The following is a 57,671-nucleotide window of genomic DNA, read 5'->3' as shown; positions in this document are numbered from 1 at the left end:
CCATTGTTCAAAATGAAACACCGGTGTGCCCGGTCCCAGGTTATCGCCGCTGTTCTCTCCGGTTAAGGAATCCACCGAATTCGGACGCAGCTTGCCCTCCTTCGTTGCCCGGGTAATGGCAGCCTTAATATCGCGTTTCAACTCAAGCTGATTAACCAAAACCGGTGTATGTATGAGGAATGTCGGCATCCCGGTATCCTGACAAATCGGAGATACCTGCTCCTCAGCCATGGTAATATTATCAGCAATCGTCGATAGGGCAAGTCCGGCTCTCGTTCCCCGATTTTCCTTGTTTTTGCCTTCTTGAACCGCTCTCCGCACGTCTCCGGGCAGATTGGTGGAGGTTTCAACAATTAACCGATATACACTTTCTTCGTATTTACCCATATGCCAAAGATCTCCTCTCACATCTTTTTGGATATGTCTATCGTTAGTTTTATAATATCATGGTAACAAAATGAATGTTCAAATAATATACAAATTTCAAAAGCTCCCTACCCGTTTCAATGGGACTGATCCCACTCCGGCAGAGAGCTTTTGCTGAATATATTCCAAGTACGTGTTCAATAAGTCGTCTATTTGAACTGCCTATCCGTTAACTACCTCTCCGCCATTGATGTGAAGCACCTGGCCGCTCATGTAAGAGGAGTCATCACAAGCGAGATATACATAGGCTGGAGCCAGCTCTTCCGGCTGTCCCGGGCGCTGCATTGGCGTATCTCCCCCGAACTTGGAGACCTGCTCCGCATCGAATGTCGAAGGGATCAATGGTGTCCAGATCGGGCCTGGCGCGACCGCATTCACTCGAATTCCGGTCTTTCCGACAATATTCATGGACAAGGCCCGAGTGAAGCTGACGATCGCCCCCTTGGTCGAAGAATAATCGATTAGCGACGGGTTGCCCCGATAAGCTGTAATCGATGCGGTGTTGATAATAGCGCTGCCCTTGCTCAAATGAGGCATCGCAGCATTCACAAAATAGAACATGGAGAAAATATTGGTACGGAACGTCCGCTCCAATTGCTCGGCGGTAATATCTTCAATCCCTGGCTGGGGATGCTGCTCCGCTGCATTGTTCACCAGAATATCCAGCCCTCCAAGCTCCTCTACCGTTTGCTTGACTGCTTTAGCCGCAAAGCTCTCTTCCCCGACATCTCCGGGAATCAGAACACATTTACGCCCTTCCTGCTCGACCTCTGCTTTAGTCTTCTCGGCATCGCCGTGCTCATTCAGGTATACAATGGCTACGTCAGCCCCTTCTTTGGCATAGGCTACCGCGACGGCTCTTCCGATTCCACTGTCTCCGCCTGTTATCAAAGCAACCTTTCGGCGAAGCTTGCCGGATGCAAGATAGTTTCCTTCATATTCGGGTTGAGGATTCATTTTCGATTCAATTCCGGGCTGTCTGTCTTGATGCTGAGGAGGCATTGTTTGTTTGGTCTGTCCGTTTCCTGACATGGGTGTAATCTCCTTCCATCATACAATTTTGAAATCCACCTCTTAGGATGGGCCTGCACACAAAACTTATGCTTAAGGTGCTTTCCGTTTCAAAATGTAAATTACCACCGCAGGCCGCAAACCAAACAACAGAAGTATTATACCCCCACCTTGAACCGGCTGAACAACCAGGAATCCTCCCTTTTGCGGCGGGACGCATATTTATAGCGAGACGAAGCGGCCATCCTCACAATCTCTCTCTCATGCTGCAATACCTCCGGGCCTGAACACTGCAGAACCAGCTGTCGACACTTATGTATGTTCTCATCAGATAAATGCAAATGGGATAGCAGCAGCAGATCATCCTCCCATCGATAACTTTCCGTCTCATATGAAAATTGAGGCCTGTAGACCGCAGTCAAAGTTGCTTTCTCCTGTATTCTGCAGCTGCCGCCCGACAACCATAATCTTATAGAGAATTCGGCCGTCTCCAGGTCCTTGCTGCTGAACCCGTCCTCGACGCCTCCAAGGTCACGGAAGCGTTGAAGACTCACGGCCCAGCAATCCGGCGACAGCCAGCATAATTCATCGCTTCCTTCATAAAGCAACGGATAGGTGGAGAATGAACCAAGGATCCCTCCGCAGCCCTCCAGGCTCTTGCTGCTGCCCGCATGCGCCTGTACGGTTATCCGAGGGGACTGAGCCTCGACTTCTCCGTCCATAATGCGTCTGGATAGCAACTCCAGACAGTCATCCTCGAAGTACAAACTGGAGCTGCAGAATATAATGACCTGCCCCGAGGCATGAGCAGCTGCCAGATTGCGGGACGGAATTCCCTCCCGGCCCTTTAATATTTTCAGAGGACTTGGAAAATGATAATACATTAGAAAGTCGCAGCAGCCGTCAATCGAGCCCTCATCGACAATAATGACTTCATAAGGAAGACGCGTTCGCGTCACCTTGAGTGATTCCATCGTCATGTATAAGCCAATTCCAGCGTTCTTCACTGTAAAAATAATAGAAATATTACAGTTCAAAGTCATACCTCTTCCCCTTTCTACCAATTCCATAATAACCCAATTAATGCTGTCAGTAAAGAAAAACAAAACATTTAGTTTATTATCTTTGACGGCTATTCTATCTATGGTAAATACAGGAGGGGAACTATGGACTACGATGCACTAGGCAAAAGACTTCGGGAAGAACGCCACAAAATGAATTGGACTCAGGAGAAGCTCGCTGAAAAAGTCGAGGTTTCCGATGCCTATATCGGACAAATTGAACGAGGAGAACGGAGCCTTTCCCTGGACACCTTGGTTAAGCTGGCTAATCAGCTTGGCGTAACGGTGGATTACCTGCTCCATGATTCTATCGCCATCAGTGACGACCAATTCATGAACCAGATCCGTCAGATTATGCTCGACCGGACAACTAAGGAAAAACAGCTGGCCCTGGATATTTTGAAAATGATGTTTGCACACCTGGATGAATTGAATACGAACCCATCTGAATAACAAAGAGGCTGAACTTACGTCAAATGATTGACGCTTCGTTCAGCCTCTCTCCTGTTTCTGATGTCGCATTGCGATTCGTTAACTTAAATTTAAATGGCGCGGTAAACCATAAAGAAAGAGATCAGGAGCACGCATACGCATAACAGACTACTGAATACGCGCAGCTTGCCGGCAACTTCCTGAAATCCCTTCTTCGAACGAATTCCTTCGAGCGCAACGCGAAGCGGCTTGCCCATCATTCCGCTAAGGGCCCCGATAGCCAGGAAGAGAACTAACACGATAACCATCCAGGTTACGGAATAGTCGCGGAATGTCATCAAGTATCCGCCCGTAAGCAGCTGAATCACCAAGCCGATTTGAGCGTATGTATTCAGGGTTTTAACAGCCGATACGGTGCCTTCCTGTGCTGCCGGAGACAGCTTGCCGACCTTTCCGAGCACAAGGGGCAGAAGCACATAGAAACCGAGTGCCAGGGTGCCTAGAATATGCAAGAACATGACTGCAACAAACGCAAAGTTCATTTCATATCCACCTTTCATCGTTAATTAGATTTATTACAATCTATTATAGCTTCTCCTACCTGTAAAAGAAAGAAGCCTTCCCGCAAGATCCTGAAATCTTGGAGAAAGCTTCTCTTAATCCCTCAAAGCCTATCAAGCGCCTGCTTTGCTCTCGACAACAGCAATGACTGTACGCACGGAGTCCGCAGATTTATCCAATGCCGCCTTCTCTTCCGAAGTGAGCTCAAGCTCGAAGACTTTTTCAATTCCGGCTCCGCCAAGCGTGACCGGAACTCCAAGGAACAGACCATCATAGCCGTATTCTCCTTCAAGCAGGGCAATCACCGGCAAGATGCGCTTCTTGTCCTTCAGAATCGCTTCCGTCATCTGAACCAGCGATGCTGCCGGGGCGTAATAGGCGCTGCCGTTGCCAAGGAGATTGACGATCTCGCCGCCGCCCACACGTGTACGCTGAACAATTTCCTCGATTCTCTCCTTGGAAATCAAGGTATCGATCGGAATGCCGCCCACACTGGAATAACGGACCAGAGGCACCATATCATCTCCATGGCCGCCCAGCACGAAGCCTCTCACATCCTCCACCGAGACATTCAGCTCCTGGGCTATGAATGTACAGTAGCGGGCTGTATCCAGTACACCGGACTGGCCGATGACGCGGTTCTTGGGAAATCCAAGCGCCTGATAAGCGGCATAAGTCATGGCATCCACCGGGTTGCTAAGAATAATCACGATGGAATCCGGGCAATACTTCTTAACATTTTCACAAACGGAAGTTACAATTCCCGCGTTGGTATGAACCAGATCATCCCGGCTCATTCCCGGCTTGCGGGCAATCCCTGCTGTAATAATCACGATGTCAGAATCCGCAGCATCCTCATATGAAGATGTTCCGGTAATTTGACTGTCAAAGCCTTGTACCGGACTGGCCTCCAACATATCGAGCGCCTTGCCCTTTGTCGGGTTCTCCAGTTGGGGAATATCAAGCAGAACAACGTCTCCTAGTTCTCTTTGGGCCAGCATCAGAGCTGTGGTTGCTCCTGTAAACCCGGCGCCTACCACCGTAATTTTCTTCCGTTTCATGAAGACCTCCTACATATTTTTTATAACATGATCCGCAAATTCGGAACATTTCACTTCTGTTGCGCCTTCCATCAAGCGGGCAAAATCATAGGTAACCGTCTTGTTGTTGATGGAGGCCTCCAATCCCTTATAGATCAAGTCGGCTGCTTCCTGCCATCCAAGGTGCTCAAGCAGCATGACGCCGGACAGAATCACGGAGCCCGGATTGACTACATCCAGATCCGCATATTTCGGAGCCGTGCCATGGGTAGCCTCGAAGATCGCATGACCGGTCACATAGTTGATATTCGCACCCGGTGCAATCCCGATTCCTCCAACCTGTGCGGCCAGCGCATCGGACAGATAATCGCCGTTCAGGTTGAGCGTTGCAATAACATCAAAATCGGTCGGACGGGTAAGCACCTGTTGGAGCGCAATATCGGCAATAGCATCCTTGATAATAATCTTGCCTGCGTCCTGTGCTTCCTTCTGAGCCTGATTCGCCGCATCCGCTCCGGATTGTTCCTTGATACGGTCATATTCGGACCAGGTAAATACCTTGTCACCGAATTCCTCCTCGGCAACCTCATAGCCCCAGTTCTTGAATGCGCCCTCCGTGAACTTCATGATATTTCCTTTATGCACCAAAGTTACGCTCTTGCGGTTATGCTCGATCGCATATTCCACCGCCGCACGAACGAGGCGCTTGGAGCCTTCCTCCGATACCGGTTTAATCCCGATCCCGGAGGTCTCTGGGAAGCGGATCTTCTTCACGCCCATCTCATTTTGCAGGAAAGCAAGAACCTTTTTAACTTCCTCAGAGCCTTCCTTATATTCAATACCCGCGTAGATATCCTCGGTATTTTCACGGAAAATGACCATATCCACAAGCTCAGGACGCTTGACCGGGGATGGTACGCCGTCAAAATAACGAACCGGACGCAGACATACATACAGGTCCAGCTCCTGGCGGAGCGCCACGTTCAATGAGCGGATTCCTCCGCCAATCGGGGTAGTCAGCGGTCCCTTGATGGCTACAATATACTCACGGATCGCTTCGAGCGTATCATTCGGAAGCCATTCTCCGTATGTATTAAAAGCCTTCTCTCCAGCAAACACCTCATACCAGGCGATTTTTTTCTCGCCGCGGTAAGCCTTCTCCACCGCTGCATCGAGCACCCGTTTCGATGCCTTCCAGATATCTCTTCCTGTTCCGTCTCCCTCAATGAAGGGGATTACAGGTTGATTCGGCACCTTCAGCTTGCCGCCCTCGATTACGATTTTCTCGCCTTCCGTCGGAAGGTCAAACTTTTCTAATTGCAGCATGTCAATGGTTTCCTCCTCATATAAATTTGGTAGTGCCTGAGGTTGTTCAAAAAGTCATCTTTTCATTTACTTCAAAATTTATTTTATCACAATGACAACCCGGTTTCCCGGGTTGTTCTCTTCCTAGCGCAAATCAATCGGAATGTACTGCTGATTTGTGGCCCCCGTATATTCGGCTCGCGGACGAATAATACGGTTGTCATCCAGCTGTTCAAGCACATGAGCAGTCCAGCCGGACAGGCGGCTGATTGCAAAAATCGGCGTGAACAAATCCCGCGGAATGCCGAGCATGGTATAGACCGATGCCGAATAAAAATCGACATTGGGCTTCAACCCCTTTTGGGATGTGACAAGCTCCTCCACCTTCACGGAGATATCATACAGGGTGGTATCTCCCCTCATCAATCCCAACTGACGCGACATCTTCTGAAGATGCTTCGCACGAGGATCTCCATTCTTGTAGACCCGATGACCGAAGCCCATAATCTTTTCCTTATTGGCAAGCTTCTTCTGAATATACGGTTCTGCCTGATCGAGCGTCCCGATCTCGCTCAGCATTTGCATAACCGCTTCATTGGCACCTCCGTGCAGCGGCCCCTTCAAGGTTCCGATCGCTGAAGTAATACCGGAGTAAATATCCGACAACGTGGCGATTGTAACTCGCGCCGAGAAGGTTGAAGCATTCAGCTCATGATCGGCATGGAGAACCAGGGCCTGGTCAAGCGCTCTTACCGCCACCGGGTCAGGCTCCTCTCCCGATAACATATACAGGAAATTATAAGAGAGGGAGACACCCTGCTTTGGAGCAACCGGTTCTTTTCCTTCACGAATTCTGGCGAAAGCGGCAATCAGTGTCGGCAGTTGGGCCTGCAGCTTAATAGCTTTCAATTGATTGCTTTCTCTGGAATTATCGTTAGCTTGCTCATCGTACAACGCCAGAGCAGATACGGAGGTCCGCAAGACAGCCATGGTGTTCGCCTCGGCAGGATACAACTTCATCTGTGCCAGTACAGCTTCCGGAACCGAGGCATACCGGTTCAATTGGTCCTGCAGCTCAGAGAGCTGATCACGATTGGGAAGCTTGCCGTACCATAACAAATAAGCCGCCTCTTCATAGCTTGCCTTTTCGGCCAGATCGTCAATATTAATGCCGCGGTACGCAAGCACACCGTCATGAATCGAACTGATGGAGGAAGTTGCTGCTACAATCCCTTCCAATCCTTTGGTAGCCGTCATTTGAACATCTCTCCTTTAGAGGTTATTCAAAAAGTCATTTTTGAACACGCATCTTAAATTAAATCAGAGTCTGGGATCCGTCATGCCAGTAAAAATTCACGAAATATTACTGTCTTGGTAACATGTTAAATTTATCATACTGGATTTCTAAAACCGTGGGAACACGTTCCTCCCCATTCGGATCATCAAATGATTTTATCACCCAGATAAATAAATTTTGTAATCGCTTTCTTGTCGCAATGATAAATGTCACATTTCGACATAAAATTTGTTTCGGAATATATAACTTGCAAGCAAAATAAAATGTCAAGAGGAGCCTGTCCCCACCAACGAATGGAAGGAGATAAATAAGATGGATCACATGATGACAAGACGCATGATGCGCGGCACTTGGGTTACTTTATGTATTACCCTTCTCGTTGGCGGATTTATCTGGCTGCTCCCTATCATCTATCCGTTCCTGATTGCCTGGCTGATTGCTTATCTGATCAATCCATTAGTTCGCTGGCTGCAGGTGTCTCTCAAATTTCCCAGGTGGCTTGCCGTCACAGGAGCACTTCTGATTTATGCCGTAAGCGGAGGAATCGTTCTTGCTGCTGCGATTACCCGAATGGTCAAGGAATTGCTCATCCTCGCCGAATCACTCGATGGACATATTATGCGGTGGAAGAGCTGGTTCGTGGATTGGACGCAGAGCGACGGTATTCATAACATTATAAATGAGATTAACCGATTTATTGTGAACAATCCCGGATATGAGACGACAATTCATAATAATATCGATCAAACCGCCCAGTCGGTCGGATCAGCAATCACCCGGCTTCTGAATGGACTGCTCGGAGGAATTTTGCAATTGCTGACCTCGCTCCCCAGCATGGGCATCCTGCTCGTTGTTATTTTAACCGCAGCCTTCTTCATCAGCAATCAATGGTCTAGAAACATGGCCTGGCTTGCAAAAACGGTCCCTGAACGGTTCCGTAAAAGCTTTCGCGAGGTATGGCTGGATCTTCAACAAGCCTTGTCCGGCTATTTCCGGGCGCAATTGGTGCTCATATCCGTGACCGCCTTTATCGTGCTGATCGGATTATTCCTGCTCGGCATCAATTCCGCCTTCACTTATGCCATCATGATCGGATTCGTCGATCTGCTCCCCTACCTGGGCGTAGGAACCATCATGCTGCCCTGGTTGCTTTACTGCTTCATGACAGGAGATACTTCCCTGGCTATCGGCCTTGCCGTGTTGTACGGGGTCATCATTATCGCAAGACAGATCATTGAACCGAAGATTCTGGCCAGCAGCGTTGGATTGGATCCGTTGCCGACCATGATCTCCATGTTTGTCGGCTTGAAGCTATTCGGCTTCCTCGGCCTGATCGCAGGGCCGGCTGCCCTGATCCTGCTTGGCGCGATGAGCCGGGCCGGTCTCCTGCGCGATCTTCGAAATTATATTATGGAAGGCAAGCTGCGTTAAACAGGCAGCAGGCAGAGATTACATCCGTTCGGGGGCTTGAAGGCCGATTAACTTCAGGCCGTTATACAAAGTGATGCGCACACCTTCCGTCAGAAGCAATCTCGAATCGCGCAGCTTCCGCTCTGCATCCATGACCGGACAATGATGGTAGAACCGGTTAAAGGCCTGCGCCGTATCTACAAGATAACGCGATATGATCGAGGGCTCCATTTTTGCTGCAGCGGACTCTACCGATTGAGGAAACAGAGATAGCTGCTTCACCAAGGCGTATTCCTCGGGCTCGGGCAAATGGAGCTCTTCAATCAAATTACTACTCCCGGAGAAAACCTCCGATACCTTACGCCCCTTCCGAAGCAGACTGCAGATGCGTGCGTATGTGTACTGCACATAGGGCCCTGTCTCGCCTTCAAAGCTAAGCGCCTGCTCCCAATTAAATACAATGTCTTTAATCCGGTTTGCGCTAAGATCGTTAAAGATTACTGCCCCTACTCCGACTTGTCTTGCCACCTCGTCCTTGCACTCCAGTGACGGATTCTTCTCCTCAATGATTTCATGAACCTTGGCAATCGTCTGCCGAAGCAAATCCTCCAGCTTCACGATATTCCCTTTACGTGTAGAAAAGCCTGTTCCCTCCAGACTGACGCGGCCAAACGGAACATGCACCAGTTGATCAGCCCACGGATAACCCATAAGCTCTACAACCTTGAACCATTGACGGAAATGCAGGCTTTGCGAATAATCCGTTACATACACCGCTTTATGAAATTGATACGTATCCTTTCGATATAAAGCCGCTGCGATATCACGCGTGTGGTAGAGCGAGCTGCCATCTTGCTTCAGCATTAATGCCGGAGACATATTGTAATCATCCAACCGGACGAGCATCGCTCCCTGGTCCTCTTCCAGCAGCCCTCGATCCTGCAGCTCGGTAATGACCCGGCCCATCTTGTCATTGTAGAAGCTCTCTCCCGTAATAGAATCGAATGAGGTCCCCATCAACTCATAAATCCGGTTGAATTCAGACAGGCTGAGCTCTACGAACCACTTCCATTGCTCCAGCATCTCTGAATCCCCCTGCTCCATTCGGGCAAAGACCGCTCTCGCCTCATCCTCCAGCTCAGGGCGGCGCTCTGCTTCTTCATGGAACCTGACATACAGCCTAAGCAGTTCGTCAATAGCCCCCTGCTCCAGCCTTCCCGGATCCCCCCACTGACGATAGGCGACAACCAGCTTGCCGAATTGGGTCCCCCAGTCCCCAAGATGATTAATGCCGATACACTCATACCCCATGAATTTGAAAATACGGACGAGCGCACCGCCAATTACAGTTGAACGCAAATGTCCGACATGAAACGGCTTCGCTACGTTTGGAGAAGAGAAATCAACAACGATCGTCTTTCCATTCCCCTCCTGATGGGAGCCGTATCCTTCGCCGCTATCCAATATATCCCGCAAAACACCCGGTGTGATCACCTTGGAATCCAAGTAAATGTTCAGGTAACCCGACAGCGATTCAGCATGGGCAATTCCCGATTGCGGATCCATGGAACCATTGATTGCATCCGCCAGCTGAGCAGCAATCTCCTGAGGAGCTTTGCGCAGCATCTTGCTCAGCTTGAAGCAGGGCAGCGACAGATCCCCCTTTGAAGCATCGGAGGGAATTTCCATCAACTTCAGTATTTCTTCCGCCGCGATTCCTTCTAGCCATTCATGTAGCTTGTCAGCCACAGCCCTTTGCAACTTCTTCATTCATTAGTCACCCTCTCCAAAATAAAAAAAGCCCCCGCCTCTAAAAAGAGACGAGAGACTTGAAGTTCCCGCGGTGCCACTCTAAGTACCGGACAACAGCTCCGGTCACTCTGCTGGATAACGGCCAGTGCCGGATTTACCTACTTGAGGGATTCGTTCGGCAAACCATCTCCCGGGCCCGCTTCGCTCACCCTGTCCATACCGGCTTCCACCCTCCCGGCTCGCTTGAATAGACTATAGATCAGCTACTGTCCCGTTCCTCGATAGTGCTTATAGAGGTTTTCAAAAAGTCATCTTTTGATCACAAAGTAATTCATGCGGTTGATTCGACATCGAATCTTGCGCTCACCCTAGAAGTCCGAGCGGATGCTTACGAGGTATGCTTCCTTTGGAAGCATTTTGCTCATGTAGGTTTTGCCTACACTCCGTTCCTCCTTCTTCGGGTTCTCGCAACCTTCTCGGTGCTGAAAAGCTGACTTTTTTGAACTTAGATTATGAAAATTCACGTTTTTATATTTATAAACGATGATGATCAATAAGTCAACGACGATAAAATGTTATCGTACCATCCTTCAGCTTTTTCCCGATCCATTTCATCAGCAGGGCGCGGCAGAGCGGGCGTGTCAATGGAAATACCAGAATAAATCCGAGTACATCCGTTACAAATCCCGGAAGCAGAAGCATCATCCCGCCAGCAAAGACGCACATCCCGTCAATCGCCATTTTCCCGGGAACCTGACCGCCGTTAATCTGCGACTTCGCGTCGGCCATTACCTTTCTTCCTTCAAACTGCATCATCAAACCGCCAATGACCGAGGTAGCCAACGTTAGAAAGATCGTCTTCCCAAGTCCGAGTCTGTCCGCAACGAATGCGTATCCCCAGAACTCAACGACCGGAACAATAACGATCAGCAAGGCTATCCATTTCCGCATAGGTTAACTCCTTTTCCAGCATCATGCATGCATTCAAGTTTCGGCGCTGTATATCGCCTTAAGGAGTATTGTACCTTGTTGATTCCCGATAATCAAAATTTACTCGCTAGCCTCCGCAAATCTGGCGTACCAGTCGGGAAATGTCTTTTTGAATTGAACGGGCTTGAAATCCTCGCGTCTGACCACATAATGGACAGAGTTTCCCAGTACGCACAATTCGCCTTGTCCATTCAGCACTTCATAGCTGTACACGGTCTTTACGCCGCCATTCTCCTTGATCCAGGTACGAAGAAGCACCTCATCCCCATAGCGGATTCCTTTTCTGTACTCCACCTTCATCTCCTGCACCGGGGATATATATCCGGCCTGTTCCATGTGAATATAATTCAATCCCAAGTCCTCGATCAGCTTCGTTCGCCCGGCTTCAAACCAGCCCAGGTAGTGAGCATGGTATATAATTCCCATCATATCAAACTCAAAATACTTCGGTTTAATCTCAAGCTCACTAATATACATCACGCCGCTCCTCTTGTTTATCATACCCCTATTATAAGTTGAACTAATGACTCCATTCTAGGGGACAAACGTATGGACACTTCATACTTCTATCCTATCTCACCGATGTCTCTATGTTTAACTTATTTAGAGTAAAAAAGCAACGGGATAGCCTGTTGCCAGGCTTCCCATTGCTTTGATTGTAATAGCAGCAATTATTTACGGATTTGACCGATCTTAACCAGGTTGGTCGAACCGGAACGTCCAAGCGGAATACCGGCTGTAATGACAACCAGATCTCCTTCTTTGACAAGCCCGGAATCCAATCCGCCCTTCATTGCATAATCGAACATTTCATCCGTAGAGGTTGCGATCTGACCCTTAACCGGAGTAACACCCCAGTTCAGTGCAAGACGACGCATGGTTGATTCTTCGGTAGTAACCGCAATAATCGGCGCCTTTGGACGATACTTCGATACCATACGAGCAGTATAGCCGGTTTCCGTCGAAGAAATGATCGCTTTCGCGTTCAATTCCAGTGCCGAATTGGCTACGGATTGGCTGATCGCTTCAGTTACAGTTGTTTGTTGCGCATTGCTTTGCTTAATGAAAATCTCACGGTATTCAAGTGCGGATTCTGCTTTTTCAGCAATACGGGACATTGTCAGAACGGATTCAACAGGGTATTTCCCTGCAGCCGTCTCGCCGGACAGCATGATCGCATCTGTTCCGTCAAAGATCGCATTAGCCACGTCACTCGCTTCAGCGCGTGTAGGACGCGGGTTGCGTTGCATCGAATCGAGCATTTGTGTAGCCGTGATAACAGGCTTGCCGGCACGGTTACATTTTTCGATCATGCGTTTTTGTGCCAACGGCACATCTTCAGCAGGGATTTCAACGCCGAGGTCGCCACGAGCAACCATAAGGCCGTCGGAAACTTCCAGGATTTCGTCCAGGTTGTCTACACCTTGCTGGTTCTCAATCTTGGAGATGATATGAATTTGGGTGGCGTTGTTCTTCTCAAGAAGTTCACGAATTTCAAGTACGTCGCTAGCTTTACGAACGAAGGAAGCGGCAATAAAATCGACGCCTTGCTCGATCCCAAACTTGATATCGTTAGCATCTTTCTCGGTGATGCCTGGCAGGGAAATGTTAACGCCGGGTACATTTACGCCTTTTTTACTCTTGATCGTACCGCCGTTTACGATACGGCACTTGATTTCGGTTCCTTGAATATCCAGAACAGTCAGACCGATCAGGCCGTCGTCGATCAGGATTGTCGAACCAACTTCAACATCATTCGGAAGATCCGAATAAGTAATGGAGATGCGGTCTTTGTCACCGAGAATCTCTTCCGTTGTCAAAGTGATAAGTTCGTCCTGCTCGAGCTCGATTGGCTCTTCTTTCAGCTTGCCTGTGCGGATTTCAGGACCTTTTGTGTCCAACAGTATGGCGATTGATTTCCCCAGCTCTGCACTCGCCTGGCGGATCGTCTTGATCCGTCCACCATGCTCCTCGTAATCTCCGTGGGAGAAGTTAAGGCGAGCGACGTTCATTCCGGCCATAATCAGCTTCTTGATGTTCTCTAACGATTCACTAGAAGGACCGATAGTACATACGATTTTTGTTTTGCGCATTTGGGTTTCCTCCGTATAAATTTTTTCTCTATATAATATCTTTTCCAACAACTAAATTTACTACAAAAACCTACATTTGTATAGGAAGTTTCTCATATTGTAACAGTCTTTGCTGTATATTAGTCATTGCCTGCCGTTACAGTATCTATTATCGGCATTTCAGCCGATTTTTTTTGCTCCTCAAATTCACCGATTTTACGGAACTTCCGGTAACGGTCCTCTACAAGCTCATCCGGATGAAGTGCAGACAGTTCCTCCAAGTGGCGCAGCAGACGCTCCTTGATGGCTGCTGCTACCTCCCCGTAATCTCGATGAGCTCCGCCCTTAGGCTCAGGCACAATCTCCTCGATCACTTCCATCTCGAGCAGATCCTGCGCTGTAATTCTCATCGCTTCGGCAGCCTGATCAGCCTTGGATGCATCCTTCCAGAGAATAGATGCCGCTCCATTCGGAGAGATTACCGAATAAATCGCATTCTCCAGCATAAGAACCCGATTGCCAACCCCGAGAGCAAGCGCGCCGCCGCTGCCGCCTTCCCCGATAACCACACAGATTACAGGCACACGAAGTTTGGCCATTTCCAGCAGGTTGCGGGCGATCGCTTCCGACTGCCCTCTCTCCTCCGCGGTAATGCCCGGATAAGCGCCTTTGGTATCGATAAACGTAATGATCGGCCGTCCAAACTTGTCCGCCTGACGCATTAATCTCAACGCCTTGCGAAAGCCCTCAGGATGGGCACTGCCGAAGAAGCGGGCAATATTATCCTTCGTATCCTTGCCGCGCTGTTGCCCCAGCACAGTAACCGGAACACCGTCCAATTTAGCAAGACCTCCGACCACAGCCAGGTCATCTCCGAACAGACGGTCTCCATGAAGCTCCATATAATCCTCAAAGATCAGCCCGATCAGATCCAGGGATGTCGGACGCTGATGGTGTCGGGCCAGATGCATCTTCTGCGAAGGGGAAATATTGCTGTAGATTTCCTCCTCCAGCTTCTTGTATCTCTCTTCCAGGCGGGCAATTTCCTCGCTGAAATCAATTCCCTTTTCCTGACCGAACTGCTCCAGTTCCCGGATCTTATCTCTTAATTGAGCGAGAGGCGCTTCAAAAGGCATTTCTACAGCCATCCTACACTCCCCCTTTCGGAGTATGCATCTCCAGCAGCTTGGACAAGGTTGCCCTCATCTCTTTCCGATGAACGACCATATCCAGTTGTCCGTGCTGAAGATTGAATTCTGCCGTCTGAAAATCATCAGGCAGCTTCTGGCGGATCGTCTGCTCAATGACAATCCGTCCGGCGAACCCGAATACCGCTCCTGGTTCAGCCATAATAATATCGCCGAGCATGGCAAAGCTGGCCGATACCCCTCCGGTCGTCGGATCGGTAATGACCGAGATAAACAAGCCGCCCTGCTCGTCCAGCCGTGCAAGCGCAGCGCTCGTCTTCGCCATCTGCATAAGACTCAGGATACTCTCCTGCATGCGCGCGCCCCCCGAGGTCGAGAAGATGACAAGCGGCAGGCGCTTCTCTGTAGCCGCTTCGATAGCACGGGTGATTTTCTCTCCAACCACGGAACCCATGCTTCCCGAGAAAAAGTCAAAGCTCATCACCGCCAAAACTGCCGGAAAGCCGCCAACAAGACCTTCACCGGTAACTACAGCTTCCCGCAGACCCGATTTCATCTCCTGCTGCTCCAGCTTGTTCGCATAGCCGGGAAAGTTCAGCGGATCGACGGATACGAGATCCTCATCATACTCAACGAAGCTGCCCTCATCGACCGTCATCCGGATTCGCTCCATCGCATTCAGCCGCATATGATGCCCGCAGGAGGAGCAAACCTTCAGGTTCTTCTCCAGCTCTTTACTGTATTGAATGCTGCCGCAGCGGCTGCATTTGTTCATCAGACCTTCTGGAATCTCCCGCTTAGGGCGATCTCCATCCGCCGGCAGCGTGTCGCTTCCCAATCGCTCTGAAGGAATGGTCGCGTATTTTCTTTTCTTCTGGAACAAGTCTTTAAACACAACTCCACCTCTTCAGCATTCCATATTTCGCCACATCGCAGCAAGACAAGGAAACCGGGTCTTCATGATTTCCTTGCCTCTTATGGATGCAATATGTTATTAAGCACTTCCTGAACCTCTTCGAGTTCACCTGACGGTACAAGAATCTCAAACTGCTGTTTGGATAAATTGACAGGACGGGTTTGGACAAGAAAGCCTTCTTCGGTGAGTTTCGTCTTGATCATGTCCGCAATCTTCGCGGTAGGCGCAATGTACATTACAGTCCACATGTCCTCTTCCAAGCCCCCTACAATATTGTTGAGCCCAATAATAGAGTAATGATAACACAACTGTCAAAATTACCGCAACAAAGAGCGCAGGGTGCCTTTAAGTAAGGGGCTGGATTAATTTGCAAAATATGTCGCAGCGTTGTCGTCTTTATGCGCGATTCTTGCCGAAGCGGCTGCAGCCAGTCCGGCGACCAGATCATCAAGGAAGACATGGATACGTCCCTGCGTATTATTCAGCGTACCGATGACCTTCGGCTTTACCTTGTCCAGATAGCCGAAGCTGGTCAGACCGATCATGCCAAATACGCTTGTGATGCCGAGAGCCATCGTCTCATCCACCCCGTACAGTGCTTCATCGGCATTTAAAATAGACTGCAGCGGCTCCGGCAACAGATTCCGCTCCGCCAACTCGTCCAGGGCGACGCCGGTGAATAACGTATACTGCACTTCCCGCTTTTGCAAGACGGCCTTGACGCTCTCCAGACAAGCCTCCGGCTGTAGTCCTTCATGATAAGGAAGCTGCAGGTCGTAGACGATATCCGCAATCTGCTCCAGGGTGACTCCCCGGCGCAGCAACCAATTCTCTGCAAGCTGATATGACATAGAAGCATCCCTCCGTTCGTGTTCCTAAGTGTATGCGGAGGGATGCCGAAATGTGCTCTGAAATTCTATCGAATACGTACCGTATTCGGGCCGAGCACAGTCTCTATCTCGTGAACCAGCTCCGGCGATGGACGGATGCGGTAGCGTTCATTTAACTCGAGCAGCTTGCCTGTCCGCTCGTAGAACAGCACGGTCGGCACAGGACCGTTGTGCTGTTCGAGCAGCGCCTTCAGCTGCTCCAGCAGGCGGGCGTTCTCCGCCGCCGCCGTGATCTTCACGAAGACGCGCTGCCCTGCAGTCGTCTTCGGCTCGCCTTCGGGCTCCGCCGGTTTGTCCGCGGCGGCGCCCGAAGGCGGTGCCTGCTGCGCAGCGCCGGATGGCGGCGCAGCAGGGCTCTTACGTGCGGGCGCTGTGCGCCCCGCACGTCCATCCGCAGCGGCGCGTCCGCCTCTGGCGAGGCCGCGCCGCAGCTCCTGCAGGCTCTGCGCGCTTAGCGGCGCCACCTCATCGGCCAGCAGCTTGAAGCCTTCGTCTTGCTGCTGGACGGTGGCGCGGAGCGCAAGCAGAGCCCCCTTGCTGATGTGGCGCGAAGAACGCCGCCACACCTCGGGGAAGAGCACGACCTCGCAGCGTTCGATCTGGTCCTCCAGCTCCATGAAGGCCATCGCCTTGCCCTGCTTGGTCGTAATCGCCTTGATGGAGACGACCATGCCGGCGACCACCGTCTTCTTCTCATCCGGCGCCTCCTCCAGCTCCATCAGCTTGTCAACGCCTTCCTGCTCCAGGGCCTGCTCGTAATCATCCAGAGGATGTCCCGAGAGATACAGGCCGAGCAGCTCCCGCTCCAATTCCAGCTGTTCCGCACTCGATAATCGCTGAACCTCAGGGTAGTCGATCTCCCAATGGGGCGTCTCCACAAAATCAAACAGCTGGATCTGCAGATCTTCACGTTCCTTCCGCCACTTTACAGCCGCCTCCACCGTCTCATCAAGCATCGCCAGCAATTGAGCCCGGTGTCCCGGGAGCGCATCGAACGCCCCCCCCTGAATCAACGACTCAATCACCCGCTTGTTGCAGACGCGAAGATCCACGCGGCGGCAGAAATCGAGCAAGCTGTCGAAGGGCCGTTCCTTCCGCTCCTGAAGAATGCTCTCCATCGCCTGGGTGCCGACATTCTTGATGGCGGCCAGGCCGAACCTGATCACGCCATCCAGCGGGGTGAACAGAACACTGCTCTCATTTACATCCGGAGGCAGCACCGTAATTCCCATTCTGCGGCATTCGACAATATATTCAGCCACCTTGCGATGGCTCCCCATCACGGCCGTCAGCATAGAGGCCATAAAATGCACAGGATAATGCGCCTTCAGGTAAGCCGTCTGGAATGCAAGCACACCATAGGCTGCCGCATGAGCACGAGGAAAGCCGTAATTGGCAAATCTGACAATCATGTCGTAGACCGCATTAGCATCCTCTTCGCGGTATCCCAGCTTCACGCTTCCGGCCACAAAGTGGGCGCGCTCCTGATCCAGCACCTCGCGCTTCTTCTTGGAGACGGCGCGCCGCAACAAATCCGCTTCCCCAAGCGAGAAGCCTGCCATTTGGGAAGCAATCTGCATGATTTGCTCCTGATAGACGATAATTCCGTAAGTATCCCGCAGAATCGGTTCCAGATCAGGATGGGGATAATCCACTGCCGTCTCCCCGTGCTTGGCGGATATGAACTTCGGAATAAATTCCATCGGTCCCGGCCGGTACAGTGCTACGACGGAGATCACATCTTCAAAGGCCGTTGGCTTAAGATCCCGAAGCACCCGGCGGATTCCGGCGGATTCCATCTGGAATACGCCCGTTGTCTCGCCATGACCGAGAATCTCATATGTCAGCGGATCATCATCCGCTATTTGGCGAAAATCCGGGGCCCGGCCCGTCTGTTCCGCAATCCAGTTGCTGCAGCGCTCGATGATAGACAATGTTCTTAATCCGAGAAAATCCATCTTGAGCAAGCCGACCGACTCCAGATGCTCCATCGAGTACTGGGTCAGGGCCGTCCCCTCGCTGCCTGCCTGCAGGGGAACCGCATCGGTCAACGGATCGCGCGAGATCACGACGCCCGCAGCATGCGTCGAAGCATGCCGGGGCATCCCCTCTACCTTGCGGGCCATATCCAGCAGTCCCTTCACTCTTACCTGGGTCTCATATAGCTGCTTCAAATCCGAGCTGATCTCCAATGCCCGCTCAATCGTAATCCCCAGATTGCCGGGAATCAGCTTGGCAACCTTGTCCACCTCGGCAAAAGGTACATTCATCGCCCGCCCGACATCCCGGACCGCAGCACGGGCCGCCATCGTTCCAAAGGTAATAATCTGCGCAACATGCTCGGAGCCGTATTTCTCGGCAACATAAGCGATAACCTCATCCCGCCGCTCATCGCTGAAGTCGATATCGATATCCGGCATCGTGACCCGCTCGGGATTCAGGAACCGCTCGAACAACAGCTTGTATTTCATCGGATCTACGTCGGTTATCTTCAATACATAAGCCACCAGGCTGCCTGCGGATGATCCCCGGCCCGGCCCGGTCGCGATTCCTCTGGAATGCGCGTAGGCAATAAAGTCCCATACAATAAGGAAATAATCGGAGAAGCCCATGCTGGCAATGACGCCCAGCTCGTAGCCGAGCCGCTCGTACAATTTTTTCCTGCCGTCCTCGTTCTCCCAAATCTCCTGCCCGCTGTACCGGGATTCCAGCCCCTTGCGGCATAGCTCCGCAAGATACGCTCCTGCATCCATTCCTTCCGGTATCGGCCGGAAGGCAGGCAGGATGTGCCGGCCGAACTCCAGCTCCAGATTACACTTGTCAGCAATAACCGCAGTATTTGTAATGGCCTCGGAAACATGAGGGAAGAGCGCGGCCATCTGTTCACCGCTCTTCAAATAAAGCTGCTCTGTACCGATCTGGAACCGCTCTTCATCCTCAATGTTCTTTCCCGTTCCAATGCAGATAAGCACATCCTGCATCTTGGCATCTTCCCGCTCCAAATAATGGACATCGTTCGTGGCGACAAGCTGTACCCCAATCTCCGCAGCCAGCTCAATAAGCAGCGGATTCACCTTCTTCTGCTCCGGCATGCTGTGATCCTGTAATTCGAGATAGAAATCCTCGCCGAATACTTCTTTATACCGGAGAGCGGCACGCTTGGCCTCGCCGGGCCGTCCATGCAGCAGATGCTGCGGCACTTCGCCGCCCAGGCAAGCGCTGAGACAGACAAGTCCCTCGTGATGCTGCTCCAGCACCTCCCAGTCGATGCGCGGCTTATAATGGAATCCCTCCAGATGTCCAATGGAGCAGAGCCGCATCAGATTCCGGTATCCTTCCTCATTCTTGGCCAGCAAAATCAAGTGGTGAATAGGCTGATCCTTCCGGCTCCCCCGCTCTTTGCGCGAACCGGCTGTAAAGTACATTTCGCAGCCGATAATCGGCTTGATCCCGTTAGCCTTACACAATTTATAAAATGGAATGGCTCCATACATGACACCATGGTCGGTCAGAGCCAGCGAGGTCATGCCTAATCCCGCGGCCTTTCCCACCAGCTCTTCAAGACGGGCTGCGCCGTCAAGCAAGCTATATTCACTGTGCACATGCAGATGAACGAATGGATTGCTGTTCATGCCTTCCCAACCTTTCGCAAACCGTAATAAGTCCCCCTCCTTTGACACAGGGAGAAACATTTGTTCCCTTCTAAATTATTCTATCATAGAATGCGGACAAGTGCCCATAGAATGGTATGGATAAGGAGCTATGGATACAAAAATGGAGAGGAGTGCCATGAACGAATGAGCACATTTCTTACAAAAGCTATTATGGATTTTTTTGTTGCTTTCGGTATCGTGCTCGGAGGAGCATTAATAGGCGGGATCGGAGCTATCGTATCCTTGCAGCCCCCGACCCAGACGATGCTGGATATCGCCGGACGAATCAAGATTTGGGCACTGGCTGCCGCAGTAGGAGGCACGATTGATCCCATGCGGGTAATCGAGAGTAATTTCTTTGATGGAAATATCTCACCGGCAATCAAGCAAATTCTGTTTTTACTTTCTGCCTTTATGGGAGCTCATATCGGGGCAGAGCTGGTAAGGTGGATGTGCGGAGGGGGGCGGGGATGAGCGAAGAGCGCAAGCTGCCCTCACGGGAATCCCTTCAAGGCTTCAGACGATTCATGCAGCTATTCTCGGTATTTGTCCTGGGCATGGTAGCCGGAAGCATCATTTATAATCTCGTATTTCAGAAGAGCTATAATCAATTGTGGATTGAGAACAAGGATTTGCAAATCCAGCTTTATCAGTCAGAGGAAGATAATAAGACTCTGAAGAAATATCAAAACCGTTCGACCGTAGTCAAGGAGATTAAGATTCGGGTTGAGGAGCGCGATCCTCCGCTGGATGCGCTTGCGGTGAAGGAAGTGGTTCAGCAGCTGCACGAAGAGCTGGAGGTGCTTCGGGGCAGAAGCATCTTCGAGATCGATTCCGATGCCAAGATGGCGCGAACACTGCTGAATCGAAAAATTTACACAGTTCGCGAGAAGGAGTACAGCATACAGGTCAAGACGATGCTCGTCAGTGAAGGCGTCCTCCAAATTTGGGTGGATATCCGTCCTTACATCAAGAGCTAAACGGCCGCGACGGCATCCGAAATCCATGTTACAATGATAAAGATCACAACTGCATAACAAAAAAATATGAAGTGCTCATTCGTGATCAAAAGTTGACTGTTCGAATAACCTCTAAACGAAGGAGCCGTGACCCTTATCATGATTGAGAGCCTGTTATATGTTCTGTACGCCATTCTGATTGTATCGAGCGTCTGTTCCATTGTGTTCAGTGTCAAATCCCGCCGTTCCCTGGACCCGCGGGTTCGCGGCTTGTCCCAGGCAAAGATGAACATCAGCATGGGCTTCATGCTCATTGTGCTGTCCTTGATCCAAATGTTCATGTTCAGCGGGTCCACGGTACGCGTTATTGTTGGCGCTTTATTCATGGTGATCGGCGCATTCAACCTTTTTGCCGGATTCCGCAATTACGGGCTGATCTCCAGACATCGTGCAGAGTAAGCATTCGTTCTAGGCGTGATCAATGGATTGAAGCGTCATAACCACCTTGGAGATCAAATGCTCTTGATAGGTCATCACAATTTCCAGCTTGCAGGTTTTGCGCGTCATCTCAAGAACCAGCGGACGGATAATGACCGGGTTTTCGATCTGGACCGGACGAACAAAGTAAGTGGTCAGATTATCCACTACATAATCTCCCCCGCCGCTGATATCCTTGGCCGTACTCAAGCCTGCATGCGTCATCAACGAAGTTAGTACACCATGAGAAATGGTGCCTAAATCGGTAGCCATTTGAGGGGTGATCATCCCGTGAAAGAATAGACGCCCGTCTTCATCACGTTCTTCGGCAAACCCGTTCCACATTAAATGCTCGAACGTCTCGCCCATCTGCGGCTGATTGCGTGCATCACGCATGGCCTGAAGAACTTCGCGCCGGGTAATGGAAGAGATCAGCTTCCGGTTTCTGTCCACGACCGGCAGGAAATCAATGCCTTCCCACACCATGATTTGGGCAGCCGATGCCAGCGAAGTCTGAAGGCCGACCGTAATCGGATGGCGGGTCAGGCATTTTTCGATGCTCTGGTCTCCGCTCAGCTCCTCCACATTTTTGCGGCTGATAATCCCGATCACCCGATTCCATTCATCAACGACAGGAAAATGATATTGCCCTGTCTCTATAGACAGCTGATCGAAATCAGAAATATTGCTCGTTACCTTCAGCATGTTCACCTTCGGCTTGCTTGCTACAATATCTTCCACCAGCATAATCTTTTTCTTGATCAGTCGATCAAAAATCGCACGGTTAATCATCGATGCGACCGTAAACGTATCATGACGGGAGGAAATAATCGGCAGGGACAAGCTGTCTGCCTGTGCCTTGACCTCCCGGCTCGTACCAAATCCCCCGGTAATCAACACGCCTGCTCCTTGTTCAAGCGCCAGGGCATGGGCATTCTCGCGGTTCCCGACAATCAGCAGGCTTCCTGCATCGATATAGCGGGCCATTGCGTCGATCTTCATCGCGCCGATGACGTACTTATACAACGTCTTGTCCAGTCCTTCCGCTCCGCCAAGCACATGTCCCTCCACGATTTCGACAACATCCCCGAAGGTCAATTGATCCGAAATATTGCGCGGCTTCTTCTCGACACGAACCGTGCCAATCCGTTCCTTCGTAATCACAATCCCCAGATTTTCCGCTTCTTTCACGGCCCGATAGGCTGTTCCTTCACTGACCCCCAGACTCTTGGCCAGCTTACGCACGGAAATTTTGGTTCCAATCTTAAGTCCCTCAATATGCTGTAGAAGCTGCTCGTGCTTCGTTACACTTTCTTCATGTCCCTCCAACTGTTATACCCCCCGTCGGATTCTGTACCACTCTGTATCTAATATACACTATAATCGAATACTCAGCCAAGATTCAGGCTGTTTTCAGATTCCACCGCTATGATAATTGAAGAATTTGTTTTTAAGAGGAGGAATACGATGAAACTCAAAGGAAAAACAGCCAAGCTCGCTATCGCAGCCCTGTCCACAGTAATGGCCGTATCATGGGGGAGCTTCAGCGGATTTGTCCCTCGGGCAGCAGCCGCAACTTCAACGGAGATCACTGCGGGAGTTGCCCAGGAATATGAATCGCTGTTCCAAGCCGGACAAATCATGGAGGTAAAGGTGACGATTGCCGATGAGGACTGGACAAGCATATTGGCAAGTCCGCTCGATAAGGAATATAAAAAGGTAACGGCCGAGGTTAATGGAAGCGTGCTGGAGAATATCGGCTTTTCTACCAAGGGCAATCTGACCTTGAACTCCGTGGCTGGCATGTCGGATTCGGATCGTTACAGCTTCCGGATCAAATTCGACAAATACGATAAAAAGCAAACTCTGTTGGGGCTGGACAAGCTGGTCCTGAACAATAATTATTCGGATCCTTCATTTATGAGAGAGTATCTGCACTATGAAGCGCTACGCTCCATTGGCTTGAATGCGCCGCTCGTTACTTTTGCAAATTTGTATATTAACGGTGAACTGTATGGCTTCTATACTGCGGTAGAAGCTGTGGACGATTCCTATATGGAACGAAATTTCGGTGAGGATATGCTGGAGGAAGGCACCCTGTATGATACAGAGGCCGGGACTACCCTGCAATACAGTGAAGACAGCGATTACGGCACAATCAGTCTGGATGCCGGCAAGGATGATGATAAAGCTTCTCTCAAAAACTTCATTAAAGTCCTGAATGAAATGCCCGCCGGTGAAAAGGGAGATATTGAACAGGTGCTTGATGTTGACTCTGCCCTGAAGTATATCGCAGCAAATGTAGTCTTCGGCAACTATGACAGCTACAACGGCGACAAAGCACAAAACTTCGAGCTGTTTGGAGACAAAGACGGCAAATTTACGGTCATCCCGTGGGACTTCAATATGTCATTCAACGGTTACACAGGGGGACAAGGCATGTCTCCAGGCGCCACTGGCACATCCAGTAACAGCAATGCCACAAATGTATCATTAGATGCCCCGGTGCTGGGAGTCAGCATGACTCAACGCCCTTTAATCAATAATCTGCTGCAAGTAGCCGAGTATAAGGAGAAATACCTGTCGTATGTGTCCGAGCTTGTGGACTATATGAGTGACATCGAGCAAAAGATTACTGGCCTGGCTGATTTTATCCGTCCCGGCGTAGAGGCTGATCCGACTAAATTCTATACCATGGAGCAGTTTGAATCCAATGTGTCCTATTCTATTGATTCGGGCATGAACGGCGGGTTTGGGGGGACGCCTCCACAAGGTACGATGACTGAGCGGCCGCAAGGTGCGGGGACGACACCGCCGCAAGACAGCGACAGCGCAGACGCTAATCCGCCAAGTCTTCCAGACGGTACAGCTCCGCAAAGACCAGCTGACGGTGCGGCTCTCCCTGAGGGCAGTGAAAATGCAAATGCCCTGACACCTCCAACCGATGGAGGAGCCCAATTCGGTGGCAGAGGCGGTAACTCTCTGATGGCATCCGGGTCCATTATGACCTTCGCCCTGAATCGGCTTGTGAACCTGCAGGAACAGCTCGGCCTCCCGGTCACGAAATTGCCAGAGGCTGCTGCTTCCACCGCTACAGATTCCGCTGATCCTGCGGTTACTGAGAATACTGCCGCAAACGCTGGAGGAATTCAGGTCAGCATTAACGGAAAAGTCATGTTATTCCCGGATCAGCATCCCATTCTGCAAAATGGAAGTGTTCTTCTTCCTGTCAGCGAGCTTGTGAATGTGCTCGGAGGCACTGCATCATGGGACAAGGACAAGGGGACCGTTACGATCGAGAACGGTTCTACCAAAATAACATGGATTGTAGGAAGCAATAAAGCTTATGTTAACGGTAGTGCGGTTACATTAAGTACCCCTGCCGGTATTCTATCGGGGAGAACGATGGTTCCGGTTCGGTTTTTATCCGAGCGGTTGGGTCTGACTGTGAAGTGGGTTGACTCCACCAAGACCGTCCTCGTTACCTCCGAGGCTTCTGATGAAGCGTACAAGTAAAAAAGACGGGCCCGCTTATGCTTATTCCGGGTCCGTCTTTTTCATCCTCTTCCGCTCTCACATGCTCTGTTTCTGCTTGCCTTCCTGCAGCCACTTGCTCTCCCATTCCCGGTATTTGGCCCGGCGTACCTCCTCGAGCTTTTGCTGTTTCTCTTCGTTGACGCCGAGAATAAAATGCAGATGCGCTCCAATGACTAGGAAAGCAAATAACGCCCACACAGCACCAAAGGCGGAAATCCAGCCGGTTCCCGGCTCGAAGGATATCATCGGCAAGGCATATACCAGCATGGCAAGCGCGATAATCAGATACATGAAATGCTTGAGTTTATTTGGCTTCTTTACCGTCTTCATATTAAACAGCAGCTCCTTCTTCATCGAATCTATATTTCTACTCTATGAAGGATGCTTTGATAATATGAATATTAGAGGTAGTTCAAAAAGTCATCTTTTGATCACGAAGTATTCCAAGAGGTTGATTCGACTTCGAATCTTGCGTTCACCCTAGAAGTCCGGTACTCATGCAGGGTTCTCCTACACTCCGTTCCTCCTTCTTCGGGTCCTCCCAACCTTCTCGGTGCTAAAAACCTGACTTTTTGAACTCGCAATATTACATTTGGGTTCCGTATAAATGCTGGAGGCTGTCCGTAATAATTTTATTAATATCTTGAATCGCCACACTCAGCCGGCGTTCGGCTTCAAACAGTCTGCGAATCCCAAGGTTCATGCTGAGCACCTCAAATCGCTTCTCCATCGTCTCCATTTCTTCTTGTGAAGGCATATTTCCCGCCATCATCATCTGTTGAAGCTCATTTTGCCGGGTGCGAAAATCATCAAGCATTTTCTTGCTTTCAGGATCCGCCTCTACCAGCTTCATGGCTGACTCAACATCCTCAACTTCCTTGCTCTCACGAAGTGCCTTCGCCAATTCATTTGCCTTGTCATAAATATTCATTGCCGTTCATCCTTTCAAATTGTTCTTCTGTTCCTTGTTCTTTGTTAGTCCTTACCTCGTCCAAATAATGAACAGTGCCTGAATCAGACCGATCATCCCGCCCAGCAGCACGCCAAGCCACGTAATGGCTCTGAATTCCTTGCCGGATAAGCTAAGAATGATCTCCTCCAACCGCTCGATCGGGAACTTCTCGACCTGTTCCTGCACCAGGGACGGAAGCCGGACCGCTTGAAAAGCAGCAGGAAGGAGCCCGCCAATCAGTTCAATGGCCTTCCCGGTAATAGAAGGAATCCATCTATCGGCCTTTTCCTTCCAAGGATCGATCAGTTGTCCCACCTCGAACTGTTCAATTGAGCGAATCCATCCTTCCACCGGCAGCCGTTCACTTTGTTCATTCAGCCAGTCCAACGGTTCCCGTTCCATGATAAGCTCCAGCAGCTCACCGGTCTGCTGTTCACCGAATTGCTCCAGCTTATCACTGATCAGGGCAACCAATTGACCTTCCAGCTCTTTTCCATGAAGGGTACGCAGCAGCACCGGTGTCAGCTTGCGTACCAGCTTATCTTCATCCACGAAGATTGCCGCCATCGCCCCGAGAAACCCGCCTGTTTTGTCCACCAGTTCCCCGGCCAGCTTCGTCAGCAGCTTCTGCCCCGCTGATGACAGCAGTTCATCCTCAAGTGAACGGATTACGATCTCAGCTGCCTTCCCGCTCCAACGCTTGCGGTTCTCCTCCGTCCATCCCGGCACAACAGCCTTAAGTTGACGGGAGCCCAAGTCTTGCTTCTCCCATAATGCTCTCAATGCCCGGCTGGCGGCTGATCTTCCTGCATCAGACACTTCCAGCTTGAGCGATTCCCATTTTTCCTCTGTGATCCAGCGCAGCAATATCTCCCGGACCGTCGATTGGCTATCGGCAAGCTGGAAGAATGCTTGCTTTATCCGCTCCTCTGCTTGCGCTCGAAACGAAGGGCGCAGCAGAAACTCCTGAATCCCTTCGGGTGTAACCAGATATTCGGCAACTACTTTCCCCAGGGATTTTGCGATATCATCTCGTCTTTTAGGGATCAAGCCAGGCGTAAAGGGGACATGCCACTTGCCAATATACACGGCTCTTCGGGGGTGAAACAACATTTTAATCGCGTAATGGTTAGTGATTCCGCCTACAAATCCGGCGACGGCTACCGTTACGAGCACATACAGCCAGTCGTCCACCTTGAACTACCTCCTTCATGCTCCCCGGCAAATGGCCCATGGGTAATCACCAAGGGTTCCGGGTTCTCATATGATGCATTACATGCGCTTATGCAGATGAACTAATTGGTATCCAAGACCATCAAGCCACAGGCTTGGAAGGAGATCCGCTTCATGCCCTCCAAAAAGTTGAAAATCCAAATCATGAGTCCGAACCTACTTGAAAGCGACTATGTTGTACTCGGTGATCAGTTGATCAAGCAATGGCGAATACCGGTTCATCATCGCATGCAGCTGGTATTCGGATCGCTCCGGCAAACCGTCAGAGTCGTACCGTTGGCTAAGTTTGACGGAATACGGATCAGCCAGCAGCTTGCCGCTCAGATGGGTGTTCAGCCCCGTGCTTCGCTGAGGCTGACTTACCGTCCTCATTCGACAACCCTGCAATTCGGGCCGCTTCTTGGTGTGCTGATCAGCAAAGACTACCCGGATTCACCGGAGCGTCCCTTTGGTCCTATTACGATGTTCTGTAAGGAACTCGTCAATGCCTGCCAACTCCAAGGCGTATATGTCTACTTCTTCACAACGGACCAGATCGGAGCAAATTCATCGAGCGTGTCCGCCTGGGTCTATGGAGACGGATGGAAGAAGTCCCAAGTACCGGCGGCCGATGTATTTTACAACCGTCTAACCTCAAGAAAGCTGGAGAATAAACCTAGCGTACAGCATTTCCTGAAGGAAGTAAAATCCCGCTATGGCAGCCACTTTTTCAATGAAAAGTTTCTGGATAAGACAGAAGTGTTTGATGCGCTCTCCAGAGATTTCAGCATCTCGAAATACTTGCCGGAATCCTACGCCTTCCAAGGTCTGCAAACCCTCAAGGCCATGTGCGCCAAGCATCCTGTTGTATTTCTGAAGCCGATAAAAGGCAGTCTTGGCAAAGGGATTATTCGGGTATCGCGGCTGGAAGGAGGGGCCTTCCAGACCCAGACTGCCCAAGTAGGAGGGACCCGGCGGCAGGTCTATCCCAGTCTCGCCAAATTGTATACCGCATTATCCGGAAAAATGAAAGCTACCCGCTATCAAATCCAGCAGGGGCTTTCTCTCATTGAAGCAGATCGAAGACCGATTGATTTTCGGGCTCTGGTCCAGAAGAACCTGTCCGGAAACTGGAATGTCACTTCTATTGTTGCCAGAACGGCGGGAGGCCATCATTTCGTCTCCAATCTGGCTCGCGGCGGGTCCTTGAGCACAGTCAAAGAAGCCGTACTCAAATCCTCGCTTCCCTCCGGTTTGAAAGGGACGATTCCTTCTAAGCTGCGTAAGGCCGCCTTGTATATTGCAGACGCTGTTGACCATCAGATTCCCGCCCACTTTGGCGAGCTCGGGATAGATCTGGCCGTGGACAACGCCGGGCATATCTGGCTGCTGGAGGTCAACTCGAAACCATCCAAGAACGACAATACCCCCATCGGGGTCGGTAAGATCCGTCCGTCCGTCAAGCAAGTGGTTGAATATACCCGCTATCTGTCCGGCTTCTAGGAGGTGCTTAGAATGATCAATAAGCGGGCCCGCGGTATGCTTGGGATTCTGGTACGCGAAGCAGACGGGATACTTCCCTTCTCAGAAGCGGATTTTTGCAGAAGGCTGTGTCTGATCGGTCAACGCCGCGGGATGAAGGTCTATGTGTTCACCCCCTCTTCGGTCAGTGCCGGCCAATCCTCGATCCGGGGATTCTGCTTCGAGAACGGGAGCTGGCAGCAGAGGATGTATGCACCGCCTGACATCGTCTATGATCGCTGCTTCTCGTACGATCGAAGAACACTTCATCGCAAGCACATTGCCATGAAACGGCTAGCTGGTGTTCATCAATTCAGCTATCTGACCCGTGGTCTCTCGGGAAAGTGGAACGTTCACCGGGCCTTGCTTGGATGTCCCGAGCTGGTCCCGTACTTGCCCGATACTTTGCCATACCGCACAGAGAGTCAATTGGAGCTGTGGCTCGATTCACATCAGGGAGAAGCCTTCCTGAAGCCTCAGCATGGTACGCATGGCAAACGAACCTTGCATATCATCAGCCCATCCTCATCTGAAAAGCTATTGTTAACCGGGAGGGACGGGCAAAATCAGATTCTTCACAGGCAGTTTCACTCCCGGCAGGAAGGCTTGAACTGGATCCATTCCTTTATCGCGAACCGCCCCTATATTATGCAAGCCTATCTTGAACTCGTAACTTCCGGCAAAGAGCCGTTTGACATTCGTGCTTTGATGCAGAAAAATGCCCAGGGCTGCTGGGAGCTCACCGGAATGGCTGCCAGGATAGGTGCCAAAGAGACGCTCACCTCTAATCTGCACGGAGGGGGAGTCCCCCGGGAGGCGGAGTCGTTCCTTCGCTCCGAATTCGGTATTGGCCCGGGAAGCCGGATTGCAGACACGGTCCGTGAATTATCCGGGAAGATCCCGGTCTGTCTGGAATCCCGCTTTGGCCGGCTGGCGGAGCTTGGCATCGATTTCGGAGTCGACCGGTCGGGGAAGGTCTGGGTGCTGGAGACCAATTCGAAGCCTGGCCGTTCTTCCTTCTTCCGGATCGGGGATGCCGTCAGCGCCAGAAAGAGCTTCGAAAATCCGATTTTATATGCCCGTTATTTGCTGCTGAGCAAACCTTGAATAAGGCACGTAAGACTTTTTTAGGAGGAAAAATTCATGAGTTTGACTTTTTGCAACGTCCATTTCACGCAGCAGCCCCAGAGGGTCGTCTACGTGTCCGGATCCTTGATGAAAAACTTGAAGCTGTCGGGGAAAAAATCGGTTCATCTCAAGTTTGGCGGTGAGCGGGTTCCCGCAGTAATCAAGCCGATTAACAAAGCGGGAAAGCATCTGTATCTCGCATCCGGGATTCGCAGGGAGATGCGGATTCCGAAAGCCGGCGGCGTCTTTCTGCGCAGCCTTCAGGAGGGAGAAGTTCAGATCGGACCGCTTATCGGCGTTCTCTCTGACGGCCCTACCTCCTCGGCAAGCAGCCCATTCGGCTCCAGAACCGGATTCATCAAGCAACTGCTGCGTTATGGCAGCAAGCAATCTTATATTTTTGCGTTTACTCCAAGAGATATTAATTGGGAAGATGAATCAGTGAACGGATTTTTCCTGAATGAAGCCGGAAATTTCACCCGCAAGAGAGTGCCTCTTCCGGATGTGGTATACAACCGGCTTCCCAGCCGCCGTGCGGAAGTATCCAATTCGATCACCCAATTACGGGAACGATTCATACGCCGCCGGATTCCGTTCTTTAATTGGAGCTTCTTCAATAAGTCCGATGTATATCGCATGCTGGAGAAGGATCAGATCGTTAACCGGTATGTTCCGGAGTCCATCATGAACCCTTCTCCGGAGCAGATTCGGGACCTGCTCGACAGGCATTCCCTGATTTACTATAAGCCGAATAACGGAAGCTTGGGCAATGGAATTTACCGTTTATCGAAGCAGACCAAGAACGGCTACTATGCCAGATACCGTAAGCAGGGAAGGAATGTGCTGCTTCGCTTCAGCAGCTTTCCCAGTCTGATGCGTACCCTGCAGGCTAGACATGGCCGGGCGCTTCAAGGTTATGTTGCCCAGCAGGGAATCAGGCTGATCGAAATTGATAGCTGTCCGATCGATTTTCGCTTCCATATGCACAAGAACGGGCGCAATCAATGGGTCGTCGTGGGTATCGGAGCCAAGAAAGCAGGCAAGGGCAGTGTCACAACTCACCTGAAAAACGGCGGATCCCTGCTGACTCCTGAACAGGCGCTTAGCCGCACCTTCGGTCCAAGAGCGGAGGAAGTACTGAGGAATGCCAAATCAGTTGCGATCACCCTAGCCGAAGCCATTGAGATTCATCACCAACACCTGATCGGCGAGATCGGGTTTGATATCGGGATCGACAAGGAAGAGAAAATCTGGATGTTCGAAGCGAACGCCAAGCCGGGAAGATCGATCTTCAAGCACCCCTCCCTCCGGGCTGAAGGGAGAGCATCAGTGGAGCATATCCTTGAACATTGTTTATACCTCAGTAAATTTCGGAGGAGGGAAGCCTGATGAACCAGATTTCAGGTGATCAGAAGCCCGTCGTAGCGGTGCTGACGATTGAAGATAAGGTGGAGCAATTCCGCGGCAACCGAGCTAACTTCCGGGATCTTCTCCGTACAGGCAGAGAGTTGGATTTCCCGGTCTATGTATTGACTGTCAAGGATCTTAAGCTGTCAGCAAGCCGGGTCAGAGGGTACGGATACAACCCGGAAGAAAAGGAATGGAAGCGGCAATGGTTCCCGCTTCCTCAGGTAATCTACAACCGGATCCCTGAGCGTGAGGATGAGAAAAGACCCTCTGTCCGGAAAAAAATAGCTGCCTGCCTGAGACATGCCGACATTCATTTGTTCAACCCGTATTTCTTCAATAAATGGGTGCTGTTCGATTGGCTTAAAAAAAATCACAGTACCCGCACCTTGGTGCCAAGAACAAGACGGCTGCGCTCTCCGCACTCGCTGGAAGAAATGCTGCTTGAGTACCGCAGTCTCTATCTGAAGCCCGAGAGCGGAAAAGCCGGAAAGGGAATTATGCTGCTTCAGATCGACGAGAACGAGAAGAAGGCTTACCGCCTTACCATTCAGGGAGTCAAGCAGCGCAATATTGTATACAGAACCGGCAAGCTCACACTGCTCTGGAAAAGGATCAAGCGCGAAACTGAAAAGACGCCGTATATCGTTCAGCAGGCCATCGAGCTGGCCTCTTATAACGGACGCCAGTTCGACCTGCGCACGCTTGTGCAAAAGAACGGAAAGGGGACCTGGCTTGTCACCGGCATAGGGGCCCGCCTGGCTGGATATCATCGGATTACAACCCACGTTCCCCAAGGAGGCAGCGTCGAGGATCCGGAGAAACTGCTCATCCCCGCCTTCGGTCAAGAAACAACAGGCTATCTTATGAATCGGTTGAAAACAAGCGCCGTGCTCATCGCCAAACAGATCGAGAAGGCTTCCAGGAATCAGCTCGGAGAGATGTCGATGGACTTGGGGATCGATACGGAAGGAAAAATTTGGTTCTTTGAAGCCAATGCCAAGCCAATGAAATTCGATGAACCACATATCCGCAAGAAGTCACTGGAGCGTGTATTTCAGTACAGCCACTATTTACACAGACAAGGGAAGTTGTAATCCCGGAAACGAGGTATCTCATGCTGATCAAGGAATGGCAGCCGGAAGAAGGGGAGAACTGGGAACTGCAGCATGGTCAGCTTCTGACCTTTGTCCAGAGATATACCCGAGGAAGGTTGACTGCCGAAAGCTACCATCAACTGATGAAGCTGTCCCGAAGCAAGCTCCTTGCGCCAGGGTCCTCTCTCCTGTTTGCCCATATTCGTACAGAGGATGGACCTCTGCTTGCCGGACTCTCCTGCCTTACTGACCAGGGCAGGGGAGTTAGCGTTGTCGTTGTAAATCCGTTCTATCGGAACCTCGGAATCGGTTCCTCTCTGCTCTCGCGTCAGCTTGCCCGCTTGGGCGAGATTACGTGCCTTGTTGCCCCGGATAATCCGGCCGGCTTGCAGATGTGCCTGAATGCCGGCTTGTCGGTCGCCCGAATTATACGGTCCCGCAGCAACAGAACACTTCTGGAATGCTGCGGGAAACTGGCGACAGTTGCGGATCGTGCTCATTTATCACCCTATGGCCTGCACAAACCCGATAAAGTAGGTGATTAACAGATGTCTCAGCCGGTTCTGGGAATTCTGACTTTATATTTAAATGACAAGAAAAGGCTTGAGGAAAGACATGTCTACCAAAAAATGATTATAGAAGGAAGCAAGCTAGGACTCGATGTATACGTATTTACTCCTATGGATGTTCATGGACAGAAATCCATGATTCATGCGCTCATCTATGATCCAAGAACAAGAATCTGGTCCCGAAAATGGCGCGACTTTCCGGACCTTATCTATGACCGCTGCCGCATCCAGCGAAGTAAAAGATTCGAGCAGCTCAAGCAATTCAGGCATCGTTACGGGCATCTAAGCTTCCTGAACAGGCCGCTTCGGGATAAATGGACGATCTATCAATTGCTCTCGAGAAAAGCTTCCTTCCGCTCCTATTTGCCTGAAACCGTCTTATTCCAGAACAGCTCAGATCCTGTACGGCTCCTTCACAAGCACTCCTCGATTTATGTCAAGCCGATTAACGGCACCGGCGGCCGCGGCATTTTACGGCTGGAGCGGCTGGAGAAAGACATGGTGCTTGTTCAGGGACGCAGGCAAAGCCGGGCCATTATTCCTGCGCAAAAGCTGCCGATCTCACGGCTTGGATCCTTGCTCCACAACTGGAAGGGCAGCAGCCGCTTCATTGCCCAGCAGGCCATCCATATTAAGCTGCCTGACGGCAAGGTGCATGATTACCGGATGCTAGTACAGAAAAACGGTGAAGGACAGTGGGAGGTTACCGGGGGAGCAGGAAGAATCGGGCCGGCACGAAGCGTCACCTCCAATTTGCATGGCGGGGGCAGAGCCATTTCCATGAACAGACTGCTAAGCCAATCCGGACATTCCGAGGAAAAACGGATCCAGATCAGACGCACTGCGGAAAAGTTAAGTTTGGAGGTGGCTGAATATCTGGAGTCATCTATTGGCGCTATCTGTGAGCTTGCTCTTGATTTGGCGATAGACCGAAGCGGAAACGTCTATATTCTTGAGGTTAATCCTAAGCCGGCCCGCGAAGTATTCATTCAGACCGGGGATAAGGAAGCTTACCGGAGAGCCATTATCAAGCCGCTGGAGTACGCCTTGTGGTTATATAACAGAAAAGCCGCCCCTTCTTCTTCTTGAAGGGAGCGGCTTATTCGAGCTCTCTGCTATAGATGAGACTGCTCAAACAGCTCAAGCAATTCTTCAAAGGAGGAGATCAAAATATCGGATCCCTCCAGCTCATGATCATGACCAAAACCGGCATAGGCGCAGCCAATCACTGTCTGATGATTTTGCTTGCCTGCCTCCACATCGGACGAACGGTCTCCCACCATCCATGCCCGGTTCACACCATGGCGGTCCAGAAGGAGCCTGACCAGTTCGGTCTTGGATGCTGTCTGATATTGGCCGGCACTGTACAAGCCTTCAAATAAATTCGCTATGCCATGGGCTTCCGCAACGCCCTTCACGTAATGCTCCAGGCCATTGCTCGCAACAAACAACCGGACTCCCCGCTGTTTGAGCTTGATTAATGTATCGGCTACGCCTGGATAGAGCTCGGTGGGATGAGCCTTTAAACCGGCAAGCTCAAACTCCAGCAGCAGTTCATCAGCCCGTCGATGAACTGCCTCGCTGCTATTCGGAATCACCTTTTTCCAAATATCCTCCAGCAGCATTCCGAGACAACTAAGCATATGTTCTTCAGGCGGCGTTGCACCTTCATAAAGCTTCTCCAGCCTTAACTGCTCAAACACCTGATGATGCACCGGTATGAGCAAGGTTTCTGTCTTGAACAAAGTTCCATCCATATCAAAGATAATCGCTTCCGGCTTTGGCAGCCCTGGCTGAATTGTCATTCCCATAATCCCTCCGGTCGATATTTCTTCATCCATGATACCTTGTTTGAAGGGATGTCTCAACGGAATTTATTTTAGTTCAGGGAAATCCGTTTGAGGATATTCCCATTAAAGTCCAGCACCTTAAATTCATCAGCTTCCATCAGACCGTAGGAATGAGGCCATTGCTCCTTGGGTAGCGAGATGGAGCCTGGATTCAGCAAATATATTCCCTCCTGCTTCTCCGCAACAGGAATGTGCGTATGGCCTTGAATAAATATGCTGCCCGCTTCCAGAGAAGGCAGATTGTCCATGCTATGAATATGACCGTGAGAAGCGAAAATCCGCCGCCCCTGATCGTAGATTTGCACATGATCGCCCATCATCGGAAATTGCAGCAGCATCTGGTCCACCTCAGCATCGCAATTTCCCCGCAGCGCAAGAATCCGGTCCTTATACTCATTAAGACGATCAGCTACCTGCGCCGGAGCATATTGCTCCGGCAACGGGTTCCGCGGGCCGTGATACATATAGTCTCCGAGCAGAACGATCCGGTCCGGCTTCTCGAGCTCCACCTGGTCAAGCGCCTTGTTCAGCCAGTATAACGAACCATGGATATCGGATATAAACATGAATTTCATATTTCATAGCTCCTTGTTTACTTTTTGAAATGATATGGAACCGTCGTTACAATCAGGTCCCTGCGATACAACAGAAAAGCTCGAATCAACAAGCTGGACTGGTTATGAAGCGCATTATGCCATTGCTTCTTCGGAATAAACTGTGGAATCAGAACTGTAACCTGAAAGTTCGACTCTTTAGCTTTGTATTCCACGGTATCCACAAACTTAGTTAACGGCTGGATAATGCTTCGATATTGGGAGTACAGCGTTACAAGGCGGACATCAGGCTGCCAGTGACTCCATTTTTCTTCAAACGCTTTTTCGCTTTCCTTATCAAAGGCAACGTAAACCGCAATAATTTGATCCGGATGGAGCGATTTTGCATAATTCAGTGTATTCTCCACCACATGCGTAATCCCTGCAACCGGAATGATGAATACATTTCCCTCAATCGGTTTATGAGGCTCACAGGAGCTGATCCGAAGCTGGTCGCCGACATCTTCATAATGCTTATGGATACTGCGGAAGAACAGGACGATGAGCGGCAGAAAAATCAGCACCGGCCATACCTGCGGAAACTTGGTGATGAAAAATATCATCATAACAAGAAAGCTGATTGCAGCCCCGATGGCATTAATCGTCAGCTTGAATCTCCAGCCCGCAGGCTTCTCACGCAGCCATTTCACTAGCATGCCGGTTTGAGCCAAGGTAAATGGAATAAACACGCCGACCGCATAGAGCGGAATCAGATGCTCGGTTTGGCCTTTAAACATAATAATTAGCAGGATCGATGCGGTTGCAAGAAACAGGATCCCATTTGAATAGCCAAGTCTGTCCCCTCTTACCGTGAACATTCTGGCGATGTATTTGTCTTTTGCCAGATTGACTGCCAACAGCGGAAAAGCCGAGTACCCCGTGTTAGCTGCAAGAACCAGAATCATCGCCGTGATCCCTTGAATAATATAATACATGACTCCCCGCCCAAAAGTAGCTGAAGCGATCTGGGATACAACCGTCTCTTCCACCTTGGGAGAGATCCCATAGTAATAAGCCAGAAATACAATTCCCGAAAACAGGATAGCCAGTAAAATCCCCATTGCAGCAAGTGTTTTGGCCGCATTATTAGGGGCCGGAGACTTGAAGTTCGGAATGGCGTTCGAGATCGCTTCTACACCCGTCAAAGCGGAACTGCCCGAAGCAAAAGCCCTTAGCAACAGGAATAGACTAAGCCCAGCTATAGGCGTGCCAAAGGAAGTATGAAGCTCCGGAGAAATCTGACCTGTCAGCACCTTATAGAGACCTACTGCGATAGTTAGAAACAAAATAGCTACGAACAAATACACAGGATAGGCCAGCACCGAAGCAGACTCGGTAAGCCCTCGAAGATTCAAAATTGTAATTAGTATGACCAAGAGGCACGCGATCAGAACATTATATCCATGCAGGGATGGAAATGCTGAAGTAATAGCATCCGTCCCTGCCGAAATGCTTACTGCAACAGTCAAAATATAATCGACAAGCAGAGCTCCTCCCGCAAGAAGACCGGAATTGACTCCAAGATTCTCTTTGGACACTACATAGGCCCCGCCCCCATGAGGGTAAGCGAAGATGATTTGTCTGTAAGACAGTACGAGCGCAACAAGCAACACCAGAATGCCAATCGCAATCGGAATAGAGAGCCAGTATGCCACCGCTCCCAAAGCCATCAATACCAGCAGAATCTGTTCCGGTCCATAAGCTACTGAAGAGAGCGCATCAGAAGACAAGATCGCAAGAGCCTTCGTCTTATTCAGCTTCTGCTCACCAAGGTCTTTGGATTTTAAAGGCTGACCGATTAAGACACGTTTGAAGAGTGTAAACATAGATGCAACACCACCATGAATTAGAATATGATCTCGGATTGAGGCTGATCGTCCGGCTGTTCTTGTATTTGCGCAGCAAAAAACCGCAGAGGAAAGAACCTCTGCGGCCATTATGAACTGGTCACAGTATCATCCTCTCTCGAACAACGCTTACGAGGTTAGCTGTCGGATTAGGGTAGTGAGAGTCACCCCTCCGCGCTTGCCTGCCGTACCATAAATCTTCGGCTCATGGCTTCCGCGGATTCACCCCACGCACCTTGCCGGAATACAAATCATCCCGCTCAAGAAGCATTCGGTTCCCCCGTTTTCCCCGCCGTGACGGGAAAATTCAGCGAATCAGATATCGAATCCAAGAGTGATATTACTCCTATGGCATGATAATGTAAATCCTTGAAAATGACATGAAAATTCAGATTTAATAACTTTTCCATCAAGGAAGCGCTTACTTTGGCGTGGCGCTTTTATTATCTCGATTTATCCTGACTTTGATTCAATTATTGATATACTATGGCCTTTTATCCGTATGGAGCTCAATAGACGGTAAGTCCGATCGATATCCCCGGTCAGGATGCGGTCTTCGGATAAAAAGGGCACTTCCTCTCTCAACGCTTCATAAAGCTGCCTGGTTCCCTCTCCCATCCTGAAGCCGGGAGGTCTTAATTGAACAGCCTGAGCGGCATGCAGCAGCTCTATTGCCAGAATATAATAAATGCGCTCGATAATCTCCCGGAGATTCCGGACGACCAGAGGCGCATTCGTGGCATGATCTTCTAGATCCCCGGCCAGCGAATAAAAGTCGGTGGATACCGGATTGATCAGATGGCGGATTTCCGCATCCAGAGAAGTGGCGGTTTTCTGCAGCGTGCAGAAGCCGATCACCTTCTGCTCATCAGGCGTCAGGAAGCGGGTCAGCCCCGTGAATCTTGGATCGCCCAGCTTAATGATCCGGTGGCAGGAACTCTTGGACAGATGATGCAGCGCGATCCCCAACATTTCAAAGCCAAGAATCCATACGACCGGATCAAAATTGGCATTGGATAAAATAAGACGTTCCTCAACAAGCAAGCAAGGGTTATCATCAGAGCTCGTCAGATGCAGCTCCAGTTGCTCCCGTGCATAACGGAGAGCATCCTCGGCCGCTCCATGAATTTGACAGGCATCCCTGAAGCTGAGCGGGTCCTGCAGCGAATCGGGAAGCGTTCCGTCCCATAGTTCGCTGCCCTTCAAGTATCGGGCAATCCGATCCCGGCTTCGAAGTTGACCGGGATAGGGCCGCACTTTGTGGACTGCTTCATGCAGCGGACTCACATTCCCGGTGACGGCTTCGAGAGACAGGGCATACACGAGGTCTGCAAGCTTAAGCAGCTTCTCGGCTTCCCCCAAGGCCAGCGCCCCGGTCCCGGCCGATAAAGCGTTGGAACTGACGATTGCAAGCCCATCCTTCGGGCCGAGTATAATCGGACTAAGCCCGGCTAGCTCCAGTGCTTCGGATGCTGCCATGCGGATGCCGCCATACTCGACCTCTCCTTCGCCGATCATGGCAAGGCCAATGTGGGAAATCGAGGTGATGTCGGCGGCACCGATCGAACCGCGAAGCGGAAGCAGAGGATGAATGCCGCGATTCAGAAAATCGGCATACCGTACGACAATTTCCGGTTGTAGTCCGGCATGCCCCTGCAGCAATCCGTTCAGACGGGTCAGCATGACCGCGCGGACTTCTTCCCGGGAAGCCAGCGGGCCGACGCCTGCGCTATGAGAATACAGCAGGTTCCGGTTAAAGCGCTCATACTGCCCGGGTTCGATCCTGCGATCCTTATTCCAGCCCACCCCGCGGTTCAAGCCGTACACCGGATGGCCCTGCTCTGCCAACTCAAAGACGAGCTGCCTGGCGTGATCCAGCCTGGCAAGCGACTCCTTGTCAATCTCTACCTTGCGGGCATGGCATGCTACTTCGATTACCTCGTCAATGCCCAGCGGGGCAAGGCCTAGTCTAATGACATCAAGCCCCGGCATAGGCTTTTCTCTTTCCTGAAGCGAAAGAATGCTTATACAGTTCAATCCCAAGGGCCTGTTCGACTTCCGGATAGACCGAAGGGTCCTTCACGCTGGAGCTGAGCGGAATCTTGGATTTATCGATTGAAAATACGGCAATTTCCTGTCCTTCGCGGAGGTCGCCGACACTGACCGGCTGGCCGGATCTCAGGGAAAGCGTCGTAATCACGTCCGGGAAGGTGGTCAGGCGTTTCCCTGCCTGATCCTCAACCGCCATATATTCATTCATGACATGGAGAGTCAGGGACCTTTTGGGGGATATTTGGACCTCGATCGTACCGATATCAAATGCGCCGCTATATGCCACGCGCTTATGCCTTACAGTTCCTCTTCCGAGGATCTTGCCTCCGGTATGCCCAGTGATCGCCGAGATGACAGCCTCGGAGCCAAGCGGTTCAGCGGCGAGAATAGCGTTGCCCAGCCCTATGGCAATCGAGATGCCTCCGATGGCGGCATGCTGCCGGACGTACTGCGCAGGAAGCGGATGCCTCGCGGCGGCAATAAATCCGCCTGCCATATCGGAGGCTGTGCGCAGGATATTTGACGTGCGTGCGGGAGTTCCCTTTACGATCAGCTCCAGGTAGCTCCCCTGCTCCGGCTTGCCCCCTGCTACAGCCTGCCACGTCTCGTAAGTGGTCGAGGAGGCCAATCCCAGGGAGCCCATCTTCCCGGTAGGATGCGCCCGGATATCGCCGGTCGCATCCACGACGACAAGTCCGAGCGCCGCAGCGGGCAACCAGCCGTTGATCGTGCTGGACATGCCGTTCTGCGGCGTCATGACGCCGGTAATTTTTCCGTCATAGTGGTCGATGATCAATTGAACTGCCTTGATATAGTCCTTGCCCAGCATTTGCCAGTCTCTTCCCGCAGGCGCACCGATGGCCGTGCAGGTTAGAATGACCGCATCATCGGGCAATTCCTCCAGCGAGGCCAGCTTCGGCCTGCCGACGGCAAGCGCAGCGCCGCCGATCTCCAGCCCATGATCAACCCATCCGCCGCCTCCGCTGGCGAACACGGAGCCTCCCTTCACGGCGGCGAGCACGTCTTCTCTTGTCAGTTCACGCACAGATTCTCCTCCTGTTCACTCTCCGTCACAATCCGGCGGATTCCCTTTTGCTTCACTTCATCCAGTGATTCTTCATACCCGGCATCCGCATATCTCAGAATACCCAGTCCTGTATCATTCAGCAGCGCGGTCTGAAGCCGAAGAGCGGCTGCCTCCGTTCCATCGGCCACAACGGTAGCCCCGGCGCTTGTCATATAGCCGGCGTAGCCTCCGCCTCCGGAATGAATGGCCACGAGATCGGCCATCGAGGAGCAGTTCAGCATCGCATTGAGCAGCGGCCAATCGGAGACGGCGTCACTTCCATCCTTCATGCGCTCCGTCATAATATTCGGATGCGTCATCGCTCCCGCATCCAAATGATCCCTTGTGAACGCAACCGGTCCGGCCAGTTTCCCCTCGCGCACCCATTCATTGACCAGCAGAGCCAGCCGGCTTCGCTCCCCGTGACCGAACCAGCCGATCCGCGCCGGAAGCCCTTCAACCGGAACATAGCGATTGGCAAGCCGGATCCAGTTAACGACGATCTCGTTATGACTGAACTCCTGCAGGATCAGCTCGTCGATCTTGGCGATATCTTCTCTGTCTCCGCTCAGTGCAACCCAACGAAATGGCCCGATGCCCCGAGCAAAGAGCGGCCGCAAAAATGCTTCCGTGAAAATATCGATGTTGAAGGCTTCTTCTACCCCGAACTTCTTTGCCTGTGTCCGGATGTTGTTGCCGTTGTCGAAGACGATGGCGCCACGCTCCAAGAAGCCGAGCATCGCCGTTACTTCCTTGGCTATCGACCGGCCGGACAGCTCCTCCAGCAGCTGCGGATTCCGCTGTCTGAGCTGCTCGGCGCTCTCCGGCGTGTAGCCTTCCGGAATATATCCGTACAACAGATCATGGGCCGAGGTCTGATCGGTGACGACGTCCGGAACAATCCCTTTAGCAAGCAGGAGAGGATAAATTTCTGCCGCATTCGCCACCAAGCCGACGGAAATGCTCTCCTTACGTTGCACGGCTTCATCGATCCATCCCAACGCTTCCGCTAAGTCGAACGTTTTCTTCTGGAGGTAACCGGCTTGAATTCGTTTGTCCACCCGCTCTTCCGATACTTCCACGCACAAAATCGCCGCATTCGCCATGGTTCCGGCCAGTGGCTGGGCCCCGCCCATGCCGCCAAGGCCAGCCGTAAGAACAAATCTTCCCTGCAGGCTGCCGTCAAAATAACGTCTTGCTATACTCTGAAAAATTTCATAAGTACCTTGAATAACCCCTTGGGAGCCGATATATTGCCAGGCCGCTGCAGTCAATCCTCCCCATATCAAAAGCCCTTTTTCCTGTAAATCATAAAAATGTTCTGCCGTCGCCCATCGGCCGACGAGGTTGCAGTTCGCCATCACGACCAGCGGCGCTGCGGCATGCGTACGAAACACGCCAATCGGCTTGCCGGACTGGATCACCAAGGTCTCTTCCTCCTCCAAATGGATCAAGGTCTCGACAATAGCGCGATAAGACGGCCAATCTCTTGCCGCTTTTCCAAGCGAAGCGTACACAATTAATTCCTGCTGATTTTCTCCGTTCTCAAGCACATTTTCCAGCATGCGGAGCAGCGCCTCCTGACGCCAGCCTTTGCAGCGCAAGACAGGACCCCTGGCTGCCGTTATTCTCGCCGTCATCCACATTCAACTCCCTTCTGCAGGTAAGGTGCTCTCCGTTTCATATACGGATGCTTTCCTTGTCCCGGGCCGCCGCAAACCGATTGGCAGGCTTCGCGAGCCCCAATTTGTCGCGGAAGTTTCCGGGCGTATATTCCGTTTTAAAAAGACCTCTGCGCTGCAACTCCGGTACAACCAGCTCGACGAAATCATGCAGGGCACCCGGGAGATGAGGAAAAGCAACATTGAAGCCGTCGGCGGCTTCCTTCGTAAACCATTCCTCAATGTAATCCGCGATTTGTTCCGGCGTGCCGCCGAAGACACGCTGATTGGCCGCCCGTTTGTAGAGCTGATGCAGGGTCAAATTCTCTTCCTGGATCCACTCCCGAATCTTCAGCAGATTGGTATGGCTCTGATTGAAGCCGTCGATTTCGGGAATGAAGGGCAGAGGCTGGTCCAGCGGATAACCCGAGACATCCCGCCCCAGATAGTGGGACAACAAATCGAGCCCCAGGGATTCCGGCGTCAGGTCCTCCACGATGGCGACACGCTCGGCTACCTCATCGGCCGTCCGGCCGATAACCGGGATGAGATAAGGCAGCACTTTCAATTCGTGCTCCGAGCGGCCGTATTTTCCGAGTCTCCCCTTCAAATCGCGATACAGGCGCTGCGCTTCCTCCAGCGAGCCGCCGGGAGCGAATACAAGCTCCGCCGTAGCTGCCGCGACCTCCTTCCCGGCTTCGGAAGCTCCGGCCTGGACCAATACGGGATGCCCTTGGGGAGGGCGCGTAATATTCAGAGGGCCATGAACATTGAAAAATTGCCCTTTATAGTCCAGGCTGTGCAGCTTCGATCTGTCGGCAAATTGCCCAGTTTGCTTGTTGAACAGAAGGGCATTCTCCTCCCAGCTATCCCACAACCCGCGGGTCACATCTACAAATTCTTTCGCTCGTTCATATCTGAGCTCATGCTGCAGGTGCCTATCTTTGCCAAAATTTCGGGCTTCCTCGTCCGTTTGCGAGGTTACGATATTCCACGCTGCCCGACCTTTACTGATATAATCCAAGGTTGCCAGCTTGCGGGCGATATGATAAGGCTCGTTATATGTCGTCGATACGGTAGCGGCAAGCGCGATATCTTTAGTCACGACGGACAAGGCAGACAACAGCGTAAACGGCTCGGGTCGAATGCTGTTCGCCTGGGCAACGCTGGATTCAAACCGGTCCCACACATACAGTTCATCCGCATAGAAGAACATGTCGAATCTCCCGCGTTCTGCAGTCTCCACGATGTTCCGGTAATAGTCGAAATCGAGCAGACGTTCAGCCTCCGAGACCGGATGCCTCCAACTGGAGATATGCTCTCCTGCCGGGAAGAACATCATCGCTCCCAATATCAATTGCCTGGCATTCCCTTTGCTCATTCAAGTTCACCTCTCCTTGCGCTCCGCGCTTATTGGATAAATCCTTCGGATTTCAGCCATTCCTTCGCCACATCAAGAGGCGGACGCCGATTCTGCTCCACTTCCAGGTTCAGGCGCTGGATCACCGCTTCATCGATCTTGCCGGCCAACGCATTAAGCGTCTTCTCCAGTTCTGGATATTCATTGAGCGTCTCTTCCCTCACAATCGGGAAGGCATCGTACGGCAAGAATACATGCTTGTCGTCCTCAAGCGTCACCAACTGATCATTCAGCAGCTTGCTGTCCGTGGAATAGGGCAGGAACACATCAATCAGCTTCTGCTCAGCCGCCTTATACTGAAGGGATACCTCCTGGATAGTCTTAATCTCCTTGAACTTCGGCTGATAGATTTCCTCTACATACGGCCAAGCATCGGGCCGGTTCAGAAATTCCTGGCTGCTCCCGAAGACAAGCTCCCCGGAATGCTCAGCCAATTGGGTCGCCGTCTTCAAGCCGTATTGGTCCGCGACCTCCTTACGTACCGTGAACACATACGTATTATTGAACCCGATCGGATCAAGGGCTATTAAATGATTATTCTCTTTCAGAAGCCGCACCGTCTTCTCATAGGCTGCTTCGGGGTCGAATTCCGGCTCTTGCTTCAAGATGTTCAGCAAGGCCGTGCCGGTATATTCCACATAAGCATCCACATCCCCCTGGCCGATTGCTTCCCAGAGCAATTTGTTGTCCAACGTTTTGACTTCCACCGCCAATTCGGTGTCATTCTCGATCAGCAGCTTGAGCGCATTCGCTAAAATATCGGATTCTGCAAATCCTTTGGTCGCAACGATGATCTTGCCTTGTTCAGCGGCTTTTGAGGTAGAGCAGCCAACCAGCCCCGCGAATGCTGTAATAAATACCGCAAATAATATGAATCCTCTTGCGAAAAGTCCTGACTTGCTTTGCATCCCCATTTTTCCCATCGTTCTCCTCCTCTTTCTTCTCCCAGCGGAAATTAAAATTTGTTCAGGTGCCTAAGCCCCTTCGGCGTCAGCAACCGGTTAATTCCAAGCAGTCCCAGATTTACGATGATCACCAGCAAGGAGACGGGAATCGCTCCCTCCAGAATGGTGATTGTATTAATCATCGATATTCCCCGGGTAATGATATCACCCAATCCGCCTGCCGCAATATATGTCGCTATAGTTGCCATACTTACTGTCTGAACTGCGACCAGCCTTACACCCGCCAGAATCACGCTTCGGGCAATCGGCAGTTGAATCATCCGCAAAATCTGGAGCCGGGTCATCCCCATTCCCGTCCCCGCTTCGATCAGTGCAGGATTGACCCCGTTAATACCTACGAACGTATTTTGCAGCATTGGCAGCAGTGCATATAAAGTGAGTGCGATGATTGCAGGCTTGGGACCGATCCCTACAAGCGGAATCATGAATCCAAAAAGAGCCAGGCTAGGAATCGTCTGAATGACGGAGACGGCAGTAATGATGCCATTCGCTATCCGTTTACGACCGGTAAGATAGATGCCAAGGGGGACTGCAATCAGGCAAGCAATCAGAACAGAGATGGCCGACAGATAGATGTGTTCCCCCGTTTTTTGTAATATTTGCTCCCAATCCGCGCTAAGCGTATCCCAGAACAAGCTCATACCATCCCTCCCGCCCTCTGCCTCAGTCCGTCATACCTTGCTTTGAAAGGGACGATTTCCGAGCGCTCAGGCCGCCCGAACCGTTCGTTTCCGAGAAACTCTGTCACAAAGTCATTCTCCGGAGATTGAAGCAGCTGTTCAGGACTCCCTTTCTGCACCACCGTCCCGTCTCGCATGAGAATGATTTGATCAGCAATTTTCAAGGCTTCATCAATGTCATGCGTGACGAAAATAATCGTCTTCTTCAACCGTTCATTCAGCTTGATCAATTCCCGCTGTAACTGAACCCTGCTGATCGGATCCAAAGCACTGAACGGTTCGTCCATTAAAATAATTGAAGGATCTGACGCCAGCGCCCTTGCAACCCCTACCCTTTGCTGCTGTCCGCCGCTCAATTCATGTGGATATCTGCGTCGATAGGAATCCGGCTCAAGTCCGATCAAATGAAGCAGTTCGGCTGCCTTCCGCAGCCTGACCCGTTTCTCTTCCCCCTTAAGCTTGGGAACTACGGCAATATTCTCCTCGATCGTCATATGCGGGAACAGGCCGATCTGTTGAATGACATAGCCGATATTTCTGCGAAGCAGTACGGGATCTACGCTGCCATTGGCCTTCCCCTCGACCCATACGCTGCCGCTGTCCGGCTCGATCAGACGGTTAATCATTTTAAGCAGCGTCGTTTTCCCGCAGCCGGATGGGCCGATAATCGTCACGATTTGTCCCTCGGGAACCGAAAGACAAAAATTGTCCAATACAGTCTCCGTTCCATATTTTTTAGTGACTTCTTTAAATTCAACGGCGGTTAACGACATGCTTCCCACTCCTTATAAGTAATCTTATTGAAAAAGTAAGAATAAAGGTAAAAAGAAAACCAAAAAGGCCCTGTTCTCCCTAATCGGAAAACAAGACCTCCATATAAATGGTCAGTCCAATTATTAAATTGTGATAACTTGTTACCGTGTAACAATAATATTATGGGTAATCTATTTTGTCAATCCTTAAATTACACTAAACTTATCGGAATTTACTGATATCTACAATATCGTCTTCCGGATTCCCTAATTTCCGGGACAGCCTCTCTGCCGAATCACAAACTTTTCTGACAAATCCGGCCTCCTGTCCGGCTTGACAGCGAAAATTAGGACCGCAGATCGCCAGGCTGGCGATGATCATCCCATGGGCATCCAGAATGGGAGCGGCAACGGCAAACACGTTGGAATCCACCTCTCCATTGGTAAAGCTGTAGCCTTGCAGCCGAATTTCATTCAATTCCTTCTGCAGTCTTTCACGCTCAAACGCGGAAGGAAGCATTTCCATTACGCTTTCTATCCGCTTATCATTCTCGAACGCCAGAATACTTTTGCCCGAGGCCCCTAAATGCAGCGGCAGCACTCGGCCATTCTCAATGGAGAACTGAATTAGCTGGCTGCTCTTCACACGCTGTATACAAATCGCTTGATTGCCGCTTCCCACAAACAAGACCGAGGTCTCCCCCGTCTCGTCCGTCAATTTCTCCATGATCGGCAGTGCGAACGTCAGCAGATCCCGATGAACCTGTTCATTCAAGCTGCGGGCCAAATCAAAAATACGCAATCCCAGGCCAATGCGGCTCTTGCCCCGCCGTTCTACGATTCCGCTTCGCTCCAGCGTCTGAAGGAACCGGTAGGTCGTGCTTTCCGGTATATTCACTTTTTGGGCAATCTCCCCAACCGTCAATGTTCCGTTCGCTTCCGATAAGGCAAATAAAATATCGATAGCGCGGCTTAAGGTCTGTGTACCATTCATTTTCTGCACGTATAGTGGGCTCCCCTGTTATGTAACTTTACAACTATCATAAATTAAAAATGACCTCCTGCATACAGGTCGGTCAACGATCCATTCAGGCTCAGATTCATTTGACGATTGGCAGCCACAGGTTATTGATCTCTCCGCACCTCGGACGCATCAAAAAAATCAAGGGCCGAACGATACCAAGCCGGCTCGGGCTGCTTCTCTCCGTCCACAAAAACCTCCACCTTCTCATTATAAAAGGATAACAGATTTTTGATTTTCGGAATTTCCGGAATTGGATCCAGGTAGCTCCATACCAGATTCTCATGCTTCCGATCCTCGAGAAGCACATGCCAATAGGAGGCGGTTCCTTTGTAAGGGCAGCTGGTATGCAAATCGGAAGTCTCCAGCAAATCAGCACTTACATCTTCTGGAGGCAAGTAATAGCGGACAGGAACGCCGGTTTCGAAGACAATGACAGGCCTGCGGCTTTCAGCAAGCTTATGTCCGTTCAAGATGATCTCAATATGTCTGGAGCTTTGAATGGCATCAACCCTCTTGTAAGGATCGCGGGGGTGCACAAAGATCTCCTCTTCTTCTTCCAGCCAGCGATCTACTTTATTCCAGTAAAAAGCATAGTAACCCTGAATCGCTTCGCTTCCGGACACGGTATCCGGATAGCTCCAGACAGCGTCCTCAACGGTTCTCTCACCGGCCTGCAAGTGGAAATAGACGGCATCTCCCTTCCTCGGGCAGTAACTGGCCGTCTCGGAACGAGTCAGCAAATCCGTTCTGACATCCTGCTCCGGAAAATAATACACCGGCAAGTGCCCGCGCTCGTGCAAGGTAATCACCGATTTGCTGTCCGCCACCGTAATTCCGTTAACAAGGACTCTCACCCATCTTGGGTTCAAGTCTGCTTTCAGTGCCAGGCCCGGCTTAGAAATCGTACAGACGGCTTCCGTCTTTGCTGCAGATTTCCCCATATCCTTCCCTCCTAAATATCATATTATGATAATTTGTTATCATAATATGAATGATAGCACAGGAAATTTCAACTCACAAGCATTAATTCATATTATTTATATTGGAATTATATAAATAAAAAAACCGGTTCTGCAGATTGCCTGCAGAACCGGTTTCCTAATGAAAAGACTGGATTATTTTTGGCCCAATCGGTATCCGCCATGGAATACCGGTCCGACATATTCATTGAATGCATAGCCTGCTCTAATTGCCGCCGTAACAAAATCCTTGGCTTTAGCAACCGCCTCTCTTACGGACAAGCCCTGAGCAAGTCCTCCTGTAACGCCTGCTGCAAATGTGCAGCCCGCACCATGGTTATGAGCTGGCTCAATCTTTTCTGTCTCAAATATGACAAATTCCGTGCCGTCATAGAACAGATCGATCGCTTTGTCGCCTTCTAGTGCCTTTCCGCCCTTAATGACAACATTCGCAGCGCCACGATCATGGATAAGCTTGGCGGCTTCCCTCATATCATCGAGATTAACCAGTTTTCCCTTGCCGGACAGCACGCCTGCTTCGAACAAGTTTGGCGTAACAACAGTAGCGAGTGGAAGCAACAAATCCCGGATTGCATCTGCACTCTCAGGGTTGAGTACTTCATCTTCCCCTTTGCATACCATTACCGGATCAATTACAACATTTTTTTGCTTGTTCTGTTCGATGCAGCTTTTAACGACTTCAATAATAGCTACACTGCCCAGCATTCCTGTCTTCATTGCGTCAACCGGACCTCCGGCAAACACGGTCTTAAGCTGCTCCGCTACCAGCGACGCCTCTACCGGATACACACTGTGGTGCCAACCACGGTCCGGATCCATGGTTACGATCGTCGTCAAGGCGCTGAAACCATAGGTGCCATACTCCTCGAACGTTTTCAGATCCGCCTGGATTCCTGCACCACCGCTGGAATCACTTCCGGCAATCGTTAAAGTTTTAACAATTTTAGTCATGGTCATGCTCCCCTTTGCATTTAGCGTAGCAAAAAGCTAAGCTTGATTCTGCAATCCATTGTAGCATTATTTTCAAAGAATTCACGAATTATTTTATCGTTTTTTTCAAATTGAATAGAGTCATAATCAGTTATATTAGATTGATACTCCCATGCAACCCAGTGGTTGCATCATCTTGAAAACAAGAATAAGCGCCCTCGCACAATACGTGAGGAGCGCTTGTTCTTTTATTAAGTTGAACTTATAGAAGGTACTCAGAAATCCGCGAACACCAGCGATCGTAAGAACAATTCACACGTTGCCCCCCAGAACGTAAAATTCAGTAGTTCAACTTATATAGTGAAAGAAAATATTCCGATTCTTTGGTTCAGTTTCTAGGCGAACATCATATGTTAAACAAGAGAAACGGAAAATGATGAGAAGGAGGTACTTCATTTGAGTCATCCCCAAGAACAGACGTGGGTTCCGTTCATTGGTCCCTTTGATCCCTGCCCTCCAATCCTATGCAAAACATATAGCACTCCGCCGCATTTGTTTATGACATTTCAGCCCCCTAATTTACCCCAGTTCAGCCCGGAGGAAGCATTGCGCCATGGCACGCTTTGGCCTGCGTTGTACAGTCCCTATGAATCCCGTTGGGGGAAAGGACGGTGAATCATGAATTCAACATCAAAGCCGCATTGTGATCCTGAATTTTATGAAATGCTGGAGAAGCTGCAGGCGCTGGATTTTGCGTTAGTGGAGTTGAATCTCTACCTGGATACTCATCCGGACGATTTGGCCGCGATACAGCAGTTCAACCAGTTGACGCAGGAGCGGACGATTTTGGCTAATCAATTTCAGGTGCTGTACGGGCCTTTGCAAAATTTCGGCCGCGCCTATTCCAAATTCCCGTGGGAATGGTCGAAGGTCCCGTGGCCATGGCAGGTCTAGTCCTCGCGGCAATGCGGGAATCGCCATGCTGATCATCAGCCCAAAGGAGGTAATGAATAAGCGATGTGGGTGTATGAGAAAAAATTGCAGTACCCGGTCCGCGTAGCCAAATGCGATATTCGCATGGCCAAGTATCTGGCCGAGCAATACGGAGGGGCTGATGGGGAACTGTCGGCGGCCCTGAGATACTTGAATCAGAGGTATACGATACCGGATAAAGTGATAGGACTCCTTAATGACATTGGCACGGAGGAATTTGCCCATCTCGAGATGATTGCCACGATGATCTACAAGCTCACGAAGGATGCCACTGTAGAAGAACTCGATGCAGCAGGCATGGGGGCTTACTATGTCAGTCATGACAGGGCGTTATTTTATCAGAATGCAGGCGGTGTTCCCTGGACAGCAACGTATATCCAAGCTAAGGGCGATCCGATCGCCGACCTGTATGAAGATATTGCGGCGGAAGAGAAAGCGCGGGCTACATACCAGTGGCTAATTGATATGACCGATGATGTCGACTTACAGGACAGCCTGAAATTCCTGCGGGAGCGGGAAATTGTTCATTCGCTTCGTTTCCGTGAAGCCGTAGAGATATTGAAGGATAATCGGGACCAAAAGAAATTTTTCTAAAAATGCGAGTTCAAAAAGTCAACTTTTCAGCACCAAGAAGGTTGCGAGAATCCGAAGAAGGAGGAACGGAATGTAGGCAGACCCTACATGAGTACCGGACTTCGAGGGTGAACGCAAGATTCGACGTCGAATGATCCTCTTGAAACACTTCGTGATCAAAAGGTGACTTTTTAAACAACCTCTAGAAGTAGGAGATATGATATGGCCAAAAATAAACGCGGAAAATCATTATGGACGCTTCCTTCCAGAGGCCGCGGCACCTGCCCGGTATGCGGAAGCACGCGAATTAAGCTGCTGTACACGAAGACAACCAGCTCCGGCCAGCCCTTGAAGGTGTGCAAGAAATGCTTCAATGCCGCACAAGCGCGTATTGATGCGGCGCAAAATCGTGGTGTGAATCCTTGAACTAATGAACGTACCCGGGAGCAACGTGTGGAGTGTTCTACGATCGCTGTTGTTCGCGGATTTCTCTGATTAAGCTAAGCTATCAAAGGGGAGAAATCCACTCTCAAAGGCGAACGCTTTCGAGCTTATGCTCCCGAAGCAGCTTTCTTGCAGAAAGCTTTCACTTCAGCACACTTCACACTTATGCCTTTTCTGCGTAGCTTTTATAGTTCAAATTATTATAGCAATAACAGAAGCAAGCCTTCGGCCTGTTACATGCCGAAGGCTTGCTTCTGTTATTGCTCATCTAATGAAGATTGTCCGGACTCTTCGTCCGCTCGATTCTTCGTAATTATTACCCGGGTAATCCGAAGGCGTCCCGCCTCCGCAACTTCCAATGTCACATCATCGATGGTCTTCTTCTTGCCTTTTACAGGCGTTCCGTCCAACTCTTTGAACAGCCAGCCGCCAATCGAATCCACTTCATGATCTTCTATCGATATATCGGCCAGCACATTCACATCCGACAGGAGCATTCTCCCATCGACCGAATAGATCCCCTCCCCGATCACTTCTACCTCTTCACGTTCATCATCGAACTCATCGTAGAGATTGCCGACAATTTCTTCGAGAATAACCTCGACAGTAAGAAGGCCTGCCGTTCCCCCATATTCGTCTACGACAACCGTTACTTGAGAATGCTTCTTCTGCATCAGGCGAAGGACTTGGCTAACTTCCATGGACTCCGGTACATTCAGAATGGGCCTGACAATATCCGCCAGATTCAGGGGCCTTCCGCTTTCCGGAAGCAGAAGGTCCGTGATATGGACGAACCCGATAATCTGATCCTTGTCCTCTACTGCGACCGGATAGCGAGAATGCTTGGTATCCGATACGATCTTCAGGTTCTCTTCCCAGGTCAGGTTCGTATACAGGCAGTCCATATCTGTTCGGGGCAGCATAACCTCTCGGGCAAGCATATCCGAGAAATCAAATATGTTACCCATCAGCTTCATTTCTTCTTGATCGATCACGCCGCTTCGAGCGCTCTGGTCCATCAAAATCCGAATTTCTTCTTCGGAGTGCGCAGCTTCTCCTTCGCCGGCCGGTTGAACCCCGATTAATCGCAGAATCCCATTGGCGGCTGAATTAAGCAACCAGATAACCGGGAGAAACAGCTTATAGAAATAAAGCAACGGAGCGGATAGCCACAAAGAAGTCGTCTCCGATTTTTGGATTGCCAAGGATTTTGGAGCAAGCTCACCAATTACAATATGTAGAAAAGTGATGATAGCAAAGCCCAGCGCAACCGATACCGTAGAGATCAATGTTGGATCAGTTACACCAAATTGATGTAATAACGGCTCAATCAGCAGCTCTGAAATAGCAGGCTCGCCGACCCAGCCAAGTCCTAATGAAGCCAGAGTAATACCAAGCTGGGTGGCCGACAGATAGGCATCCAGCTTCTTATTGACCCGCAGAGCATATACCGCCCTGCGATTCCCCTCTGTCACCAGCTGCGTCAGCCGGGACTGACGCACCTTGACAAGGGAGAACTCGGCAGCTACAAAAAAACCATTTAGCATAACCAGAACAAAAACGATCAGCAGGTTGAGGAATAGTCTCCCCAGCTCGAAATCTGCATGAGCATTGGCTATGGCATATTGCATATTGAAGAGGACCTCTTTTCTATAGAGTTATCGCCTTGCGCGTCTTGAAGTCTACATTGTTGTAGTACATATCTGCAACCAGAAGATTCGGTCCGCAGCAGCTGGCTGCTTCGCAATAGCAATTGACCCGTTGATTCAGCGGATGCTTGTCAAGCCAGTCATCGAAGATATCATCCAGCCGGCGCTCCTTTATGTTCCCAAAGGAAGGAATCGCTGCAAAATCTGTAACAAAGACATCCCCCGTAAACATGTTCACGTTGACGCGATTGCGTCCATCGGGATCATTACGAACCGTGACATTCTTCTCCGTCCGGAGCCTTCTTAGCAGTTCAGCATCGGACGAGTGGTCATTGCAGGCGAAGAAAGGCAAGGTGCCAAACAGCATCCACAGCTCCGGATCTCTTGCGTCCAGCAGATCCGAAATTGCGCATCGGATTTCATCGAGGCTGAGCTTTGGCAGATTCTCCGCAAAATCAGCAGCATACATAGGATGCACCTCATGCCGTTGACATCCCATCTCAACAATGAGCCGATGAATCTCCGGAAGCTTGCGATGGGTACGATAATTGATCATCGACTCCGCCGAGATGAACATTCCGGCTTCACTTAGCTTGCGCGTATTATCAATCATCTTATTATACATTTTATAGGCGACATCTTCATTTACAGGGTGAGGGTTTCGGGCAAAACCCACCTCATGAAAATCAAGGGCACTCGTGTAATTGAATGAAATATGCATAACATCCAGATAGGGCAGGAGCGGCTCATATCGCTCATAATCCAGCGTCAGGTTTGAATTCATTTGTGAGCGTATTCCCTTGGACTTGGCATATTTCAGAAGCGGGACAATAACCTCTTCTACGGTTTTCCGGCGGAAGGAAGGCTCCCCTCCCGTAATGCTGATTGTCTGCAAATGTTCTACCTGATCAAGCGCATTCAGCATCAGCTCCAATGGAATATGCTCCGGTTCTTTAAACACCAGACTGTCTCCAACCGCACAATGCTCACAGCGCATATTACACAGATTGGTGACGGTCATCTCTACACTTGTAAGCTTGTGTCTGCCAAAGGCTCTTAATGAATGGATCGGATCCCAAGGATCTTTACCGGGACCGATTGCAGAATCAACGGCTGCCAATCCTGCGTATCGATTCATATTCATGTTGTATTCTCCTCCATTACCCCAATAGTTCATTCTCTAAAAAAGAAGAAACGCACCATAGAGAGTGCGAATCCGTCGGCATAAAAGCTATGGCTCTATTTTGTCAACTTCCTTAATGATTGTCGTCATACTTTCCAGCAAGTCCAAATCATATGGAGCCTTGAGCTCTACTCCGTCCGCATCTTTCAGGATCCTAACAACAGGCCGGCTCGGAACCTCATTATGAATTTTGACCACCACTCCCGTCTCTCCCGTGTTCAGAGTTACGGTAATTCCAAGAGGATAGATGGCCACATGATTCCGGAAAAGCTCCAGCTTCGATTTTTCGAATAAAGTACCGCAGCCTGTATACAACACTTCGAGCGCTTCATGCGGAAGCATTGCAGAACGGTATACCCGATGCGTAGTCATGGCGTCATAGGTATCTGTAATGGCAATTAATCGGGAAAAGTCTGAAATTTCGTCGCCTTTCAGCCCTCGCGGATAACCGCTTCCGTTCATTCTCTCATGATGCTGATATGCACAATGCGCAGATTTAAGAGAAATTCCGGGCTCATCCTTGAGTATCTTGTATCCCAGTTCCGGGTGCTTCTTGATCTCATTAAACTCTTCATCTGTCAGGGCAGAGGTTTTATTCAATATGGACAGAGGGATCTTTGTCTTCCCGATATCATGAAGCAAAGCGCCTAGCCCGAGCAGGGTAAGTTCATCCTTGTTGTAGCCCTGCATAAGTCCAAGCATTAATGAATAGATACAGACATTCAAGGAATGCCGGAACAGATAATGATCCATGCTGTTGATGTTCATCATCATAATCATGGTATCTTCACGGCCACGCAGATCATCCATGACAGTTTCGACCAAACCGGTAAAGGTTTTACCCAAATAAGGGTAGACGACCCCTTTGACAGAAGGCTCCGAGAGCTTACGGAAGGTATCGCGAATATCCTGCAGAGCTTTGCGCCGTGTACTCTCCTCGATCATGTCTTCAACGACAACATCATCGGTTCGAGGATCGGAGATATACACATAGTCCAATCCGTGCAACTGCATTCGGCGTATAACTGCATCATTCAGCTCCGCATTTTCCGAGAGTAGGATAATTCCTTCTTCATTATATATCTTCTTCCCCAAGCGCATACCGGGTTGTAATGAACTGACTGGTAACAAGCGCAACTAAAACCACTTCCGTCTCTCCAAAATTACAAAATGTAAAAATAAAAATTCGATTAATTATACAATACATCATCCTGTATTAAAATAAAATCCGACGAACTTATTTATTTTCCGAGCGGTATCCACCGATTTAATCGACATTGTTCGATGGCACCTGGGACCTGAAGCTCATGTCTAAGCAAATCCCGAAGGAAATCGGGAAGCATATACACGATGTCTTTACCCGTTTTAATTCGCTCGTAACCATTGCCGAAGGTAAACATGCTCAGGGTTCCTACGGAATAGGTCCGCTCCTGCTGAAGAGGAACACCCTGGATGCTTGCCTGAATGATCCGCTGATAAGGCTCCCGGGACGGATCGTATAAAATCTCCATCCCATCAACGCAAATTCCTCCCAGTACTTTTCCGCGAAAACCAAAGCCCGTAATGGCTCGTCCCGTCCACTCCGGCAACAGCGACTGCTCTAACGTGTACATAATATCCTCACCGGTAAGGAGCAGGCGGCAGGGATTAATCGGAGAGGGACACAATTGGTGCAGCATTCCCCAAGTAATCTCACCCTGAGGCAATTCTCCCAGCAGCTGTCCGCTATTAACCAGCGAGATTTCCGTGTCGGTATGTCTTCTGACCGCCTGGGCAAGGAAATTAGCAAACGGGGATTCCGACTCATAGTTCTTATCCAGTTCAAGCTTTCTATCCGTATACGCAATCTCAGCATTCATCCGTTCATTTGCTGCTTCTCTATGAATTTCAAGTGCCTGCCTGATAGCTGGACTTCCGGCTCCCTCTGCTACGGGGATACAACGTCCTTCGGCCACGATAGGTTTGCCGGTAATCTTGTCCCGGGTAATCGTCATGAGCCCAAGGTACTGTCCGTACTTCCCCGCGGCAGAAATCGTCGTATCCCCGATAACGAGCGGGACTTCGAGCAAATGATGGGTATGTCCGCCAAGAATCAAATCGATCCCCGGAATCTTCGCCGCCATTTCTTCATCCACTTGCAGCCCCAGATGGGACATCACGATGACAAGGTCCACTTCACTTCGCATTTTCCTTACTTCGGCAGCAATCGCTGCAATGGGATCCATGGCTTCAATGCCAAGCAGATTATAGAGAAGCGGGTAGGCTGCCGTTGCTCCGATAAGACCGATCTTCATTCCTCCGCGTTCAATAATAAGCCGTTCGTTCATCCAGGAAGGAGGCTCACCAGTAGCATGCTCCCGGAAATTACCGCATACAACGGGGCAGATCAGACCGGAATAGGCCTGTTGAAGCATTTCCAAGGTAAACGTTAATCCTTCATTATTACCAATCGTAATGGCGTCATAGCCCGTTAAGTTGAGCATGTCTACATTGGCTTGGCCCAACGTCCCTTCCGTTTCCACCGCTGCCCTGTCCATATGATCCCCTATATCTAGCAACAGCAATGAAGAACCGTATTGCTCCCGCAGCTGGTCCACCATTTCAGCAATTCGTTCCATCGCCGGGAAGTGACTGTGAATGTCATTCGTATAAGCGATATGTAATGTATCCTGCTCTGACTCCTCCAGCATGAATACTCCTCCTTGTTGTCGCAAAAAACATATTTTGTAGTAATGCCGATACAGAATACTACAAATATTATATACCTCAGACTTAAAAAATGTCTTTTGTATAATTTATTTTATAGACTTTTCGGCCATCATCAATTATGTAAGCGATTCCTTTCAGAAGAACATTTCATTGAAAATCCAGAAACTCCCTGTTATGATAAAGAAAATTGGAAAGTATGAGGTGTCATCTTCCTTGCGAGTTCATATCATGGATATCCAACCCGGCGATCAGCTTGAAGCTGACGTTTTCAATCATTTCGGCGTCCTGATCCTGCAGAAAGATCAGGAATTATCCAGTTCCGCCATCGTGAAACTGATGCAGCATGGTATTGATTATATTGATATCCAGCCGCATGCAGTGAATGTTCAAGTTCCGAAGGCCGAATTACTTCCGCCTCAGGTTCAAAAAATGAAAGCGTTTTTCGACAGCGCCGTTGACAGCTTTGAATCATTGTTTGAAGATGTCATTACCAAAGGGACGTTCGATAAGGAGCAGGTGGATCAAACCTTCGACCCTATCGTTAATCAATTGGCTGCACAGAAGGATGTTGTCTCACTCTTGCTGCTATTGAATGACAACAACGACAACTATACATACAATCATTCGCTTCAGGTTGGAATGCTCTCTTATTATATAGCCACTTGGCTAGGTTATCCCCAAGAAGATGCTTACCTGGCAGGTAAAGCCGGTTATTTGATCGATATCGGGAAATGCAAAATCCCGCAAGACATTTTACATAAGCCCGGCAAGCTTACTCCAGAGGAATTTGAAGAGATTAAACGTCACACTACCTACGGTCATGAGATCATCCTGAACTCTACAGGGGACGAGCTCTCGGCGCTCATCGCCTTGCAGCATCATGAACGGGATGACGGCACAGGCTATCCTAAAGGGCTTCACGGAAGTCAGATTCACCCATTCGCTAAGATCGCCGCGGTCGCGGACGTATATTCAGCAATGACCTCCAACCGGATATATCAATCCAAGAAAGAGCTGTTAACGGTTCTAAGAGAGCTTAACGAACTCAGCTTCGGCAAGCTAAGCCCGGAACCGACTCAAGCACTCATTAATCATCTCATACCGAATTTTATCGGCAAGAAAGTATTGCTCAGCTCCGGCGAGGTTGGATCGATTGTAATGACCAATCAATCAGACTTCTTCCGGCCGCTGGTTAAAGCCGATACCCGGTTCATTGATCTCTCGAAGATGAGAGATATCGTGATTACCGAGGTGTATCTGTAATTCTTATTATAAAAACGTGTCCCCCGCTTATCTCAACTGTCGAGTTAAGTGGAGGACACGTTTTTTATTGTTATCGGATGGCGCTTGGGGATTAACCGATACTGCCTTCCATTTCGAATTTGATCAATCTATTCATTTCGACCGCATACTCCATTGGCAGCTCTTTCGTGAACGGCTCGATGAAGCCCATGACGATCATCTGTGTTGCTTCCGC

55 protein-coding genes, 1 riboswitch and 1 other annotated feature (1 of these 57 running past the window's edge) are annotated in these 57,671 nt (G+C 50.4%); of the genes, 17 read left to right on the top strand and 38 right to left on the bottom strand.

Annotated features, from left to right (window positions below; translation table 11 throughout):
• The 3 genes from KQJ23_RS19130 to KQJ23_RS19120 all read right to left on the bottom strand — a co-directional run.
• Window positions 1-387: the start of a fumarate hydratase gene (locus KQJ23_RS19130; protein ID WP_216480507.1), read on the bottom strand. Its footprint begins 1,191 nt before the window's first position; the window shows 387 of its 1,578 coding nt (coding positions 1-387); the start codon lies at window positions 385-387; its stop codon lies beyond the left edge, outside the window.
• Between the two features lie 201 nt (window positions 388-588).
• On the bottom strand, window positions 589-1,458 hold the full coding sequence (locus KQJ23_RS19125) for an SDR family oxidoreductase (RefSeq protein ID WP_216480506.1): 870 nt from the start codon (window positions 1,456-1,458) through the stop codon (window positions 589-591).
• Window positions 1,459-1,595: 137 nt separating this feature from the next.
• Complete coding sequence (locus tag KQJ23_RS19120) at window positions 1,596-2,480, bottom strand: glycosyltransferase (protein WP_283571210.1); 885 nt, start codon at window positions 2,478-2,480, stop codon at window positions 1,596-1,598.
• 123 nt (window positions 2,481-2,603) lie between these two features.
• Between KQJ23_RS19120 and KQJ23_RS19115 the strand changes: the two genes are divergently transcribed.
• Window positions 2,604-2,951 carry a helix-turn-helix domain-containing protein gene (locus KQJ23_RS19115; protein WP_216480504.1) on the top strand — a complete coding sequence of 116 codons (348 nt, stop codon included), beginning with the start codon at window positions 2,604-2,606 and terminating at the stop codon, window positions 2,949-2,951.
• Window positions 2,952-3,040: 89 nt separating this feature from the next.
• Here KQJ23_RS19115 and KQJ23_RS19110 read toward each other — a convergent pair whose 3' ends face one another.
• From KQJ23_RS19110 to KQJ23_RS19095, 4 genes are all read right to left on the bottom strand, one after another.
• Window positions 3,041-3,472, bottom strand: a complete 432-nt coding sequence (locus KQJ23_RS19110) for a hypothetical protein (protein ID WP_216480503.1) — start codon at window positions 3,470-3,472, stop codon at window positions 3,041-3,043.
• Between the two features lie 132 nt (window positions 3,473-3,604).
• Window positions 3,605-4,552, bottom strand: a complete 948-nt coding sequence (gene mdh, locus KQJ23_RS19105) for a malate dehydrogenase (RefSeq protein ID WP_216480502.1) — start codon at window positions 4,550-4,552, stop codon at window positions 3,605-3,607.
• 9 nt (window positions 4,553-4,561) lie between these two features.
• Window positions 4,562-5,857 carry an NADP-dependent isocitrate dehydrogenase gene (icd, locus tag KQJ23_RS19100; protein ID WP_216480501.1) on the bottom strand — a complete coding sequence of 432 codons (1,296 nt, stop codon included), beginning with the start codon at window positions 5,855-5,857 and terminating at the stop codon, window positions 4,562-4,564.
• Window positions 5,858-5,980: 123 nt separating this feature from the next.
• Window positions 5,981-7,093, bottom strand: coding sequence for a citrate/2-methylcitrate synthase (locus tag KQJ23_RS19095; RefSeq protein ID WP_216480500.1), 1,113 nt, complete (start codon window positions 7,091-7,093; stop codon window positions 5,981-5,983).
• A gap of 352 nt (window positions 7,094-7,445) precedes the next feature.
• Between KQJ23_RS19095 and ytvI the strand changes: the two genes are divergently transcribed.
• Entirely contained in the window at window positions 7,446-8,564 is a 1,119-nt protein-coding gene (ytvI, locus tag KQJ23_RS19090) for a sporulation integral membrane protein YtvI (RefSeq protein ID WP_216480499.1), read from the top strand.
• Between the two features lie 18 nt (window positions 8,565-8,582).
• Here ytvI and argS read toward each other — a convergent pair whose 3' ends face one another.
• The 9 genes from argS to KQJ23_RS19045 form a co-directional block, all read right to left on the bottom strand.
• Entirely contained in the window at window positions 8,583-10,313 is a 1,731-nt protein-coding gene (gene argS, locus KQJ23_RS19085; protein WP_216480498.1) for an arginine--tRNA ligase, read from the bottom strand.
• 43 nt (window positions 10,314-10,356) lie between these two features.
• Window positions 10,357-10,583: a binding site (T-box leader), on the bottom strand.
• 270 nt (window positions 10,584-10,853) lie between these two features.
• A complete protein-coding gene (locus KQJ23_RS19080; protein ID WP_216480497.1) occupies window positions 10,854-11,246 on the bottom strand; it encodes an FxsA family protein in 393 nt (130 codons plus the stop codon).
• Between the two features lie 99 nt (window positions 11,247-11,345).
• Window positions 11,346-11,762 (bottom strand): acyl-CoA thioesterase, encoded by a 417-nt coding sequence (locus KQJ23_RS19075; protein ID WP_216480496.1) that lies wholly within the window; start codon window positions 11,760-11,762, stop codon window positions 11,346-11,348.
• Between the two features lie 194 nt (window positions 11,763-11,956).
• Window positions 11,957-13,378: a pyruvate kinase gene (gene pyk / locus KQJ23_RS19070; protein ID WP_216480495.1), complete on the bottom strand. Its 1,422-nt coding sequence runs from the start codon at window positions 13,376-13,378 to the stop codon at window positions 11,957-11,959.
• Window positions 13,379-13,497: 119 nt separating this feature from the next.
• Entirely contained in the window at window positions 13,498-14,505 is a 1,008-nt protein-coding gene (locus KQJ23_RS19065; protein WP_216480494.1) for an acetyl-CoA carboxylase carboxyltransferase subunit alpha, read from the bottom strand.
• Between the two features lies 1 nt (window position 14,506).
• A complete protein-coding gene (accD, locus tag KQJ23_RS19060) occupies window positions 14,507-15,400 on the bottom strand; it encodes an acetyl-CoA carboxylase, carboxyltransferase subunit beta (protein ID WP_216480493.1) in 894 nt (297 codons plus the stop codon).
• 80 nt (window positions 15,401-15,480) lie between these two features.
• Complete coding sequence (locus tag KQJ23_RS19055; protein WP_216480492.1) at window positions 15,481-15,669, bottom strand: glutamate decarboxylase; 189 nt, start codon at window positions 15,667-15,669, stop codon at window positions 15,481-15,483.
• A gap of 114 nt (window positions 15,670-15,783) precedes the next feature.
• Window positions 15,784-16,272 (bottom strand): phosphatidylglycerophosphatase A family protein, encoded by a 489-nt coding sequence (locus KQJ23_RS19050; protein WP_216480491.1) that lies wholly within the window; start codon window positions 16,270-16,272, stop codon window positions 15,784-15,786.
• A gap of 65 nt (window positions 16,273-16,337) precedes the next feature.
• A complete protein-coding gene (locus KQJ23_RS19045) occupies window positions 16,338-19,943 on the bottom strand; it encodes a DNA polymerase III subunit alpha (RefSeq protein ID WP_216480490.1) in 3,606 nt (1,201 codons plus the stop codon).
• Window positions 19,944-20,108: 165 nt separating this feature from the next.
• On the opposite strand from KQJ23_RS19045, the gene KQJ23_RS19040 reads away from it, so the two are divergent.
• The 3 genes from KQJ23_RS19040 to KQJ23_RS19030 all read left to right on the top strand — a co-directional run bounded on the left by KQJ23_RS19040 (window position 20,109) and on the right by KQJ23_RS19030 (window position 21,382).
• Window positions 20,109-20,438, top strand: coding sequence for a YtrH family sporulation protein (locus KQJ23_RS19040; RefSeq protein WP_216480489.1), 330 nt, complete (start codon window positions 20,109-20,111; stop codon window positions 20,436-20,438).
• Window positions 20,435-20,944 (top strand): sporulation membrane protein YtrI, encoded by a 510-nt coding sequence (locus tag KQJ23_RS19035; RefSeq protein WP_216480488.1) that lies wholly within the window; start codon window positions 20,435-20,437, stop codon window positions 20,942-20,944. Before KQJ23_RS19040 ends, KQJ23_RS19035 begins: the two co-directional genes overlap by 4 nt.
• A gap of 138 nt (window positions 20,945-21,082) precedes the next feature.
• Complete coding sequence (locus KQJ23_RS19030) at window positions 21,083-21,382, top strand: YtpI family protein (RefSeq protein ID WP_216480487.1); 300 nt, start codon at window positions 21,083-21,085, stop codon at window positions 21,380-21,382.
• Window positions 21,383-21,391: 9 nt separating this feature from the next.
• Here KQJ23_RS19030 and KQJ23_RS19025 read toward each other — a convergent pair whose 3' ends face one another.
• On the bottom strand, window positions 21,392-22,729 hold the full coding sequence (locus KQJ23_RS19025) for a DRTGG domain-containing protein (protein WP_216480486.1): 1,338 nt from the start codon (window positions 22,727-22,729) through the stop codon (window positions 21,392-21,394).
• A gap of 138 nt (window positions 22,730-22,867) precedes the next feature.
• On the opposite strand from KQJ23_RS19025, the gene KQJ23_RS19020 reads away from it, so the two are divergent.
• Window positions 22,868-24,916 (top strand): CotH kinase family protein, encoded by a 2,049-nt coding sequence (locus KQJ23_RS19020; RefSeq protein ID WP_216480485.1) that lies wholly within the window; start codon window positions 22,868-22,870, stop codon window positions 24,914-24,916.
• Between the two features lie 57 nt (window positions 24,917-24,973).
• Here the strand turns inward: KQJ23_RS19020 and KQJ23_RS19015 are convergent, their stop codons facing one another.
• From KQJ23_RS19015 to KQJ23_RS19005, 3 genes are all read right to left on the bottom strand, one after another.
• Window positions 24,974-25,291 carry a hypothetical protein gene (locus tag KQJ23_RS19015; protein WP_430522318.1) on the bottom strand — a complete coding sequence of 106 codons (318 nt, stop codon included), beginning with the start codon at window positions 25,289-25,291 and terminating at the stop codon, window positions 24,974-24,976.
• 232 nt (window positions 25,292-25,523) lie between these two features.
• Entirely contained in the window at window positions 25,524-25,868 is a 345-nt protein-coding gene (locus KQJ23_RS19010; RefSeq protein WP_216480484.1) for a YlbF/YmcA family competence regulator, read from the bottom strand.
• 51 nt (window positions 25,869-25,919) lie between these two features.
• On the bottom strand, window positions 25,920-27,083 hold the full coding sequence (locus KQJ23_RS19005; protein WP_216480483.1) for a DUF445 family protein: 1,164 nt from the start codon (window positions 27,081-27,083) through the stop codon (window positions 25,920-25,922).
• A gap of 153 nt (window positions 27,084-27,236) precedes the next feature.
• On the opposite strand from KQJ23_RS19005, the gene KQJ23_RS19000 reads away from it, so the two are divergent.
• The 6 genes from KQJ23_RS19000 to KQJ23_RS18975 are packed head-to-tail and all read left to right on the top strand — an operon-like array spanning window position 27,237 to window position 33,912.
• On the top strand, window positions 27,237-28,604 hold the full coding sequence (locus tag KQJ23_RS19000) for a YheC/YheD family endospore coat-associated protein (protein WP_216480482.1): 1,368 nt from the start codon (window positions 27,237-27,239) through the stop codon (window positions 28,602-28,604).
• 12 nt (window positions 28,605-28,616) lie between these two features.
• Window positions 28,617-29,729: a YheC/YheD family endospore coat-associated protein gene (locus KQJ23_RS18995; RefSeq protein ID WP_249529912.1), complete on the top strand. Its 1,113-nt coding sequence runs from the start codon at window positions 28,617-28,619 to the stop codon at window positions 29,727-29,729.
• Between the two features lie 36 nt (window positions 29,730-29,765).
• Window positions 29,766-31,139, top strand: coding sequence for a YheC/YheD family endospore coat-associated protein (locus tag KQJ23_RS18990; protein WP_216480481.1), 1,374 nt, complete (start codon window positions 29,766-29,768; stop codon window positions 31,137-31,139).
• Window positions 31,139-32,254: a YheC/YheD family endospore coat-associated protein gene (locus KQJ23_RS18985; RefSeq protein ID WP_216480480.1), complete on the top strand. Its 1,116-nt coding sequence runs from the start codon at window positions 31,139-31,141 to the stop codon at window positions 32,252-32,254. The genes KQJ23_RS18990 and KQJ23_RS18985 overlap by 1 nt, the downstream gene beginning before the upstream one ends.
• A 20-nt stretch (window positions 32,255-32,274) precedes the next feature.
• Complete coding sequence (locus KQJ23_RS18980; RefSeq protein ID WP_216480479.1) at window positions 32,275-32,799, top strand: hypothetical protein; 525 nt, start codon at window positions 32,275-32,277, stop codon at window positions 32,797-32,799.
• Window positions 32,800-32,802: 3 nt separating this feature from the next.
• A complete protein-coding gene (locus tag KQJ23_RS18975; protein ID WP_216480478.1) occupies window positions 32,803-33,912 on the top strand; it encodes a YheC/YheD family endospore coat-associated protein in 1,110 nt (369 codons plus the stop codon).
• A 26-nt stretch (window positions 33,913-33,938) separates the two neighbouring features.
• Here KQJ23_RS18975 and KQJ23_RS18970 read toward each other — a convergent pair whose 3' ends face one another.
• The 13 genes from KQJ23_RS18970 to thiD form a co-directional block, all read right to left on the bottom strand.
• Window positions 33,939-34,628: an HAD family hydrolase gene (locus tag KQJ23_RS18970; RefSeq protein WP_216480477.1), complete on the bottom strand. Its 690-nt coding sequence runs from the start codon at window positions 34,626-34,628 to the stop codon at window positions 33,939-33,941.
• Between the two features lie 74 nt (window positions 34,629-34,702).
• On the bottom strand, window positions 34,703-35,248 hold the full coding sequence (yfcE, locus tag KQJ23_RS18965; protein ID WP_216480476.1) for a phosphodiesterase: 546 nt from the start codon (window positions 35,246-35,248) through the stop codon (window positions 34,703-34,705).
• Between the two features lie 17 nt (window positions 35,249-35,265).
• Window positions 35,266-37,092, bottom strand: a complete 1,827-nt coding sequence (locus KQJ23_RS18960) for an APC family permease (RefSeq protein ID WP_216480475.1) — start codon at window positions 37,090-37,092, stop codon at window positions 35,266-35,268.
• A gap of 131 nt (window positions 37,093-37,223) precedes the next feature.
• Window positions 37,224-37,436, bottom strand: a riboswitch (cyclic di-AMP (ydaO/yuaA leader).
• Between the two features lie 130 nt (window positions 37,437-37,566).
• Window positions 37,567-39,105: an HAL/PAL/TAL family ammonia-lyase gene (locus KQJ23_RS18955; RefSeq protein ID WP_216480474.1), complete on the bottom strand. Its 1,539-nt coding sequence runs from the start codon at window positions 39,103-39,105 to the stop codon at window positions 37,567-37,569.
• The gene (gene ertC, locus KQJ23_RS18950; protein WP_216480473.1) at window positions 39,092-40,210 is read right to left on the bottom strand and encodes a thiohydantoin desulfurase; all 1,119 of its coding nucleotides are present in this window, start codon (window positions 40,208-40,210) and stop codon (window positions 39,092-39,094) included. Before ertC ends, KQJ23_RS18955 begins: the two co-directional genes overlap by 14 nt.
• Window positions 40,198-41,871 (bottom strand): thiourocanate hydratase, encoded by a 1,674-nt coding sequence (gene ertB / locus KQJ23_RS18945; protein WP_249529911.1) that lies wholly within the window; start codon window positions 41,869-41,871, stop codon window positions 40,198-40,200. Before ertB ends, ertC begins: the two co-directional genes overlap by 13 nt.
• Before the next feature lie 40 nt (window positions 41,872-41,911).
• Window positions 41,912-43,273 (bottom strand): LLM class flavin-dependent oxidoreductase, encoded by a 1,362-nt coding sequence (locus KQJ23_RS18940; protein ID WP_216480471.1) that lies wholly within the window; start codon window positions 43,271-43,273, stop codon window positions 41,912-41,914.
• Window positions 43,274-43,302: 29 nt separating this feature from the next.
• Window positions 43,303-44,235 (bottom strand): ABC transporter substrate-binding protein, encoded by a 933-nt coding sequence (locus KQJ23_RS18935; protein WP_212944234.1) that lies wholly within the window; start codon window positions 44,233-44,235, stop codon window positions 43,303-43,305.
• 32 nt (window positions 44,236-44,267) lie between these two features.
• Window positions 44,268-44,918, bottom strand: coding sequence for an ABC transporter permease (locus tag KQJ23_RS18930; RefSeq protein ID WP_212944235.1), 651 nt, complete (start codon window positions 44,916-44,918; stop codon window positions 44,268-44,270).
• On the bottom strand, window positions 44,915-45,730 hold the full coding sequence (locus KQJ23_RS18925; protein WP_212944237.1) for an ABC transporter ATP-binding protein: 816 nt from the start codon (window positions 45,728-45,730) through the stop codon (window positions 44,915-44,917). The genes KQJ23_RS18930 and KQJ23_RS18925 overlap by 4 nt, the downstream gene beginning before the upstream one ends.
• Window positions 45,731-45,932: 202 nt before the next feature.
• Complete coding sequence (locus KQJ23_RS18920; protein WP_216480529.1) at window positions 45,933-46,703, bottom strand: IclR family transcriptional regulator; 771 nt, start codon at window positions 46,701-46,703, stop codon at window positions 45,933-45,935.
• A 131-nt stretch (window positions 46,704-46,834) separates the two neighbouring features.
• On the bottom strand, window positions 46,835-47,674 hold the full coding sequence (locus KQJ23_RS18915; protein ID WP_212944239.1) for a DUF427 domain-containing protein: 840 nt from the start codon (window positions 47,672-47,674) through the stop codon (window positions 46,835-46,837).
• A gap of 174 nt (window positions 47,675-47,848) precedes the next feature.
• A complete protein-coding gene (thiD, locus tag KQJ23_RS18910) occupies window positions 47,849-48,664 on the bottom strand; it encodes a bifunctional hydroxymethylpyrimidine kinase/phosphomethylpyrimidine kinase (protein WP_212944240.1) in 816 nt (271 codons plus the stop codon).
• 435 nt (window positions 48,665-49,099) lie between these two features.
• Between thiD and KQJ23_RS18905 the strand changes: the two genes are divergently transcribed.
• The 4 genes from KQJ23_RS18905 (at window position 49,100) to KQJ23_RS18890 (ending at window position 50,635) form a co-directional block, all read left to right on the top strand.
• On the top strand, window positions 49,100-49,318 hold the full coding sequence (locus KQJ23_RS18905; protein WP_212940922.1) for a spore coat associated protein CotJA: 219 nt from the start codon (window positions 49,100-49,102) through the stop codon (window positions 49,316-49,318).
• A 3-nt stretch (window positions 49,319-49,321) separates the two neighbouring features.
• On the top strand, window positions 49,322-49,597 hold the full coding sequence (locus KQJ23_RS18900; RefSeq protein ID WP_044477691.1) for a spore coat protein CotJB: 276 nt from the start codon (window positions 49,322-49,324) through the stop codon (window positions 49,595-49,597).
• Between the two features lie 63 nt (window positions 49,598-49,660).
• Window positions 49,661-50,230 (top strand): manganese catalase family protein, encoded by a 570-nt coding sequence (locus tag KQJ23_RS18895; protein ID WP_212940921.1) that lies wholly within the window; start codon window positions 49,661-49,663, stop codon window positions 50,228-50,230.
• Between the two features lie 201 nt (window positions 50,231-50,431).
• Window positions 50,432-50,635, top strand: coding sequence for a hypothetical protein (locus KQJ23_RS18890; RefSeq protein WP_212940919.1), 204 nt, complete (start codon window positions 50,432-50,434; stop codon window positions 50,633-50,635).
• 275 nt (window positions 50,636-50,910) lie between these two features.
• On the opposite strand, the gene KQJ23_RS18885 is transcribed toward KQJ23_RS18890, so the two are convergent.
• From KQJ23_RS18885 to KQJ23_RS18870, 4 genes are all read right to left on the bottom strand, one after another.
• Window positions 50,911-52,284, bottom strand: a complete 1,374-nt coding sequence (locus KQJ23_RS18885) for a hemolysin family protein (protein ID WP_216480470.1) — start codon at window positions 52,282-52,284, stop codon at window positions 50,911-50,913.
• A gap of 19 nt (window positions 52,285-52,303) precedes the next feature.
• Entirely contained in the window at window positions 52,304-53,440 is a 1,137-nt protein-coding gene (yfkAB, locus tag KQJ23_RS18880) for a radical SAM/CxCxxxxC motif protein YfkAB (RefSeq protein ID WP_216480528.1), read from the bottom strand.
• A gap of 93 nt (window positions 53,441-53,533) precedes the next feature.
• Window positions 53,534-54,622, bottom strand: coding sequence for an HD-GYP domain-containing protein (locus KQJ23_RS18875; RefSeq protein WP_216480469.1), 1,089 nt, complete (start codon window positions 54,620-54,622; stop codon window positions 53,534-53,536).
• Window positions 54,623-54,726: 104 nt separating this feature from the next.
• Window positions 54,727-56,172 (bottom strand): bifunctional metallophosphatase/5'-nucleotidase, encoded by a 1,446-nt coding sequence (locus KQJ23_RS18870; protein WP_430522319.1) that lies wholly within the window; start codon window positions 56,170-56,172, stop codon window positions 54,727-54,729.
• A 235-nt stretch (window positions 56,173-56,407) separates the two neighbouring features.
• On the opposite strand from KQJ23_RS18870, the gene KQJ23_RS18865 reads away from it, so the two are divergent.
• The gene (locus KQJ23_RS18865) at window positions 56,408-57,457 is read left to right on the top strand and encodes an HD-GYP domain-containing protein (protein WP_216480527.1); all 1,050 of its coding nucleotides are present in this window, start codon (window positions 56,408-56,410) and stop codon (window positions 57,455-57,457) included.
• A 91-nt stretch (window positions 57,458-57,548) separates the two neighbouring features.
• Here KQJ23_RS18865 and KQJ23_RS23840 read toward each other — a convergent pair.
• On the bottom strand, window positions 57,549-57,671 hold a 123-nt coding region (locus KQJ23_RS23840), incomplete at its 5' end, for a hypothetical protein (protein WP_249529801.1).

Origin of the sequence: Paenibacillus brevis, assembly GCF_018919145.1 — a bacterium.
Classification (GTDB): Bacteria; Bacillota; Bacilli; order Paenibacillales; family Paenibacillaceae; genus Fontibacillus; species Fontibacillus brevis.
The sequence above is the reverse complement of the archived record's forward strand: the minus strand, read 5'-3'. Positions and strand labels throughout refer to the sequence as shown.

Bases quoted from the DNA above. Each gene is read 5' to 3' on its own strand.
- KQJ23_RS19125 (WP_216480506.1), bottom strand. From the start codon at position 1,458: ATGTCAGGAAACGGACAGACCAAACAAACAATGCCTCCTCAGCATCAA.
- KQJ23_RS19120 (WP_283571210.1), bottom strand. From the start codon at position 2,480: ATGACTTTGAACTGTAATATTTCTATTATTTTTACAGTGAAGAACGCT.
- KQJ23_RS19115 (WP_216480504.1), top strand. From the start codon at position 2,604: ATGGACTACGATGCACTAGGCAAAAGACTTCGGGAAGAACGCCACAAA.
- KQJ23_RS19110 (WP_216480503.1), bottom strand. From the start codon at position 3,472: ATGAACTTTGCGTTTGTTGCAGTCATGTTCTTGCATATTCTAGGCACC.
- mdh (WP_216480502.1), bottom strand. From the start codon at position 4,552: ATGAAACGGAAGAAAATTACGGTGGTAGGCGCCGGGTTTACAGGAGCA.
- icd (WP_216480501.1), bottom strand. From the start codon at position 5,857: ATGCTGCAATTAGAAAAGTTTGACCTTCCGACGGAAGGCGAGAAAATC.
- KQJ23_RS19095 (WP_216480500.1), bottom strand. From the start codon at position 7,093: ATGACGGCTACCAAAGGATTGGAAGGGATTGTAGCAGCAACTTCCTCC.
- ytvI (WP_216480499.1), top strand. From the start codon at position 7,446: ATGGATCACATGATGACAAGACGCATGATGCGCGGCACTTGGGTTACT.
- argS (WP_216480498.1), bottom strand. From the start codon at position 10,313: ATGAAGAAGTTGCAAAGGGCTGTGGCTGACAAGCTACATGAATGGCTA.
- KQJ23_RS19080 (WP_216480497.1), bottom strand. From the start codon at position 11,246: ATGCGGAAATGGATAGCCTTGCTGATCGTTATTGTTCCGGTCGTTGAG.
- KQJ23_RS19075 (WP_216480496.1), bottom strand. From the start codon at position 11,762: ATGTATATTAGTGAGCTTGAGATTAAACCGAAGTATTTTGAGTTTGAT.
- pyk (WP_216480495.1), bottom strand. From the start codon at position 13,378: ATGCGCAAAACAAAAATCGTATGTACTATCGGTCCTTCTAGTGAATCG.
- KQJ23_RS19065 (WP_216480494.1), bottom strand. From the start codon at position 14,505: ATGGCTGTAGAAATGCCTTTTGAAGCGCCTCTCGCTCAATTAAGAGAT.
- KQJ23_RS19055 (WP_216480492.1), bottom strand. From the start codon at position 15,669: ATGTGGACTGTAATGTACATTGCGCCTACCGCGAAGATTGCGGACATG.
- KQJ23_RS19050 (WP_216480491.1), bottom strand. From the start codon at position 16,272: ATGTCATATCAGCTTGCAGAGAATTGGTTGCTGCGCCGGGGAGTCACC.
- KQJ23_RS19045 (WP_216480490.1), bottom strand. From the start codon at position 19,943: ATGAACAGCAATCCATTCGTTCATCTGCATGTGCACAGTGAATATAGC.
- KQJ23_RS19040 (WP_216480489.1), top strand. From the start codon at position 20,109: ATGAGCACATTTCTTACAAAAGCTATTATGGATTTTTTTGTTGCTTTC.
- KQJ23_RS19035 (WP_216480488.1), top strand. From the start codon at position 20,435: ATGAGCGAAGAGCGCAAGCTGCCCTCACGGGAATCCCTTCAAGGCTTC.
- KQJ23_RS19030 (WP_216480487.1), top strand. From the start codon at position 21,083: ATGATTGAGAGCCTGTTATATGTTCTGTACGCCATTCTGATTGTATCG.
- KQJ23_RS19020 (WP_216480485.1), top strand. From the start codon at position 22,868: ATGAAACTCAAAGGAAAAACAGCCAAGCTCGCTATCGCAGCCCTGTCC.
- KQJ23_RS19015 (WP_430522318.1), bottom strand. From the start codon at position 25,291: ATGAAGAAGGAGCTGCTGTTTAATATGAAGACGGTAAAGAAGCCAAAT.
- KQJ23_RS19010 (WP_216480484.1), bottom strand. From the start codon at position 25,868: ATGAATATTTATGACAAGGCAAATGAATTGGCGAAGGCACTTCGTGAG.
- KQJ23_RS19000 (WP_216480482.1), top strand. From the start codon at position 27,237: ATGCCCTCCAAAAAGTTGAAAATCCAAATCATGAGTCCGAACCTACTT.
- KQJ23_RS18995 (WP_249529912.1), top strand. From the start codon at position 28,617: ATGATCAATAAGCGGGCCCGCGGTATGCTTGGGATTCTGGTACGCGAA.
- KQJ23_RS18990 (WP_216480481.1), top strand. From the start codon at position 29,766: ATGAGTTTGACTTTTTGCAACGTCCATTTCACGCAGCAGCCCCAGAGG.
- KQJ23_RS18985 (WP_216480480.1), top strand. From the start codon at position 31,139: ATGAACCAGATTTCAGGTGATCAGAAGCCCGTCGTAGCGGTGCTGACG.
- KQJ23_RS18980 (WP_216480479.1), top strand. From the start codon at position 32,275: ATGCTGATCAAGGAATGGCAGCCGGAAGAAGGGGAGAACTGGGAACTG.
- KQJ23_RS18975 (WP_216480478.1), top strand. From the start codon at position 32,803: ATGTCTCAGCCGGTTCTGGGAATTCTGACTTTATATTTAAATGACAAG.
- KQJ23_RS18970 (WP_216480477.1), bottom strand. From the start codon at position 34,628: ATGACAATTCAGCCAGGGCTGCCAAAGCCGGAAGCGATTATCTTTGAT.
- yfcE (WP_216480476.1), bottom strand. From the start codon at position 35,248: ATGAAATTCATGTTTATATCCGATATCCATGGTTCGTTATACTGGCTG.
- KQJ23_RS18960 (WP_216480475.1), bottom strand. From the start codon at position 37,092: ATGTTTACACTCTTCAAACGTGTCTTAATCGGTCAGCCTTTAAAATCC.
- KQJ23_RS18955 (WP_216480474.1), bottom strand. From the start codon at position 39,105: ATGCCGGGGCTTGATGTCATTAGACTAGGCCTTGCCCCGCTGGGCATT.
- ertB (WP_249529911.1), bottom strand. From the start codon at position 41,871: ATGACGGCGAGAATAACGGCAGCCAGGGGTCCTGTCTTGCGCTGCAAA.
- KQJ23_RS18940 (WP_216480471.1), bottom strand. From the start codon at position 43,273: ATGAGCAAAGGGAATGCCAGGCAATTGATATTGGGAGCGATGATGTTC.
- KQJ23_RS18935 (WP_212944234.1), bottom strand. From the start codon at position 44,235: ATGGGAAAAATGGGGATGCAAAGCAAGTCAGGACTTTTCGCAAGAGGA.
- KQJ23_RS18930 (WP_212944235.1), bottom strand. From the start codon at position 44,918: ATGAGCTTGTTCTGGGATACGCTTAGCGCGGATTGGGAGCAAATATTA.
- KQJ23_RS18925 (WP_212944237.1), bottom strand. From the start codon at position 45,730: ATGTCGTTAACCGCCGTTGAATTTAAAGAAGTCACTAAAAAATATGGA.
- KQJ23_RS18920 (WP_216480529.1), bottom strand. From the start codon at position 46,703: ATGAATGGTACACAGACCTTAAGCCGCGCTATCGATATTTTATTTGCC.
- KQJ23_RS18915 (WP_212944239.1), bottom strand. From the start codon at position 47,674: ATGGGGAAATCTGCAGCAAAGACGGAAGCCGTCTGTACGATTTCTAAG.
- thiD (WP_212944240.1), bottom strand. From the start codon at position 48,664: ATGACTAAAATTGTTAAAACTTTAACGATTGCCGGAAGTGATTCCAGC.
- KQJ23_RS18900 (WP_044477691.1), top strand. From the start codon at position 49,322: ATGAATTCAACATCAAAGCCGCATTGTGATCCTGAATTTTATGAAATG.
- KQJ23_RS18895 (WP_212940921.1), top strand. From the start codon at position 49,661: ATGTGGGTGTATGAGAAAAAATTGCAGTACCCGGTCCGCGTAGCCAAA.
- KQJ23_RS18890 (WP_212940919.1), top strand. From the start codon at position 50,432: ATGGCCAAAAATAAACGCGGAAAATCATTATGGACGCTTCCTTCCAGA.
- KQJ23_RS18885 (WP_216480470.1), bottom strand. From the start codon at position 52,284: ATGCAATATGCCATAGCCAATGCTCATGCAGATTTCGAGCTGGGGAGA.
- yfkAB (WP_216480528.1), bottom strand. From the start codon at position 53,440: ATGAATCGATACGCAGGATTGGCAGCCGTTGATTCTGCAATCGGTCCC.